The following is a 46,449-nucleotide window of genomic DNA, read 5'->3' as shown; positions in this document are numbered from 1 at the left end:
CCGCCGTTTTTGCGTGTCCCTGTCATCGTTCCGGAACGAAAACCCGTCACAGGCACCGCCTCGGGTTTTCTTCGGAAGGAATGACGATGCGCAAGGGGTTGATGGTCGGGGCGGCGGCGCTGTTGATGGCGATGGCGCCGGGCGGCGCCACGCCGGATGCCGACAGGAGCCTCGACTCGCTGCGGCTCGACCAGCTGCGTTTGCTCGGCTCGCACAACAGCTATCGCCCCTATCCGTTGCCCCAGGTCGAGGCCCGCATCCGCGCGCTCGCGCCGAAGGAGTGGGACGGCCTTGCCTATGGCCATCCGCCGCTGGAGAGCCAGCTGGCCCTCGGGCTGCGCCAGCTCGAGATCGACGTGGCACCCGATCCGCAGGGGGGCGCCTATGCCGCGCCCTATGCCGACGGCCCCGCCGAGATCCGGGCGGAGATGGCCGCGCCCGGCGCCAAGACGATCCACGTGCCGGGTTTCGACTGGCAGACGCATTGCCGCACCTTCCGCGCCTGCATGATGATCTTCCGCCGCTGGTCCGATGCGCATCCGGGGCATCTGCCGGTGATGCTGCTGGTCAATGCCAGCGACGTGCGGCCGATCCCGGGGCTGCGCACCACCGACCTCGGCTTCGATGCGGCCGCGCTCGACGCGCTCGACGCCGATATCGCGGCAACGATCGGCCGCGATCGGGTGATCGCGCCGGACGACGTCCGGGGATCGCTTTCGACGCTGCGCGACGCGGTGCTCGCGCATCGCTGGCCGACGGTGGGCGCGTCGCGCGGCAAGTTCCTGCTCGTGCTCGACACGTCGGAGGCGAACGAGGAACGCTATCGCGCCGGCCATGCCAGCCTGAAGGGCCGCATGATGTTCGGCTGGTACCCCGAGGACGCGCCCGAGGCGGCCTTTTTCAACATGCAGAGCCCGACCAAGGATGCGGGCCTGATCACCCGCCGCGTGAAGGCGGGGTTCATGGTCCGCACCCGCGCCGATTCGGAGACGCTGGAGGCGCGCAAGCATGACCGCAGCCGGCTCGACGCGGCGATCGCCTCGGGCGCGCAGTTCATCAGCACCGATTATTACGAAGGCGCGCCCGATCCGCGAGGGCTGAACTTCACCGTGTCGCTCGGCAAGAGCAGCGTGGTGTGCAACGGCGTGACGGCTAGCTGCCCGAAGCGCTGATCCGCACGTCGCGGCGCGGGGCGGGCACGGTGATCCCGTGCTCGCCGAACAGCTTCCACAGCCGGTTGAGCACGTCGCTCCGCACATTGCCGATGCCGCTCTCCGGATCGCTGATCCACACCAGTATCTCGTGCGCCGCGCCGTTCTCGCCCAGCGCGGTCAGCCACACATTGGGGGCGGGCGTGTCGAGCACGCGCGGGCTTTCGGTCGCCGCGCGCAGCATCAGCGCCTGCGCCAGTTCCAGGTCGCAGCCATAGGCGACCGTCACCGCGATCCGGACCCGCACGTTGCGATCGGTGTAGGACCAGTTCTCGACCTCCTGGGTCATCAGATTCTCGTTGGGAATCAGATGCTCCTTGCCGTCGCGGGTGATCACCGAGACGGCGCGCACGCCGATCTTGTTCACCCAGCCGAAGCTGTCCCCCACGACGATCACGTCGCCCGGCTTGATCGAACGGTCCATCAGCAGGATGATGCCGGCGATCAGATTGCCGACGGTCTTTTGCATGCCGAAGCCGATCGCCAGTCCGAACGCCCCCGAAAACACCGCAAAGGTGGTCAGATCGATGCCCAGCAGGTCGATGCCGACGAAGAACGCCACCGCCAGGATTGCGATACTCGCAAGCTTCTGGCCCAGCAGCCGCTGGGTCGCGTCCAGGCCGTGGGCCCGGCCGATCCACTCCGCCAGCAGCCGATTGGCCAGCCGGACCAGCGCATAGATCAGGATCACCGTCACCGCGACGGTGAGCAGCGACAGCAGCGACAGCCGCCGCGTGCCGATGTCGAACCCGATGCGGGCCAGCAGCGCCTCGATCACGCCCAGCCCGCCCATCGTCTTGCTGAGCAGCGAGGCGAAGGCGATCATGCCCATCGCCCAGGTGACCAGCCGCGGCAGGCCCAGCCCGCGCAGCACCTCCACCACCGCCAGCGCCATCCCCAGTCCCAGCAGGATGCCGAGCAGCAGCGTCGTCGGCGGATGCCAGGGCCAGGCGCTGGTCAGCGGCGACAGCAGCAGCGCGGTGGTGAGATAGCGGGTGATCCGGCACAGCCGCGGCTGGATGCCGTTGGCATGCTCGCCGAGCACCCGATGCCAGAGTCCCGCAAGCTGCGCGCCGACCCGCTGGCCAACCAGTACGCCTACCGCCAGGGCGAGTGCCGCGAGCCCCAGCGCCACCGCCATCTCGCCCAGTTCGGCCGGGGAGGGGATGCGCATCCCCATGCCGGCGAACCGGTCGAGCAGGTTGCGGATCATCCGCGCGCGGCGGCGAAGCGGGCGAGGCCGGCCGCGAGATCGGCGATCAGGTCGTCCGGATCCTCCAGCCCGACATAGAGCCGGATCAGCGGCCCTTCGGCCTGCCAGCGCGAGGCGGTGCGGATACGCTGCGGGTCGGCGGGGATCGCCAGGCTCTCATACCCGCCCCAGCTGAAGCCGATGCCGAAATGGCGCAGGCCGTCGATCAGCGCGGTGCGCGCGGCATCGTCGCCGCCGTTCAACACGAAGGAGAACAGGCCGGCGCACCCCTTGAAGTCGCGGACGAACAGGTCGTGGCCCGGGCAGTCGGGCAGGGCAGGGTGGAGCACACGGGCCACCTCGGGCCGGGTCTTGAGCCACTGGGCGATTTTCAGCCCGCTCGCGCCCGACTGACGCAGGCGTACCTCCATCGTCCGCAGTCCGCGCGATCCCAGATAGGCGTCGTCCGGGCTCGCGCACAGGCCCAGCTGGTAGGTGGTCGTGCGCAGCCGATCATAGGCGCCCGGCGCGGCGGTGACCGATCCCATCATCACGTCGGAATGGCCGACTACATATTTCGAGCAGGACAGGATCGTATAGTCGATGCCCTTCTCGATCGCCGGAAAATAGAGCGGCCCCGCCCAGGTATTGTCGAGCAGCGTCACGATCCCGCGCGCCTTGGCCACCGCGACGATGGCGGGAACGTCCTGCACCTCGAAGGTCAGGCTGCCCGGGCTTTCGAGCAGGATCGCCCTGGTCCGCTCGGTGCAGAGCGCGGCGATGCCGTCGCCGATCAGCGGATCGTAATAGGTGGCGGTGATGCCCAGCCGCTTGAGCATGGTGTTGCCGAAGGCGCGGGTGGGTTCGTAGCTGCTGTCGGGCAGCAGCACCTCGTCGCCCGGCGACAGCACCGCGAGCAGCGCGGTGGTGATCGCCGCCACGCCCGAGGGGTAGAGGAGCGTCGCCTCGGCACCCGGCTCCAGCGCGGTCAGCGCGTCGGCGAGCGACCATTGGGTCGGCGTGCCGCGCCGGCCGTAATAGAGCTTGTGGTGCGTGTCCGCGCTGCCGCGCTCGCGCATTGCGGCGATGTCGTCATAGAGGATGGTCGAGGCGCGCCATACGGGCGGGTTGACGATGCCCTGCGTCCATTCGGGGCGGCGCCCGGCATGGACGACCTTGGTCGCATCCTTGTCGTCATGCTCGCTCATGCGCCGATGGCCTTCGCGGTATCGGGCTGCGCGCCCCATTCGGTCCAGCTGCCGTCGTAGAGCGCGATCTCGTGGCCGAGCAGATGCGCGGCAAAGACGATCACCGATGCGGTGATTCCCGAACCGCAGGTGGCGACCAGCGGCCGGTTGAGGTCGAGCCCGGCAGCGTCGAACACCGCCTGGATGCCTTCGGGGGACTTCCAGTGGCCGTCGCTTTCGAAGAAGCGGCCATAGGGAATGTTCTTGGCGCCCGGCATGTGCCCGGCGGCGCATTCGGGACGCGGATCGGGCTCCTCGCCGGTGAAGCGCGCGGCCGAGCGGGCGTCGACGATCTGCTCGGTGGTGGTGCGCATCTCGTCGAGCGTGCGGATCTGCGCGGCGGGTTCGCCAGCGGTGAAGACCGAGGCGGCGGCGAGATGCGGTCCGGTCTGCACCGGCCGCCCCTCGGCGCGCCAATGGCCCATAGTGCCGTCGAGGATGGCGGCCTGCACCCCGAACATCCGCAGGACCCACCAGGCGCGGCAGGCGGTGTGGTGCGGGCTGTTGTCGTACAGGACGATGCGGGTGCCGGCGGTTACTCCCAGCTGCGCCATGCGGTCCTCGAACACAGCCCGCGTGGGCAGCATCGAAGGCAGCGGGTTTGCGGCATCGACCAGCGTGTCGAGATCGAGCAGCCGCGCGCCAGGGATATGTCCCGCCTCGAACTCCGCGCGCGGGTCCTGTCTGGCTGCGCCCGGGATGGTGGAGGTGTAGGTCGCGTCGAGGACCAGCAGGTCGTCGGCGCCGAGCATGCCGGCCAGCGCTTCGGTGGTGATCAATCCGTCCATGCGGGTAGGTCCTAGCCCTATGGAAACCGCACCGCAAACGCCTACATGGCCCGCATGGACGCCAAGCATCTCGGTAAGCAATCCGCCCTGCCCGCCACCCCGGAGGAAGCGGAACTCGACTATGTTCCCAACCCGCGGCCGGGCCTGCGCTATCTGGTGCGGTTCGCCGCGCCCGAATTCACCTCGCTCTGCCCGATCACCGGCGCGCCCGATTTCGCGCATCTGGTGATCGACTATGTGCCGGGGGAACGGATCGTCGAATCCAAGTCGCTCAAGCTGTTCCTGGGCAGCTTCCGCAACCACGGCGCGTTCCACGAGGATTGCACCGTCGGCATCGGCGAGCGGCTGTTCCGCGAGATGCAGCCGGTGTGGCTGCGGATCGGCGGCTATTGGTACCCGCGCGGCGGCATCCCGATCGATGTGTTCTGGCAGTCCGGCAAGCCGCCCGAGGATGTGTGGATCCCCGAGCAAGGGGTTCCCAGCTATCGCGGGCGGGGCTGAACACCCCATGTACAGCACCGCCGACCGCAAGTAGATTGTGCGGTGCAATAGAGTCGCAACTTATATCAAGAACAGGAGTTAAGCAGGACGAACAGCGCAGTTTTGCGCCTCGTCCATCACGCAACAGCGAAAGGTCCGCCATGGCACGGTCTCCGATTCATCCGAGGATCCGGCATCTTGCCCTGATCGGCAACTTCCTGCCGCGCAAATGCGGGATCGCCACCTTTACTACCGATACCTATACGGCGTTCGCCGAGCGCTATCCGGGTATCCAGGTCGACGTCTACGCGATGGACGATCTTCCCGGGCATTACGCCTATCCGCCCCAGGTGACGGGCAGCATCGCGCAGAATGACCGCAGCGCCTATCTGGATACCGCCCGCAAGATCGAGGCGAGTGGTGCGGAGGCGCTGTGGATTCAGCACGAATATGGCATTTTCGGCGGTGCAGCCGGCGAGTTGCTGCTCGCGCTCACCGACCGCGTCTCGATCCCGGTCATCGTCACGCTCCACACCGTCCTCGAGCGCCCGAGCTCCGATGAGCGTCGGGTGATGGAGGCGCTGATCCGTCGCGCGTCCACGCTGATCGTGATGGCCGAGAAGGGTCGCGAAATACTGAAGCGCGTCCACGGCGTGGACGGCAGCAAGATCAAGGTCATCCCGCACGGTGTGCCCGACCGGGCCTTCGCCGACACCGCCGCGTTCAAGCCGAGGTTCGGCTGGGAAGGTCGCGATGTGGTGCTGACCTTCGGCCTGCTCGCGCCCAACAAGGGGATCGAGACGATGATCGAGGCAATGACCTCGGTCGTCGCCGAGCATCCGAACGCACTCTATGTGCTACTTGGCGCGACCCATCCCAATCTGGTCGCCCATGAAGGGGAGGCCTATCGGGACAGGCTGCTGGCCCAAGTTCAGGCGGCCGGCCTGGATCACAACGTGCAGTTCGTAAATCGCTTTGTCGAGCAGAGCGACCTGCTCGACTATTTGCAGGCGGCCGACCTGTACGTTACGCCGTATCTCAACCCCGCGCAGATAACATCGGGCACGCTTTCCTACGCGGTAAGCATGGGGAAGCCGGTTATCTCGACACCCTATATCCACGCGACGGAAATTCTTGCGGATGCACATGGAGTGATCGTCGATTTCGCCGACAGCGCCGGTTTCGCTCGTGAGATCAATCGCCTGCTCGGTGACGCCGATGCGCGGAGTGCTCTGGCGGATCGCGCCTATACCCGCGGGCGCACGATGCTGTGGGCCCGCCTTGCCGAGCGTGCGGTCGCACAGATCGACGCCATTCTCGACGAGAAGCCGCGCCGCATCACCCGGTCGTCAAACGAGCTGCCGCCGCTCAGCCCGGTACTGACCGCGGTGGAACGGATGAGCGATTCGACCGGTATGCTCCAGCATTCGATCTATTCGGTGCCCGATCGCCGCCACGGCTATTGCATCGACGACAATGCCCGCGCGCTGATCCTGATGAGCAAGATCGACGAGGTCGACGAGGCGGTGCGCGACCGCTGGACCGCCATCTATGGCGGCTTCGTCCAGCATGCGTGGAATCCGGACAAGCGCAAGTTCCGCAACTTCATGAACTTCGACCGTAGCTGGTGTGAGGACGAGGGTTCGGAAGATTCGAACGGCCGCGCGGTGTGGGCGCTGGGCGTCACCGCGCGCGATGCCCGCGCGCAGAAGCATCGGGACTGGGCGTCGGTGCTGTTCGACGAGACGGCCTCGATCGCCTTTGACCTGGGGAGCCCGCGTGCGCACGCCTTTGCGATGCTCGGCGCCGCCGCGATGGCGGAGGCCCATCCGGGCCATGCCTTGTCGCGCGAGATCCTGACGCGCTTCGGCAACGAGCTGGTCGCGCTGCTCGAACGCACGCGCCGCCCGGCTTGGAGCTGGTTCGAGATCGTGCTGGCCTATGACAATGCCCGCCTGCCGGAGGCGCTGCTGCGCGCCGGCCGCGCGCTTGGCCGTCGCGACTTTATCGACACGGGGCTGGAGACGCTCGCCTGGATCGTCCAGCGCCAGACGTCCCCCGAGGGGCGCTTCCGCGCGGTGGGCACCGAAAGCTTCGGTCGCGAATATGCCGAGCCTCTTCCGTTCGACCAGCAGCCGCTGGAGGCGCAGGCGACGATCGATGCCTGTCTCGCCGCGCACGATGTCACCGGCGACCGGCGCTGGGCCGACGAGGCGATGCGTGCCTATCGCTGGTATCTTGGGGCGAACGATCTCGACACGCCGCTGGCAAGCGTGGCCGACGGCGGCTGTTTCGACGGCCTGATGCCGACCGGGCTCAACCGCAATCAGGGCGCCGAGTCGATTCTCGCACTCCAGCTGGCGAATTGCGCGATCTCTGCTCTTTCAAAGGGCAATAAAAGCGTGGCAGGACCGGAACTCGCCGTCGCCTGAAGCGATACGGGGGACGGCGCCGTAACGAGCGCGTTCCCCGGGGGTTGCTGAATGCCGGAACTGTTTCATCATAGCCTTCGGCTTCGCGCCGATCCGTCGCGCGTCGTCGTGCGCCCGTTCCATGTCGCCTGGGCCTCCACCAATGGCGGGGCGCCCAGCCGCACGGAGCGGATCGTCAGCGAGGTGCTTGCGCTCTCGCCCGCCCAGGCGCGGGCGGAGCTTGAGCTCGTCCTCAAGGACTTCGAAGCGCGCCACTGGCAGACGCGTCGCGTGTTCATGACTCGCTATGACGAGATCGAGGCGATGCTCGGCCTCGACGGCGCGGCGATCGGTGACGAGAAGCGCCAGCTGCTTGGTGCCTATTTCTGCCACGAATACAGCTATGCCGCCGCCGCCCTGATGAATCCCAGCGCGGTGCCGCATTACGACCAGACCGGCATGCCGCCGGGCAGCATGCGCATCCTGATGTCGCTGCGCGCGGTGGGCGAAGGGCATATCTCCTCGGTTGCGTTCCGCGAAGGCATCATCACCGACGGCAGCGGGCTGACGCTCGCCCCCGAGCCGCCCTTCGCCACCGCCGCCGACGCGCGCGAGCCGGACGAGCGCGCGATGGAAGGGCCGGTGCGGATTTACCGCCACCGCGATTCCACATTGTCCGGCACGGTGATCTTCCCGATCACCCGCGCCCAGTCGAACGGGCTGGAGGATCTGCGGATCTGCCACTTCACCCATGACGATGGCACGGTCGAATGGATCGGCACCTACACCGCCTATAACGGCTCCGCGATCCAGTCCGAGCTGCTGCGCACGCGCGACTGGCGGGGTATCGATCTCGTGCCGATGACCGGCAGCGCCGCACGCAACAAGGGCATGGCGCTGTTCCCGCGCAAGGTCGGCGGCAAGTACATGATGCTCGGCCGACAGGACGGCGAGAACATCTTCCTGCATACCTCGGACGACATCACCCATTGGGAAGGCGGCGACCTGATCATCAAGCCGCGCTTCCCCTGGGAGCTGGTGCAGATGGGCAATTGCGGCCCGCCGATCGAGACCGACGATGGCTGGCTGGTGCTCACCCACGGCGTCGGCGCGATGCGCAAATATTCGATCGGCGCGGCGCTGCTCGACAAGAACGATCCCTCCAAGGTGCTCGCCCGCTCGCGCGCGCCGCTGCTGGCCGCCGCCGATCAGGACCGCGAAGGCTATGTGCCCAACGTCGTCTATACCTGCGGCGCGATCCGCCACGGCGACAGCCTGTTCATCCCGTACGGTGTGGCGGACAGCTCGGTCGCGTTCGCCTTCGCGCCGATCCAGGCGCTGATCGATCAGATGGAGTGAACCGTCACGCCGTCGCCCCGCGGTCGGGGCGACGGCTGCGGTTCAACGCGCGATCGGCACCCCGTCGCGCAGTTCGTGGCTGCACAGCTGCGCCTCGGGCGTATCCTCCGCCTCCAGCGCGGTGACCGTCACCCAGCCCTGCGCGCGCAGGGCGGCGCCGGTTGCCGCATCGGTGCCGAACGGCAGGAACAGCCGGCGCCGCGCATCGCCCCCCATGCCGGCATCGAGAATGGGGTCCGCATAGAGCGAGAAGCCGACCGCCGGCTCCTCGCGGCCGCCATCGTGCACCACCGTATAGGTGCCGCCGCGGCCGATCTCGCCGCGCACGCCGCGCGTGAAGATCGAGAAGCCGAGCCAGGTCTGATATTCGAAGCCATGGCGCTCGGTGGGATCGAGCGTCAGCACAACGCCGGCGGGGATGCTCGCGGCGATGGTGGCGAGGCCGTCGATGCGGCTGGCCAGCGCCGTCCCGGCATCGGTCGCGCGCAGCTTGGCCATCGCGCTGTCGAACGGGCCGGCAGCCTCGATCAGCGGCAGATACTTGGGATCGATCGCGGCGACGCCGCCGGCGTCCTTGGCATCCAGCCGCTCGCGCAGCGCGGTGAGCTTCTCCTGCGGCAGCGTACCGCCGGCGAGGGTGTCGACCAAGTCGGGCAAGGTGAAATCGATTGCGAGGCCTTCGACGCCCGCTGATTGCAGCGCCTCGATCGCGACGCGGACGATCTCCATCGCCGCCGCCACACTGTCGCGGCCGATCAGCTCGCAGCCGATCTGGCGCATCGCCCGGCGCGGATCGAGCGCGGGCGCCTTCAGCTTGAGCACCTGGCCCGCATAGCAGAGCCGTACCGGCCGCGGATGGTGACCCATGCGCGTCGCCGCGATGCGGCCGACCTGCGCGGTCAGGTCCGGCCGGATGGCGAGGCTGCGCTGCGACACCGGATCGACGAAGCGCACCGCATCGCGCACCGCGCCGGTCTTGAGCCGCGTCGCCAGTTCGTCGGCGAACTCGGCGAGCGGCGGATCGACCTGTTCATAGCCATAGAGCCGGGCAAGCCCCAGCACGCGCGTTTCGAGCCGCGCCGCGGCATCGGCGGCGGGCGGCAGTCGATCGTGAAACCCTTCGGGGAGGAGACCAGTCATGGCCGCCTCCCCTAATGGCTTCAGAAGCCGAGCGCCATGGCGGTCTTCACGCCCGGCAGCGCGCGGACCTTGCCGAGCAGCGCGTCGTCCACCGCCTCGTCGACCGAGAGCAGCAGCACCGCCTCGCCGCCGGCCGAGCGGCGGCCGAGGTGGAAGGTGCCGATGTTGACGCCCGCCTCGCCCAGCGTCGTGCCCAGGCGGCCGATGAAGCCCGGCGCGTCCTCGTTGACGATGTAGAGCATCGGGCCGACCAGATCGGCCTCGACCTTGATGCCGAACAGCTCGACCAGGCGCGGGGCGGCGTTGCTGAACAGCGTACCCGCCACCGAGCGCGCGCCCGATTCGGTGCCGACGGTCACGCGCACCAGCGTGTGATAGTCGCCCTCGCGGTCATGGCGCACTTCGCGCACGTCGAGCCCGCGCTCCTTGGCGAGGAACGGCGCGTTGACCATGTTCACCGTGTCCGAATGGACGCGCATCAGCCCGGCGAGCACCGCGCTGGTGATCGGTTTCTGGTTGAGCTCGGCGGCCGCACCCTCGACCTCGATCGCGATGCTGTTGAGCTCGCCATGCGCCAGTTGCCCGACCAGGCCGCCCAGCTTCTCGGCCAGCGCCATATAGGGCTTGAGCCGCGGCGCCTCCTCGGCCGAGAGGCTCGGCACGTTGAGCGCGTTGGTCACGCCGCCGGTGACGAGATAGTCGGCGAGTTGCTCGGCGACCTGGATCGCCACGTTGACCTGCGCTTCGGTGGTCGAGGCGCCGAGGTGCGGCGTCGCGACGAAGTTCGGCGTGCCGAACAGCGGATGCTCCTTGGCGGGCTCCACCGCGAACACGTCGAGCGCGGCGCCGGCGATATGGCCGCTCTCCAGCCCTTCCTTCAGCGCCGCCTCGTCGATCAGGCCGCCGCGCGCGCAGTTGATGATCCGCACGCCCTTCTTGGTCTTGGCGAGATTCTCGCGGCTCAGGATGTTGCGGGTCTGGTCGGTCAGCGGCGTGTGCAGCGTGATGAAGTCGGCGCGCAGCAGCAGGTCGTCGAGCGACATCTTCTCGACGCCCATTTCCAGCGCACGCTCGGGCGTGAGGAACGGGTCATAGGCGATCACGCGCATGCGCAGGCCAATGGCGCGGTCCGCGACGATCGAGCCGATATTGCCCGCGCCGATCAGGCCCAGCGTCTTGCCGGTCAGCTCGACGCCCATGAAGCGGTTCTTCTCCCACTTGCCGGCCTGGGTCGAGGCATCGGCCTCGGGCAGCTGGCGGGCGAGCGCGAACATCAGCGCGATGGCGTGCTCGGCGGTGGTGATCGAGTTGCCGAAGGGCGTGTTCATCACCACCACGCCCTTGGCCGAGGCGGCGGGGATGTCGACATTGTCGACGCCGATGCCGGCGCGGCCGATCACCTTCAGGTTCGGCGCATGCTCGAGAATGTCCTTGGTGACCTTGGTCGAGCTGCGGATGGCGAGGCCGTCATAGTTGCCGATGATCGCCTTGAGCTCGTCCGGGGTCTTGCCGGTAATCTCGTCCACTTCCAGCCCACGCTCGCGGAAGATCTGCGCGGCCTTGGGGTCCATCTTGTCGGAAATCAGTACCTTGGGCATGGAATGCTCCTGTGCACGGCGGTACTCCTGCGAAAGCAGGAGCCCAGAGTTTCTGAGGGAATCGCGTATGGGCCTGGGCTCCTGCTTTCGCAGGAGCATGGCAGGGATCAGCCCGCCTTGGCGGTGGCGTAGGCCCAGTCGAGCCAGGGGCCGAGCGCCTCGATATCGGCGGTGTCGACGGTCGCGCCGCACCAGATGCGCAGGCCTGCCGGCGCATCGCGATAGCCGGCCACGTCATAGGCCGCGCCTTCCTTTTCGAGCAGGCCGGCGAACTTCTTGATGAAGTCGGCATCGGCACCCTCGACGGTGAGGCAGACGCTGGTGCGCGAGCGGATCGCCGGATCCTCGGCGAGGTGGCCGAGCCAGTCGCGTTCGGCGACGATCTTGTCGAGCGCGGCGGCATTGGCGTCCGAACGGGCGATCAGCCCCTCGGCGCCGCCCAGGCCCTTGCCCCATTCGAGCGCGAAGATCGCGTCTTCCACCGCCAGCATCGACGGCGTGTTGATCGTCTCGCCCTTGAACACGCCCTCGGCGAGCTTGCCCTTGGAAACGAGGCGGAACACCTTCGGCAGCGGCCAGGCGGGGGTATAGGTTTCGAGCCGCTCGACCGCGCGGGGGCCGAGGATCAGCACGCCGTGCGCGCCTTCGCCGCCCAGCACCTTCTGCCAGGAGAAGGTGGCGACGTCGATCTTGTCCCAGGGCAGGTCGTAGGCGAACACCGCCGAGGTCGCGTCGGCGAAGCTCAGGCCCTCGCGGTCGGCGGCGATCCAGTCGCCGTTCGGCACGCGCGCGCCGGAGGTGGTGCCGTTCCAGGTGAACAGCACGTCGTTCGACCAGTCGACCGCGGTCAGATCGGGGATCTGGCCATAGTCGGCGCGCAGCACGGTGGGATCGAGCTTGAGCTGCTTGACCGCATCGGTGACCCAACCCTCACCGAAGCTTTCCCAGGCGAGCGTGGTGACGGGGCGGGCGCCCAGCATCGTCCACATCGCCATTTCGAACGCGCCGGTATCCGAACCCGGCACGATGCCGATACGGTGGGTGTCCGGCAGGCGGAGCAGTTCGCGCATCAGGTCGATGCAGTATTGGAGGCGGGTCTTGCCCAGCTTCGAGCGGTGCGAGCGGCCGAGCGACTGACAAGCGAGCTTATCGGGCGACCAGCCCGGGGGCTTGGCGCAGGGACCAGAGGAAAAATAGGGACGCGCCGGTTTGGTGGCGGGCTTCGCAGGCGCAAGAGTGGCGTCGGCGGCAGTCAAATCAGTCATGTAGACTCTCCTCACAGAGAGCACGCGCGGCGTTGGGACCGCGTGGCCCGTCGACGGCCCTAGCGGCGGGCGCACAAAAGTCAATTCGGCACATCGTTTCGATGGAACAATGTTGCGGTTCCGCGCCTTTCCCGCGCAGCTTTGAAGATTCACCGGGAGATTGAAGATGCGGACGATCATGGCGGCCGGCCTGGCCGCGATCCTGTTGGCGTCGCCGGCCATGGCACAGCAGCAGAAACAGAGCGTCGGCGACGGCGCACAGGCGCCGCTGCGCGACCTGCGGATAAACGAAAAGAAGATTCCGGATGTGCTGCTGCTCGCGGCCTCCGCACCCTATTCGTCGCAGGGAACCAAGAGCTGTGCGCAGATCCGTGCCGGCATCGCCCAGCTGAACGGCGTGCTCGGCACCGATGCCGATGCGCCCGGCGCGCAGGGGGGCAATGGCGGCGCGATCGCGGCGGCCGGCAGCCGGGCGATCGTCGGCGCGCTGATCCCCGGCTTCGGGCTGGTGCGGATGGTGACGGGCGCCGACAAGCAGGAGAAGCGGGTGACCGCGGCGCTCTATGGCGGCACGATTCGCCGCGCCTATCTGAAGGGACTGGGCGTCTCCAAGGGCTGCCGCCCGCCGGCCGCGCCCACCGCTGCGGCCCGCGCCGCGGTCCCGAAGTTGCCGGTCGAGGACAAGAAGGAAGACCGCAAGGATTGAGGCGTCATTCGGGTTCCACCCGGCCTTCCGCCACCCGGTAGCGGGTGGCGGCGGCGGGGACGGCCTCGAACAGCGCGGGCTCGGTACCGGTCATCCAGACCTGGCCGCGCCCCGCCAGCCGATCGAACAGCGCCGCGCGCCGACCGGGATCGAGGTGCGCGGCAACCTCGTCCAGCAACAGGATCGGCGGGCTGCCGACCCGGTCCGCCACCAGTTCGGCATGGGCGAGGACGATGCCGAGCAGCAGCGCCTTCTGCTCGCCGGTGGAGCAGAGATGCGCCGGCTGTCCCTTGTCGAGATGGGTCACCGCCAGATCCGCGCGGTGCGGGCCGGTGAGGGTCCGGCCCGCGGCGGCGTCGCGGCGACGGCCCTCGCGCAGCAGCCCGGCGAGGGTAGACGCGTCGCCCTGCCATCCTTCCAGCACCAGCCGGGCGCGGGCGAAGGGGCCCGCCGGCTGATCGGCGAGCCGCGCGCCCAGCGCCGCCACCGCATCCCGCCGGGCGGCATCGATCGCAGCGCCATGCTCGGCCATGCGGGCTTCGAGCGCATCGAGCCAGGCGGGGTCGGGCGGCGTCTCACCGGCGAGCAGGCGGTTGCGCTCGCGCATCGCCGCCTCGTAGCGCGTCGCCTCCTGCGCATGGCGGGGGTCGAGCCCGAGGGTCAGCCGGTCGAGGAAGCGGCGGCGCTCGCCGGGCGCCTCGAGGAACAGCCGGTCCATCGCCGGCGTAAGCCACAGCACCACCAGCCACTGCGCCAGGCTGGTCGCCGCGGCGGTGGCGCCGTTGACGCGGACGATCCGCCGCTCGGGCGCATCGGCCCGGGTGCCGGTGCCGATCTCGGCATGGTCCAGCGTCGCGGCGATGCCGAACCCGCCGGGGCCACCCTGCCGGGCCATCTCCCCCAGCGGTGCGCCGCGCAGGCCCCGGCCGGGGGCGAGCAGCGATACCGCTTCGAGGATGTTGGTCTTGCCCGCGCCGTTCTCGCCGCTAAGCACCACGAAGTCGGCACCCGGCGTCAGCAAGGCATCGGCGTGATTGCGAAAGTCGGTGAGCAGGAGACGCTTGACGGCCATGAATGCGGCTGTAGCGCAGCACCTTGCCCACGAACACCGCTTGGCAGATAGATCGTGGCGAAGGGATAGAAACTGATGATCCGCAAGACTCTTACGATTGCCACGCTCGCGCTGGTCGCGGCCTGCTCCAAGGCGCCCGAGGACGTGACCGCGCAATATGCCGCTGCCGGCGGTCGCGGTACGCTCACCATCAAGGCGGCCGCCAATGGCGACGCCAAGCTGGAAGCCGGCCCGCAGACGCTGATCCACAAGGGTGGCACCGATTACGTCGTCATCACCGACGGCAACGAGAAGTTCGCGGCGAGCTTCGCCGACTTCGTCGCGGCGACGCAGGACATCGCCAAGGAAAAGGGCATGAAGCCCCAGCCGCTGCCGCAGGACCCCGAATATGAGGCGGTGCAGGTCGGCGAGGAGAAGGTCGGCGACCAGAAGGGCACGATCTGGAGCGTGCAGCCCAAGGGCAATCCGCAGGGCGATTCGATCCGCATCGTCGTCAGCGACGATTCGCGCCTGAAGAACGTCGCCACCGCGATCGGCATGCAGACCCGCCTGAGCGCGGCGCGCATGGCCACCATGTTCACCAGCGTGCCCAAGGCCGAGAAGACGCTGGAAGACGTGATCGCCAAGGGCGCGGTGCTGCGCCTGGGCGAGGCGCTGACCCTGCAGAGCGTGAAGCCCGGCGCGATCCCCGCCGCCGAGTTCGCGCTGCCCAAGGTGCTCGACCGTGCGGCGCTCCGCCAGCGGATCATGGAGCAGGCCAACAAGGCGCTCGACGCCGCCAAGGCTGCCGGCGACAAGGCCGGTGCTGCGCCCGCGGAGGGCACGACCCCGGCGCCGGCGCCCGCTCCGGCACCGGAAGCGAGCCCGGCCGCAAAGTAACCGGCGATCGAACGAAGAAGGGCGCCGCGGCTTCGGCCGGGCGCCCTTTTTCTTTGCGGTGGCGGCTTAGAGCGCGCCGATCCCCGCCGCTGCGAGCCTTGCCTGGGCGACCTTGTAGCGCTTCGGCTCCGCAATGCCGAGACGGGCGCGGGCGGCGTCCAGCGGCTCCTCCAGCAGCTTCTCATAATCCTCGCCGTGCAGCCAGCGGGCGCGCTTGCCGTGGCGATAGCCTTCGAGGATCGCCTTCACGCAATCGAAACGCCCGGTGGTGCGTATGCTTTTCAGCGCCCCGCCCAGCGCGATGAAGCCCCAGCCGAGGCCGCCGGTCTGCGCATAGGAAAAGGCGACGAGGCACAGCTCGCCGAGATGCTCGTCCGCCTGATAGCCGGTGAGCACGTGCCACAGATCGTGGATGTCGCGTTCGCGCCGGCCCATCCAGGCATAGGGATGTTCGACCTCGATCCCCTGGAATCCGCCCTCGACCATGCTGACCTGGACAAGCCCGTCCGCGGAATAGCCGGTGGAGTCGAGAAAGTCCCGATAGGCCGCCCCCAGCGTGCCGGGGGCGAAGCTGTCGATCCAGTTGCGATCGGTGAGACGCTGCGACAGCTCCAGCCGGCGATAGGCGAGGCGGCCGCCGCCGGGCACGGACAGCAGCTTGGCGTAGTTGCGCTGGCTGACGTCGCCGTTCAGCGCGCGCATGATCTTGAAGACCTGTTCGGTATCGTCGCCATTGGCGAGCAATCGGCGGAGCGCGGCGAAGGCGACCCCCCATTCCCGCTTGAGCGGGACGCCGGGGTTGATCGGCGCCGAGTTCATAGGCGGTTGCGGTGCCTGAGTCGCCATGCGTTCGATCCGTGTAACTGACACGGTTGTTAATAGCATCCTCGGGCGGACAATTCAACGCGCGCCCGCATTCGCCTGAGGCGGGCGACGAACCCAGGGAGATCCGCCGCCCGACCCAAGTCCCGTAAGGGCGACCCTCGGGGCTTGGTGCCGGTATGGCGGCTCCGCCTCGCGCGGCAAAGCCGTGGAAAGCGCGGGGGCGCCCGGAAAGCGGCCATCAACCATCTGAAGCCGCTGTTTATAAAGGAATATCCGAAGCGGGTCAGACCCGCATCGGCATCAGTACGTAAAGCGCCGGCGAGGTGTCGTTCTCGCGGATCAGCGTCGGCGCCGCGGCATCGGCCAGGTGCACCTCGACGAGATCGCCTTCGATCTGGCCGAGAATGTCCATCAGATACCGGCTGTTGAAGCCGATCTCGAAGCCCATCGCGGCATATTCGCCAGGCACTTCTTCCGCCGCCACGCCGTTCTCGGGGCTGGTGACCGAGAGCACGACCTTGTCGCGCTCCAGCGTCATCTTCACCGCACGGGTCTTCTCGGTCGCGATGGTCGAGACGCGATCCACGCCCTGCATCAGGCTCTTCGGATCGAGCTTGAGCAGCTTGTCGTTCGCGGTCGGGATGACGCGGCTGTAATCTGGGAAGGTGCCGTCGATCAGCTTGGAGGTGAGGATCGCCTGGCCCAGGTCGAAGCGGATCTTCGAGGGCGAGAGCGAGACGCCCACCGACCCGTCGACCTCGTCGAGCAGCTTGCGCAGCTCCGCCACGCACTTGCGCGGCACGATCACGCCCGGCATCGCATCGGCGCCGTCCGGGCACGGCACGGTGACGCGCGCCAGCCGGTGGCCGTCGGTCGCCGCCGCGCGCAGCAGGCGGTTGGCATCGTCGGTCACGTGGAAGAAGATGCCGTTGAGGTAGTAGCGCGTCTCCTCGGTGGAGATCGCGAAGCGGGTCTTGTCGATGATCTGCTTCAGCGTTTCGGCCGGCAGCTCGAACGTGGTCGGCAGCTCGCCTTCGGCGATCATCGGGAAATCGTCGCGCGGCAGCGTGCCGAGCTGGAAGCGGGCGCGACCGGCGACCACGGTCAGCTTGCCCTCGGCCGCGGTGAGCACCACCTGCGAGCCCTCGGGCAGCTTGCGGACGATGTCGAACAGCGTGTGCGCCGAGACGGTGATCGCGCCGACCTGGTCGACCGCGGCGGGGATCGTCTCGTCGATCTGCAGATCTAGATCGGTCGCCATCAGCCGGATCGTGCCGCCCAGCTGCGCATCGATCAGCACGTTGGACAGGATCGGAATCGTGTTGCGCCGCTCGACCACGGACTGGACGTGGCTCAGGCCCCTCAACAGAGTTGCGCGTTCGATCGTCGCCTTCATGTACCTCAAACCCCCGGGCCGTCGCCCTGCTTTCTACCCGGCGCGACCCGGCCGGTGACAATGCGCCATGCGGTACCCTTAACGCGAAAAAGGGCCGGAGCAAGCTGCCCCGGCCCTCTTTTCCACAGTCCAACCGCCTTTTCGGCGATCAGAACCGGACGCCGACGCCGGTGATGATCTGGTGGCGCTCCGGATCGACGCCGCCCGCCTGCGAGCCATAGTTGGAATAGCGATATTCCGCCTTGGCGAAGACCTTGTCGGTCAGCTTGAACTCGGCGCCGGCACCCAGGCGCCAGCCGTCGTAGTTGTCGCGCTGGCGGAGGGACACCGCTGGCGTGGTTGCGGGCGAATCATAGTCGGTGATGAACTGGGCGTTGGTGTAGCCGGCCTTGGCATAAATCAGCGTGCGGGGCCCCGCGACGAAGCCCAGTCGACCGCCGACATAGAGGTCGCGGCCCGCCTTCACGCGCAGTCGGTCGCCGGCGTTGAGCACGTTGCTGGTGCGGTCGCTGATGCTGGAGCCGGTCACTTCGCCCTCGACGCCGAACACGGTGCTGCCGCGCTGGATGTCGTAGCCGATGTTGCCGCCATAGGTGACGCCGTCGCGCGACGCGTCATAGGAGGACTTGTCGTTCACCCGGTCCCAGCCGGTGATCACTTCGACGTGCGAGCCGGCAAAGGTCTGGTCGGGCGCCTGGCTCTGCGCCAGCGCCGGCGCCGCCAGGGCGGACGACGCGATCAGGGTGGCGATGAAAAGCTTGGTACGCATGAATCTACTCCTCACTGAAACCGCACCAACAGGATGCGGCCTGACTGCAGCCGAAGGCGTGGCCGCCTCGGCTGTTCGCGGCATTCGGGATGGGGGCCTTGCCGATATCGGTCGGCCGATGCGACGCGCTTTCCTCCTCGTTCCCGCTCCGCCTGCTCTTCGAGCGAAACGACCGATGCACCCCCGCCGCTGACGCTCGGATGAACGAATCTGGGCCAAAATGGGACATTGCGTTTCAGGCGGTTTCGCGGGACAGCCCTGCAATGGCCCATGTACGACAAGGCCGCGATTTCATCGCGCGGCACGGCGAAACGGTGTTCAACATTGCCCGGCGGATGCAGGGCGATCACCCGCACACCCCGCTCACCCGCGCCGGATTCGCGCAGGCCGATGCAATGGGCGCGGCGCTGCGCCGGCTGCTCGGGCCCAGGCCGAAGCTCACCCTCTGGTCGTCCAGCGCCGGCCGCGCGCTGCAGACGCTGGCGATCGTCGCCGAGCATCTCGAGCTCGACTGGCACCAGGTGCGCACCGATGACCGGCTGGTCGAGATCGGCATGGGCAGCTGGAGCGGGCGTTACTATGCCGATCTGGAGCAGGAAGTGGGCAGCTTCCTCGATGCCGAGCACGGCCTTTACACCCGCCCGCCGGAAGGCGGCGAATGGTATGACGCTATCGCGGCGCGCGTGTCGGGCTGGCTGGCCGACACGAACGACGATCCGGGCGATCGTCTGGTGATCATGCACGGCATGTCGAGCCGGATCCTGCGCGGCGTGATGACCGGCCGCGACGTGCTGCCGCAGTTCGACGCGGCGGTGGCGCCGGATCTTCCGCAAGGCTCGATCGTGAAGATCGAGGGCGGGGTGGAGAGCGTCGTCCACCTCGGCACCGGGCGGGGCGCGGCGCCGGCATGATCGCGGTACTGGCGCTGGCCGTGCTGGCGGGCCAGCAGCCGGCGCGCGCGACGATCGGCATCTTCGAGCGCTGGGGCGCCTTCCGCGATTCGGCGCCGACGCGTTGCTTCGCGGTGGCGCGGCCTGCCGACAAGGCACGGCGCGGCGAAGCGTTCGTCAGCGTGGCGAGCTGGCCCGGGCGCGGCGTGCGCCACCAGCTCTACGTGCGCCTCAGCCGTGCGCGGGCCGATCATGCGCGGGTGATGCTTGTCGCGGGCGAGCGGCGCTTCGAACTCACCGCCAGCCGCCGCGACGCCTGGGCGCCCGACGCCCGCACCGATGCCGCGATCGTCGCGGCGATGCGCGACGGCCGGGCGCTGAGCGTGGAGAGCGTCGATACCGGCGGGGTGCCCTTTGTCGACGCCTATCCGCTGCAGGGCGCGGCCACCGCGATCGATGCGGCGACGCTGGCCTGTCTGTAGGCGCTACGCCCCCTCTGCCCAGGCCTTCAGCAGCGTGTACGCGATCGCATAGGCGGGCGGGGCCAGGAACGGCGCGGCGGGATCGCGGTCCAGCGCCAGCTGCACCTGCGCGCGGTCGAACCAGCCGGCATGTTCCAGTTCATGCGCGTCGATCGCGATTTCCTCGTCCAGTGCCTCGCCGATGCAGGCGATCATCAGTTGCGACGGGAAGGGCCAGGGCTGGCTGGCGACATAGCGCACCGCGCCGACGCGCACGCCCGATTCCTCCAGCGTTTCGCGGCGCACCGCATCCTCGACGCTCTCGCCCACCTCCAGGAACCCGGCCAGCGCCGAATAGCGATGCGGCGGCCAGCTCGGCTGGCGGCCGAGCAGCACCCGGTCGCCGCGCTCGGCCAGCATGATCACCACGGGGTCGACGCGCGGATAATGCTCGGTGCCGCAATTGGGGCACAGCCGTCCCCAGCCGGCGCGGAAGATGTCGCTCGGCGTGCCGCAGCGGGCGCAGAAACCGTGCCGCGCGTGCCAGTCGATCAGGCTGCGCGCCGCCGCATAGTGGGCGGCGTCCTCTGCCCGGAAGGCATCCAGGATCGCCGAAAGCTCGGGCGGACGACCCGGCGGCAGCGGGGTGCCGGGCGCCAGCGTCTGCACGAAGCGCGGCTCGCCGTCGAGGAAGCCGAGGAACAGCAAGGGCTGGGTCGCGGCATCGAGCCCCGTCCAGACCAGGCGCCCCTCGCCGTCGAGCTGCGGCACCAGCCCGTCCAGTACCAGCAGCCGCGCGCGCGGATCGGCCAGCGCTGCCGCCAGCAGTTCCGGCTCGTGGCGGACGCGATCGTCGCGGTCGAGCGTGCCGCCGGTGAAGCCGGGGGTGATCACTTGGCGAGATCGGCGTAGATGGCGGCGCGCACCGGCACCTTCAGGTTCAGTTCGCCGAGCAGGATGTTGACCATCATCGTCGCGCGCACCTGGTTCTTCGGATCCACCCAGGCGAAGGTGCCGGCGGCGCCCGACCAGCCATAGGTGCCCTTGGCAGCGCCACCCGGCTGGTCGGCGAGGAACACCGATCCGCCCGCGCCGAAGCCCATCGGCACGCCGGTATCGCGCGCCATCACCGCGAGCAGCGTCTTGTCGACGCCCGGCGGCAGCAGGTCCGACATGGCGAGCGCCGCCGTCTCCGGCTTGAGAATGCGCACGCCGTCCAGCGTGCCGCCATTCTGCAGCATGTGCAGGAAGCGGTCATAGTCGCGGGCCGACATGGCGAGCCCGGCCCCGCCATAGGGGAAGCTCGGCTTCTTCAGATAGACCGAGGTCGCGCCCGGATCGATCGGCAGGCGGTTGCCGCCCACCATCATATATTCGTCGGCCAGGCGGCCCGCTTCGCCGGCCGGCACCGTCCAGTAGCTGGAGGTCATCTTGAGGGGGCCGAGGATGCGGGTGTTGACGAAGCTGTCGAACGGCATCCCGCTCGCCACCTCGATTACTCGGCCGAGCACGTCGAGCCCGATCGAGTAGCTGAACTTGGCACCCGGCTCGGCGATCAGCGGCAGCGTCGCGGTGCGGTTGGCGAATTCCTCCAGCGTCGCCGGGCGGGCGGGTCGCGCGGTAGCCTCGAACGAATCGCTCACCTGCGCCGGGTTGATGCCCAGCCGGTTATATTCGTTGAGCAGCGGGCCCTTGGTGACGACGTTGTAGCCGAGCCCGGCGGTGTGCGTCAGCAGGTGGCGAACGGTGATCGCCTTGGTCGCCGGGCGGCTGGTCAGGTCCTTGGCGGGATCGACCAGCACCTTCATCGTCTTGAAGGCGGGGATGAAGTCGCTGATCGGCTGGTCGAGCTTCAGCTTGCCTTCCTCGATCAGGATCATCGCGGCGATGCCGGTGATCGGCTTGGTCATCGAATAGACCCGCCACAGCGTGTCGGCATTCACCTTGGGCGCGGTGGCGGCGTCGGCCATGCGGCCCTCGCTCACCACCGTCATCGGCGCCTGCCCCTTGGCATAGGTGACGACGATGCCGGGCACCTTGCCCGAGGCGACCGTCTGGCGGGCGAAGGTCTCGACCTGGCTGGGCGCAGGCGCGGTCTGGGCCTGCACCGACGGCGCCTGGAGCAGCAGGGTTGCCCCGATGAGTCCGAACATTCGCTTCGCCGTCATCGCAGTCTCCGTATCGCTTTGGCCGCCTTGGCGAAAACGGTGGGCAGGCCCGCCGACTCGATGTCGGCGACCGGCCACCACTCGCCCGGGGGTGCGCTTGCATGGCGAGGGATTGTTGCAGTCGCAAGCGCCACGTCCAGCTCGAAATGGGTGAATCCGTGGCGGACGGTTTGGTTCAGCATCCGCCAGTCGGCAGCCATCGGCGCTTCCGCCATGCCGGGCGGCGTGTCCGCCCAGGGGCCGGTGGGCAGCGCGCGCATGCCGCCGAGCAGCCCCTTGTCGGGCCGGCGGACGAGCAGCACCGCATCGTCCCGCTCCAGCCAGAACATCGTGCCGTGGCGCTGCGGCTTGGGGGCCTTCTTCGCCTTGACCGGGTAGGTCTCGGGATTGCCTTCCGCCCGCGCCGTGCATCCGAATGCGACCGGGCAGAGCAGGCACTTCGGCGCGCGGACGGTGCAGATGCCGCTGCCCAGGTCCATCATCGCCTGGGCGAAATCACCGGCCCGGCGCTCGGGGGTGATCGTATCGGTCAACCGCCGGATCGCCGGGCGCGATCCCGGCAGCGGGTCGGCGAGCGCGAACAGTCGCGACACCACCCGCTCGACATTGGCATCTACCACCACCGCGCGCCGTCCGAAGGCGATCGCGGCGATCGCCGCGGCGGTATAGTCGCCGATGCCGGGAAGTGCACGCAATCCCGCCTCGGTGTCGGGCAGATTACCCAACCGCGCGACCTCGCGAGCGCAGGCGAGCATGTTGCGGGCGCGGGCATAGTAGCCGAGGCCGGCCCAGGCGGCCATCACGTCGGCATCCTCGGCCGCCGCCATCGCCGCGAAGCTCGGCCAGCGCGACGTGAATTTCTCGAAGTACGGGATCACCGTGGCGACCTGGGTCTGTTGCAGCATCACCTCGGAAAGCCACACCGTGTACGGATCGTTCGCCGTGGCTCCGGGCGGCGCGCGCCAGGGCAGGTGGCGGGCATGCACGTCGTACCAGGCGAGAAGCGCGGCGGCGATCGATTCAGGAGCGTTGTCGGGCACGCCCCGCCTATGGCATGGGGGAGCCACAATGACGAAGCCCCCCCGCACGACGACCCGCCAGCCGCGCCCCGTGCCGCAACGCTCGAACCGCGTGCGCGCCGTGTCCGAGCTGCTGCCGGACGTGGGCGGCGCCGCGTTCCGCAAGTTCGGCTTCGTCCAGCATTCGGTGGTCAGCCGCTGGGCGGAGATCGTCGGCGAGCGCTATGCCCGCGTATCCGCGCCCGAATCGATTCGCTTCCCCCGCGGCAAGCGCGAGGACGGGGTGCTGGCGCTCACCGTCTCGGGCGCCTTCGCGCCGATGATGCAGCACATCGCGCCGGAGATCATCGAGCGGGTCAACCGCTTCTTCGGCTACCCCGCCGTTGCCAAGCTGGCGATCCGCCACGGCGACCTGCGTGCGCCCAAGGCCAAGCCGGCCCCGCCGCCCAGCCTCAAGCCGCTTTCCGAAGCGATGGGGCAGAGCCTGCGCGGCATCGCCGATCCCGAGCTGCGCGCGGTGCTCGAATCGCTTGCCGCAGGGGTCGCGGCAAAGGATGAAACCGCGATGTTCGGCCGGATCGATTGAGAATGATGCAGCGACGTTTCACCCTGATGCTGGCACTGGTGCCGATCTTCGCGCTGGGCGCCGCCCCGGCCCCCCAGCCCAACTGGCTGACCACCGTCGTGGCGACCCCTGAAGGCGGCTATCGTCAGGGCAATCCGAACGCGCCGATCAAGCTGATCGAATATGGCTCGCGCACCTGCCCGACCTGCTACCAGTTCGCCGAGACCGGCATGAAGCCGCTGCGCGACCAGTATATCGCCACCGGCAAGGTCAGCTACGAATATCGCGACTATCTGGTGCACGGTGCGCCCGACCTGTCGCTGGCCCTGCTGAACCAGTGCGTCGGCACGGCCCGCTTCTTCCCGGTGCTGGATGCGATCTACGCCAATCAGCCCAAGTTCGAGGAACGGCTGATCGCGCTCGGCAAGCAGGAGGCCAAGCTGAAGGCGTGGCAGAAGCTGCCGCCGGCCAAGGTTGCGACCAACTTCGCCGATGCGCTGGGCATGATCGCCTTCCTGAAGACGCAGGGCCTGCCCGAGGCAAAGGCGCGCCAGTGCCTCGCCGATCCCAAGGCGATCGCCCGCATCGCGAAGACCTATGCCGATGGTGCCAAGCTGCATGGCGTGAACGGCACGCCCAGCTTCTTCGTCAACGGCCGCCGGGTCAGCGCCATCAGCTGGCCCTATCTCGAATCCGAACTGCGCGCCGCCGGCGCCTGACCCTTTCGCAACCGGAGACTCCCATGCGTTTCGCCCTCGCGCTTCTTCCCATCCTGGCGCTGGCCGCCTGCAACGGCGGCGACAAGGCCGCCGGCGGCAGCGGTAACGGCAGCGCCGCCGTCCAGGCCTCGGCCCCGGTCGCGGGCGCGGCGGCGCCGGCCGGCAAGCAATGGGCCGATGTGGTCGAGAAGACCAAGGACAACGGCTTCCGCCAGGGCAATCCGGACGCGCCGATCAAGCTGGTCGAATATGGCTCGCGCATGTGCCCGTTCTGCGCGCAGTTCGGCACCACCGGCGTCGGCCCCTTGCGCGAAAAGTACATCGCGACCGGCAAGGTCAGCTATGAATATCGTGACTTCCTGATCCACGGCGCGCCCGATCTCGCGCTCGCGCTGCTCAACCAGTGCGTGCCGGCCGACGCCTTCTTCCCGACGCTGGACCAGATCTATGCCGGCCAGGAAGAATTCGAGAAGAAGATCATGGCGCTCCAGCAGACCAACCCGCAGGTGCTCGACCAGATCCAGCAGATGCCGCCGCCCCAGGCAGCCGCCGGCTTCGCCCAGGCGCTGGGTATGGTCGATTTCATGAAGCAGCGCGGTCTGCCCGAGGCGCAGGCCAAGGCGTGTCTGGCCGACCAGAAGCAGATCGAGACGATCGCCAAGGTCAATGCCGACGGCGCCAATGTGTACGGCGTGAACTCGACGCCGACCTTCTTCATCAACGGCCAGAAGACCGACGTGAACGACTGGGCCGGCCTGGAGCCGCTGCTCCAGAAGGCCGGCGCACGCTGATCGACATCCCGTGCAGATAAAACGGCTGCGGCTGACGGGCTTCAAGAGCTTCGTCGACCCGGCCGATCTGCGGATCGAACCGGGGCTGACGGGCATCGTCGGCCCCAATGGCTGCGGCAAGTCCAACCTGCTCGAGGCACTGCGCTGGGTGATGGGCGAGACCAGCGCCAAGTCGCTGCGCGGCGCCGGCATGGAAGACGTGATCTTCGCCGGCACCGCCACCCGCCCGCAGCGCGACTTCGCCGAGGTGGCGGTGGTGGCCGACCTGCCCGAGCAGCAGGACGAGCTGGAGATCATCCGCCGCATCGAGCGCGGCGCCGGATCCGCCTATCGCATCAACGGCCGCGACGTGCGTGCCAAGGACGTGGCGCTCGCCTTCGCGGACGCGGCAACCGGCGCGCACTCGCCCGCGCTCGTCAGCCAGGGGCGGATCGGCGCGATCATCGCTGCCAAGCCGGGCGAGCGCCGCGCGATGCTGGAGGAGGCGGCAGGGATCGCCGGCCTCCATGTCCGCCGCCGCGACGCCGAGCAGAAGCTCCGCGCGACGGAGACCAACCTCACGCGCCTCGACGAACTGATCGGCGAGCAGGAGCAGCGCGCCGCCGCACTCAAGCGCCAGGCACGGCAGGCCGAGCGCTACCGCGAGCTCTCCGACCGTATCCGTGTCGCCGAGGGGCGGATGATCTTCGCGCGCTGGCGCGATGCCGCGGCGGCGGCGGATATCGCGCGCAAGGAAGCGACCGAGGCCGAGTCGCTGGTCGCGGAGCGCAGCGCCGCACAGGCCGAGGCGGAAGCGGCGCAACTGGCGGCGGCGGAAGCGGTTGGCACGCTCCGCGCCGAGTCGCTGCGGCTGCGCGACGCGGCCAGCGACGCCCAGCACCGGCTACAAACGCTCCGGAATGCGCGCCACGGGGTCGAGCGGCGGATCGCCGAACTCGCTGAGGCAGGTCGGCGGTTGGAGTCTGATCGCGCCCGCGAGGCGGCGCTGGCCCGCGATGCCGCGCAGGCGATCGAGCGGCTGACCGCCGAACAGGCGGGGCTGGAGGCTCGAGTCCGCGAAACCGGTGCGCGGATACCGAAGCTGGAGGCAGCGCTTGCCGAGGCGGAGCGCGTCGCGCGCGATGCTGAAGTGGCGCTCTCCCAGGCCCTTGCCCAGCAGGCCAGCGAATCGGCCGAGGTCCGCGTCGCCGACGCCGCGCTGGCCGCCGCCCGGGCGCGCGTCGAGCGCAGCCAGCGCGACCAGGCCCGGATCGCGGCGGAAGCCCGCGCGCTGGGCGACGCGGCACCGCTTCACGCCGAACGTGCCCGCGCCGCCGAAACCCGCGCCGACGCACACCGTCAGGCGGAGACCGCGCGTGACGCGCTTGCCCGCGCCGATGCCGAGGAACGCGCCGCGATCGAGGCGCGCAACGGTGCCCAGGCGGCACGCGCGACGGCCCATGCCGAGCTGGCCCAGATCGACAGCGAGGCGAGCGCGCTCGCCAAGGCAACCAGGCCCTCGGGCAAGGACCGGCTGCTCGATCGGCTGACCGTCGCCGCCGGCTACGAACGGGCGCTCGCCGCGGCCTTGGGCGACGATCTCGACGCCGGGCTGGATGTCGCCGCCGAACGCCATTGGAGCGGTGCGGAAACGCTTGCCTCCGATCCCGCCGCGCCCGCCGGCATGGCGTCGCTCGCCGAGCATGTCACGGCGCCGCCCGAACTCGCGCGCCGTCTCGCGCAGGTGCTGGTCTGCGAGACCGATTCGGGCCAGAGCCTTGCCGTGGGTCAGCGGCTGGTGACGCTGCAGGGCGTGCTGCGCCGCTGGGACGGTTATCGTGCCCGCTCGGGCGGCGCGGCGGCGGCGGAACGGTTGGAGCGGGTCAACCGACTTGCGGCGCTGGAACGCGCCCGCCCGGCGGCACAGGCCGCGCTCGAAGCCGCCGCGGCCGAGCTCAGCCGGATCGAGGCGACCATCGCCGAGGCGCGTCGCAGCGCCGCCGAGAATCGCAAGCGGCTGGACCAGGCCGATCTCGCCGCGCGCGAGGCAACCCGCGCCGAGGATCGTGCCGCCGCCCAGATCGAGCGTCTGGAGGCGCAGCGTGCCGATCTCGACACCCGCCGCGCCCGCATCGCCGCCGAGGCCGAAGAAGCCGGCGCCGACTTCGCCCGCGCCGAGGCGGCCAAGGCGGCACTCCCGGACGGCGCCGAGACCCGCGCGAAGGTGGCCGCACTATCCCGCGCCGCGGATGAGGCCCGCGCCGCGGTGGCGAGCGTCCGCGCCGACCGCGCGTCGCTCGATCGCGAGCTTGCCCAGGCCCGCGAACGGCTCGCCGCTGCGGGGGCCGAAGCGAAAAGTTGGTCCGCCCGTGCCGCCGACGCCACCCGGCGCTCGGCCGAGATGGACGAGCGCGCCGCCACGCTTGCGCAGGAGCGCGAGGCGATCGCCGCCCGCCCTGCCCAGATCGCCGCGCAGCTTGCGGACGCAGAGACCACCAACGAGGCGATGAAGCGCGACTCCGCCGCCGCCCAGGCTGCCGAGCGCGAGGCGGAGGCGATGCTGCGCACCGTCGAGGCGGTCGCCCGCAAGGCCGCCGAGTCGCTCTCCGAGGCCCGCGAGCGCCGCGCCGGCGCGGCAGCCCGCGCGGAAAACCAGGATCTCCGGCGGGTGGAGATGGGCCGCGTCTCGGGCGAGCGCTTCGAATGCCCGCCGCCGTTGTTGCCCGTGCGCCTCGGCTTCGATGCCGAGACGGTGCGCAGCCCGCAGGAGGAATCGGCCGCGCACGAGAAGCTGAGCACCGATCGAGAGCGGCTCGGCCCGGTGAACCTCGTCGCCGAAACCGAACTGGCCGAGCTGGAGGCCGCCTTCGGCACCAACGCGAAGGAACGCGACGAACTGCTCCAGGCGGTGCACCGGCTGCGCGGTTCGATCGGTACGCTCAACCGCGAGGGGCGGCAACGGCTGCTCGCCGCGTTCGAGGCGGTCGACCAGCATTTCCGCCGGCTGTTCACCACGCTGTTCAACGGCGGCCAGGCGCATCTCGCGCTGATCGATTCGGACGATCCGCTGGAAGCGGGGCTGGAGATCATGGCCCAGCCGCCGGGCAAGAAGCTGCAATCGCTCACCCTGCTCTCGGGCGGCGAGCAGGCGCTGACCGCGGTGGCGCTGATCTTCGCGCTGTTCCTCACCAAGCCCTCGCCGATCTGCGTGCTGGACGAAGTCGACGCGCCGCTCGATGACGCCAATGTGGATCGGTTCTGTGATCTGCTGGAGGCGATGACCCGCGAAACCGCGACGCGCTACCTGATCGTCACCCACAATGCGGCGACGATGGCGCGGATGCACCGGCTGTTCGGCGTGACGATGGTCGAACGCGGGGTCAGCCGGCTGGTGTCGGTGGATCTGGGTGGGGCGACCAGCCTGCTGGCGGCGGAGTAGATGAAAAGTGTGCGCGCTATGCGCCGGCAGCGGCCAACTACCAGTATTACGAAATTTGTGGCTAGCTGACGAACCTTACGTCAAGTTGCGAGGATGAATGATTGCTTTCCGAAGCGGCGGGACAACTGGCGGCGTAGCTGGCGCAATTGCAGCAGCGATCTGCTTGTTTCTAATGCTGCCGGTGGTCGGGGTCGTGGCGTTCGTTACTGGCGGATGTAAGGGCGCCCAGGAGCCATGTCGCTCAAACCAATGGCCTTTTATCCTCGCTGGGATGATAGCGCTCGGCTTATCCTTCGGCTCGTTTGTCCTCATCCGTCGGCTCGTTGATCGATGGACCCGTCACTGACCCCGCCCGCAGGCTGCGATGCGGCCAATGAGCCGCCGGCAACAGCCAGGGCAGCGACGGACGGGCGGCTTCTGGACGTCAGCCGACATCCCATTTGAGCACCGAGGCATCGACCAGATCCCCGCCCATATGGCGGACGAACGCCGCGCGCAGCCCGTCCTTGTGCTTTCCCCAGGTGGCCGGATCGGACGATGCATCCACGCCCTCAGCCTGAAACAGCCATTCGACGAACTGTTCAGCGGTCACGGGACCCGCTTCCGGGAGGAAATCATCGACGTGAGAAGGCTGGTCATCAACAATGCCTCCGCACCAGCCCCGCTCGACACAAACCTCGTGCATCAGCGCATTGTAGGCGCGCTGGCGATCCATGGGATCAGTGCGTGGTCGGGATCAGCGGCTCGCCCTGCAGCGCGGCGGCGACCAGCAGGCCTTCCTCCAGCTTCACCCGGTTGCGCAGGCGGGGGAGCATCGCGCGGCTCGCCTCGACGAAGCCGGCGCGGTCGGCGGCGATCTGGTCGGGGGACCAGAACAGCAGATAGTCCTGCCAGTTGGCCTTGAGCCGCTCGAACTCCTCGCGCACCTGGTCCACCTTGGCGCGGGACAGGCCGGGCTTGGCCGACAAGGCGAGCTCGTAGATGGTGGTGTCTTCGCGCGCGAGATGATCAGCGACGCAGTTGAGCAGGTGACCGAGCGCGGTAGAGAGCTCGCCTGGGGCGGCGTCGCTTTCGAGAAGGCCGGAGAGGCGCCGAGCGAGGATGTCGATCATCTCGTGATCGTGCCGCAGTTCTGCGATCGTCGTCGTGGCCATCATCGTCCCGCCCTACTCCAAAGCTCGTCGTGAAGCTCCGCTTCCTTTTCCCCCCGTAAAGGTACGTAGCGGGATTTGCGGTGAAAGGAAACACGGGAAACATGCCGGAAAAAAAAGGGGCCCGGCAGCGCCGGACCCCTCTTTGTCGTCAGTCGGTTGGCCGTTGATCAGTCGCGATCGCCGGTCAGGAACGCGGGCAGGCCGATATCTTCGCCGCCTTCGTCCTTACCGCCTTCGCGACCACCGCTGCGCGGCTTGTCGCCGCGGTCGCGGCGGGGGCCACGCTCGCCGCGCTCGCCACCACGGCCGCCTTCGCGACGGCGGTCGCCGCCACGGTCGCCGCGGTCACCACGGTCACCGCGATCGCCGCGCGGCTCGCGCGGTTCGCGGGCCGGACGCGAGTCTTCCAGCTCGGCACCGGTTTCCTGGTCGACGACGCGCATCGACAGGCGGACCTTGCCGCGCGGATCGATCTCGAGGACCTTGACCTTGACTTCCTGGCCTTCGCTCAGGACGTCCGAGACCTTCTCGACGCGCTCGTTCTTGATCTCGGACACGTGGACGAGACCGTCCTTGCCGCCCATGAAGTTCACGAACGCACCGAAATCGACGAGGTTGACGACCTTGCCGGTGTAGATCTTGCCGACTTCGGCTTCCTCGACGAGGCCCTTGATCCACTTGATCGCGGCTTCGATCTGCGCCGGATCCGACGAGCTGACCTTGATCACGCCCTCGTCGTCGATGTCGACCTTGGCGCCGGTGGTGGCGACGATCTCGCGGATCACCTTGCCGCCGGTGCCGATCACTTCGCGGATCTTCGACTTGTCGATCGTGAAGGTCTCGATGCGCGGCGCGTGCGCCGACAGCTCCGAGCGGACTTCGCCCAGCGCCTTGTTCATCTCGCCCAGGATGTGCGCGCGACCGGCCTTGGCCTGGTTGAGCGCCGCCTCGAAGATCTCCTTGGTGATGCCGGCGATCTTGATGTCCATCTGCATCGTGGTGATGCCTTGCGCCGTGCCGGCGACCTTGAAGTCCATGTCGCCCAGGTGATCCTCGTCACCCAGGATGTCGGACAGGATCGCATAGTCCTTGCCCTCGAGGATCAGGCCCATGGCGATGCCCGAGACCGGACGCTTGATCGGCACGCCGGCGTCCATCATCGCGAGGCTGCCGCCGCACACCGACGCCATCGACGACGAGCCGTTCGACTCGGTGATGTCGCTGGTCAGGCGGATCGTGTAGGGGAAGTCTTCCTTCGACGGCAGCACCGGGTGCAGCGCGCGCCATGCCAGCTTGCCATGGCCGACTTCGCGACGGCCCGGCGCGCCGAAGCGGCCCACTTCGCCGACCGAATAGGGCGGGAAGTTATAGTGCAGCATGAAGCTCTGGTAGCTGAGGCCGTTCAGGCCATCGATCATCTGCTCGGCGTCCTTGGTGCCGAGGGTGCAGGTGGCGATGGTCTGGGTCTCGCCGCGGGTGAACAGCGCCGAGCCGTGCGCACGCGGCAGGAAGTGCGTCTCCGCCTCGATCGGGCGGATCTGCGTGGTGGTGCGGCCGTCGATGCGCTTGCCGTCCTTGAGGATGGCGGTGCGGACGATCTCGGCTTCCAGCTTCTTGGTCAGCTTGATGCCGGCCATGACTTCCTGCGGGCTCAGGCCGTCCTCGGTGAACTGGGCCTTCGCCTTGGCACGCGCCTCGTTGAGCGCGTTCGAGCGGGCCGACTTGTCGGTCAGCTTGTAGGCGGCGGCGATGTCCTTGCCGATCAGCTTCTTGATCTTGTCCTTGAGCTTCGCATTGTCGTCCTGCGACGCGATTTCCCACGGATCCTTGGCGGCCTGCTCGGCGAGCTTGACGATCGCCTTGACGACTTCGCGGCAGGCGTCGTGCGCGAACAGCACGGCGCCGAGCATGACCTCTTCCGAAAGCTCCTTGGCTTCGGATTCGACCATCATCACCGCGTCATAGGTGGCGGCGACGACGAGATCGAGCTCGCCCTCGGCAACCTGCGCGTCGGTCGGGTTGAGGATATACTCGCCGTTGATGTAGCCGACGCGCGCCGCGCCGATCGGGCCCATGAACGGCACGCCCGAGAGCGTCAGCGCTGCGGACGCGGCGATCATCGAGAGGATGTCGGGCTCGTTCTCGCCGTCATAGCTCAGCACCTGAGCGATGGCGTTGATCTCGTTGTAGAAGCCTTCCGGGAACAGCGGGCGGATCGGGCGGTCGATGAGGCGGGAGACCAGCGTCTCCTTCTCGGTGGCGCCGCGCTCGCGCTTGAAGAAGCCACCCGGGATACGACCGGCGGCGGAAAACTTTTCCTGGTAGTGGACGGTCAGCGGGAAGAAGTCCTGGCCTTCCTTCACGCTCTTGGCGGCGGTGACCGCGCACAGCACCACGGTCTCGCCGAGGGTCGCGATCACCGCGCCGTCGGCCTGGCGGGCAACCTTGCCCGTTTCGAGAGTCAGCGTCTTGCCGCCCCACTCGATCGATACAGTCTTCTTGTCGAACATGTCGTTTCCTTCACTCCCCGGTGCCAATCACGCGGGGGGCCTATGCGTGAGCCGTATGTGGCTCGTGGGACCGACCGTATTGCCGGATCCCCCGTTCGTACCCGGCCTTCCGCCGGGGACCGCCGGTGCACTATCGCACCGGAATGACAAAAAGGCGACCCGAAGGTCGCCTTTCCGTCGTTACTTGCGAAGACCGAGCTTCGCGATGAGATCTGCGTAGCGCGCCTGGTCCTTCTTCTTCAGATAGTCCAGCAGGCTGCGGCGCTTGTTGACCAGCATCAGCAGACCGCGGCGCGAGTGGTTGTCCTTCGCGTGGGTCTTGAAGTGCTCGGTGAGGTTGGCGATGCGCTCCGAGAGGATCGCGACCTGCACTTCGGGGCTGCCGGTGTCACCCTCGTTGCGGGCGTGTTCCTTGACGAGCGCTTCCTTGCGCTCCTGCGTGATCGACATGGCGTTTCCTTCGACATCTAAGGCTACAGGTTGAAGCCGCGGACGACCCGGATGCTTCCGGCTTCCGCCTCTACCAGCGCGACGGGGGTTTCCCCGAGCAGCGCGAAATAGAGGCCATCGTCTTCGGCAATCCCGACCAAGACCCGCCCCTGGCGGAGCAGCCCTGCCTGATCGGGGGTGAGGGGTAGAGCCGGGATGTCGTCCAGCCCCGCCCTCAGCGGCAGGCAAATGTCTTCAAGGCGCCGCTCCTTAGCGGCATCGGCCAAAGAGTCCAGCGAAATCGCCTGGTCCAGCGTGAAGGGCCCCGCCTTGATCCGGCGGAGATAGGTTACGTGGCCGACGGTGCCAAGGGCATGGGCGATGTCGCGGGCAAGGCTGCGGATATAGGTGCCCTTGGAGACATGGGCGCGCAGGGTAGCGGACTGTGTACCGTCCTCGTTCTGCCAAGATAGATACTGCAGATCGTGGATCGTGATCCGACGAGTCGCCAACGTAACTTCCTGACCCGATCGTGCGAGGTCATAGGCCCGCTCGCCATTGACCTTCAGTGCGGAATAGGCGGGCGGCAGTTGGTCGATCTGGCCTAGAAACTGCCCGAGAACATCCTCGACGTCCGCGCCGTCGACAAATACCTCGGACGTCGCAATCACCTTCCCCTCGGCATCCAGCGTGTCCGTCTCCACGCCGAAGCGGATGGTGAAGTCATACACCTTGTCGCTGTCGAGCATGCGGCCCGCCAGCTTGGTCGCCTCGCCCAGCGCGATCGGCAGCACGCCGGTCGCCAGCGGATCGAGCGTGCCGCCATGGCCCACCTTCACCTTGGCATAGCCGCCCTCGCGGAGCGCCCGCTTCACGGCGCTCACGCCCTGGGTGGAGCCGAGGCCCAAAGGTTTGTCGAGAAGGATCCAGCCGTGCATCGCCGCGCCATAGGTGGGCGGCGCCCCGCACGCAAACCACGACATAATTGCAACAGGTGGAAGCAAACCGTGCCGACCAACGATTGCACCGCTTGATGGAGGTGACGTTTTCGCTACAGGCCCGCGAAAAATCGGCGACATCGACAAGAAAAGATCGTGACGTCGTGACGGAGAGGATGCCCCATCACTGCCGGGGACTCGATCCACCATGACCACTTCCGCTCTTCTCCGCGTCCTGCTGCTCGGCAGCGCCGCGCTCACCACGCCCTCGGCGCTCGCCGCGGCCGCCCATAGCGATACGCCCGCCGTCCAGGGCGCCCAGCCCGACGAGACCGCGCCGCAGGATAGCGGCGAGATCGTCGTCACCGCGCAGCGCCGCACCGAAGCCGCCAAGGACGTCCCCGTTGCCGTCACCGCGATCGGCGGCGAGAAGCTCGACGTGCTCAATTCTTCGGGCCTCGATATCCGCTTCCTCTCGGCGCGCACGCCCAGCCTGCAGATCGAAAGCTCGTTCGGCCGCACCTTCCCGCGCTTCTACATCCGCGGTCTCGGCAACACCGATTTCGATCCCAACGCCGCGCAGCCTGTGTCGGTGGTCTACGACAATGTCGCGCTCGAAAACCCGATGCTCAAGTCGTTCCCGGCGTTCGATCTGGCGCGCGTCGAGGTACTGCGTGGGCCGCAGGGCACGCTGTTCGGCCGCAACACGCCGGCCGGCGTGGTGAAGCTCGAGTCGCAGCGCCCGACCGACCAGTATGAGGCACGCGGCAGCGTCAGCTGGGCGACCTACAACACGGTCAATGCCGATCTCGCGCTCAACGCGCCGCTCGGGGGCGGCTTCAGCCTGCGCGTTTCCGGCTTGGTGCAGCACCGCGACAACTGGGTGGTGAACGACAGCACCAGCGCCCAGAGCGTCGCGAACCGCAAGCTGGAAGGCTATACCGATCGCGCCGGCCGCGTGCAGCTGGCCTATACGAACGGCGACTTCAACGCGCTGCTCAACGTCCATGGCCGCGACCTCGAAGGCACGCCCCGCGTGTTCCGCGCCGGCCTCTTCCAGCAGGGCTCCAACAACTTCTCGGCAGGCTTCGACCCCAAGCGCGTCAAGCTCGACGGCTATACCAGCCAGTGGCTGGAGCAGTGGGGCAGCAACCTGCAGCTCGACTATCATTTCGACGGGATCGGCACGCTCTACTCGATCACCGCCTACGAGCGCGCCAAGGTGCAGAGCACCGGTGACGTCGACGGCGGCGACACCTACACCTTCCCGGCGCTGGGCCTGAACAACGCGCTGTTCCCGTCGAACACCGGCGGCATCACCAGCCCCAAGGAGTTCAGCCAGGAACTGCGCTTCGCCACCGACCAGTTCGGTGCGTTCCGCGGCCAGGCGGGTCTCTACTATTTCGACCAGAATCTGGACTATAGCGAATATGGCTATCCGCTGGGCGGCGGCGCGCAGAACCAGAATATCGGCCATGTGAACATCAACGAGAATTACGGCGTGTTCGCCTCGGGCGAATACAAGGCGACCGACGCGCTGACCCTGCGCGCGGGCATCCGCTATTCGCATGACCGCAAGAACGACGTCATCACCGGCTTCGGCCCGCTGACCACCGGCCTCACCCTGCCGGTGCAGACCAAGGTGAAGGGCGAAGCGGTGACCTGGGATGCCAGCGCCACCTATGCGCTGACCCCCGACGTCAACGTCTATGCACGCTTCGCCACCGGCTATTTGGGCCCGGCGATCCAGAACCGCGTGACCTTCGGTTCGGTGCCGACCACCGCGGGCAAGCAGTTCACCAAGTCGGCCGAGGCCGGCGTGAAGGGTTCGCTGCCGGCACAGGGGCTGAACTATGCGCTGACCGGCTACTGGTTCCGTACCGACGATCTGCAGCTGACCGCGGTGGGCGGCGCGAGCAACTCGACGCGGCTGCTCTCGGCCGATCACGTCAACGGCTATGGCGTCGAGGCGGAGTTCAGCTATCGCCCGGTGCGTGGCCTCGATCTGACCGCCAGCGGCAGCTACAACTTCACCCAGATCCGCGATCCCGGGCTCGCGGTGGCGGTGTGCGGTTCGCTCTGCACCGTGACGGATCCCACCCGCGTCGTGAACGGCACCACCGTGGCGCTGATCGACGGCAACCGCCTGCCCCAGGCGCCGCGCTTCGTGCTCAACGCCACCGCGCGCTACGGCGTGCCGCTGGCGAATGGCGGCGAGGTCTATGCCTATACCGACTGGGCATACCGCAGCGAGATCAACTACTTCCTCTACGAGGCCAAGGAGTTCCGCGGGCGCTCGCTGCTCGAGGGCGGTCTGCGCATCGGCTATCGCGCGCCGCAGGGCTATGAGGTCGCGGCGTTCGCCCGCAACATCCTCAACCAGATCCGCGCCCAGAGCGCGATCGACTTCAACAACCTGACCGGCATGATCAACGAGCCGCGCATCATCGGCGGCGAGATCCGGTTCCACTTCTGATGGGAGCGCGGGGGGCAGCCCCCGCGCATTTCATAGCGGGAGGGCGTCGCGGGGAAACCCACGGCGCCCTTTTCCGTATGTCAGCCGATCGCGCCGCGCCGCTCGACGAAATGGCGGCGACAGAGCGCGACATAGCGGTCGTTGCCACCGATCTCGCGCTGCTCGCCCTCGCGTACCGCGCGTCCCTCGGCATCGACGCGCAGGTTCATCGTCGCCTTGCGGCCGCATTCGCAGACCGATTTGATCTCGACCAGCGAGTCGGCGAGGGCGAGCAGGGCCGCCGCGCCCTCGAACAGCACGCCCCGGAAATCGGTGCGCAACCCGTAGCAGAGCACCGGAATCTCGTCCTCGTCGCACACCGCCGCCAATTGGTGGACCTGCGCCGCCGACAGGAACTGCGCCTCGTCGACCAGCACGCAGGCGAGAGGGGCGGCGAAATGCGCGTCCCGGACGATGGTGCGGAGGTCGGTGCCGGCCTCGAAGGGAATGGCATCGGCATGGATGCCGAGGCGCGAGTCGATCACGCCGTGCCCGCCGCGATCGTGCACGCCGGCGGTGAACAGCAGCGTGCGCATGCCGCGCTCGCGATAGTTGAAATCGGCCTGCAGCAGCGTGGTCGATTTGCCCGCATTCATCGAGGCGTAGTAGAAATAGAGCTTGGCCATCGCCGCATCACACCAGAAGTGGCGCCGATGTCCAGTCCGCCGCGCATGCGGCGGGCGGATCAGTCCTGCTCGCTCTCGCCGAGGTCGCGTGCGACGTTGGGCGCGCGGAGGAGCTGGTCGATATGGCTGCCCTCGTCGAAGCTCTCGTCCGCCAGGAACTTCAGCTTGGCGGCGTACTTCATCTTCACGCGGGTCGCGACCTCGCGCTGGAGGAAGGCGGTGTTGGTGCGCAGCGCCTTGAGCACCGCGTCCTCGTCCTTGCCGAGCAGCGGCTTCACGAACACCGTCGCGTGGCGCAGATCGGGGGACATGCGCACCTCGGTCACCGAGACCATGTGCTTCGCCAGCACCTCGTCGTGCACGTCGCCGCGCTGGAGGATTTCGCTGAGGATATGGCGCACCTGTTCGCCCACGCGCAGCACGCGGACGGAGCGGGTTTCATCGGTGTCGTTCTGGCGCATCTTGTGATTCTGACCGGTTTTCGCTATCTAAGGAGCACTGCAACTGTGACCGTTGGTACAACGTCACCTCCTGAGCCCGGGTGTTCCAGCGCCCGGGCTCAAAGTATTTTGGGCTCCCGGCGTTCCAGCACCGAGAGCCCGCACTGGGTTACTTGCGGCTTAGCTCAATGAGCTTCGCCACCAATCCGAGCAACGCGACGATGAACGTCGCGAAACCCAGAACTAGACCTGCAACTGTTTCTATTGGCACATGAACCACCTCCTTTCCGGCCGCAGGTGCAGCCGGAAAGGAAGCGTATCACAGGCGGAGCTGCCGAGGAACAAAAGGTGTCCATCGGCAGCCCTGCCCCCTTTACAGCGTACGTTCGCGCAGCTCGACTTCGTAGGTTTCGAGATAGTCGCCTGCCTTGATGTCCACGAAGTTCTGCGTGAACGTCACGCCGCACTCGAGACCGGCGCGCACTTCGGCGACATCGTCCTTGAAGCGACGCAGCGAGGCGATCTCGCCCTGGTAGATGATGACGTCGTTGCGCGTGATGCGCGCCTTGAGCGCCTTGCGGATGAAGCCGTCGACGACCAGCAGACCGGCCGCCTTGCCGTGCTTGCCCGCCGAGAAGACTTCCTTGATCTCGGCGCGGCCGACGACCGTTTCGAAGGCTTCCGGACCCAGCTCGCCCGCCATGCCGGCGCGGATCTCGTCGGTCAGATCATAGATGACGTCATAGTATTTGAGCGCCACCTTGTTCCGCTCGGCGATCTCGCGGGCCTTGGCATTGGCACGGACGTTGAAGCCGATGATCGGTGCGCCGCTGGCGGCTGCCAGCGAAACGTCGCTCTCGGTGATGCCGCCGACGCCCGAGTGCAGGATGCGCACGCGGATGTCGTCGTTGCCCAGCTTGCTGAGCGCACCCACGATCGCCTCGGTCGACCCTTGCGTGTCGGCCTTGACCACCACCGGATATTCGATCGCCTGCTTGTCCTTGAGCGCGGAGAACATGCTCTCCAGGCTCGCCGGCGCCTGCGTCGTGCGCTTCTGGAGCAGCACGCCCTGGCGATATTCGGCCACTTCGCGGGCACGTGCCTCGTTCTCGACCACCTGCATCGGATCACCGGCCGACGGCACGCCCGAGATGCCGAGCACCTCGACCGGCATCGCCGGACCGGCTTCCTTGATCTGACGACCCTTGTCGTCGATCATCGCACGAACCTTGCCGCTTTCGGCGCCGACGACGAACACGTCGCCCACGCGCAGCGTGCCGCGGTTGACGAGGATGGTCGCGACCGGGCCGCGGCCCTTGTCGAGCTTCGCCTCGATCACGGTGCCCTCGGCCTCGCGATCGGGGTTGGCGCGCAGTTCGAGCAGTTCAGCCTGGAGCTGGATCTTCTCGATCAGCGCGTCGAGGCCGATCTTCTTCAGCGCCGAGACTTCGACGTTCTGGACGTCGCCGCCCATCTCCTCGACGATCACCTCATGCTCGAGCAGGCGCTCGCGCACGCGCTGCGGGTTGGCGCTGTCGAGGTCGATCTTGTTGATCGCCACGATCATCGGCACGCCGGCCGCCTTGGTGTGATTGATCGCCTCGATCGTCTGCGGCATCAGCCCGTCGTTCGCAGCCACCACCAGCACGACGATGTCGGTGACATTGGCACCGCGCGCGCGCATGTCGCTGAACGCTTCGTGGCCCGGCGTGTCGAGGAAGGTGATCTTCGACTTGTCCTTCAGGGTAACCTGATAGGCGCCGATATGCTGGGTGATGCCGCCGGCTTCGCCGCGCACCACATCGGTGCCGCGCAGCGCGTCGAGCAGCGAGGTCTTGCCGTGATCGACATGGCCCATGATCGTGACGACCGGCGGACGCGGCTGCAGCTTGTCCTCGGGATCCAGCTCGGTATCGATCTGGAGATCGACGTCGCTGTCGCTGACGCGCTGCACGTTATGGCCGAAATCGGTGACCAGCAGTTCGGCGGTGTCCTGGTCGATCGACTGGTTGACCGTGACCATCATGCCCATCTTGAACAGGGCCTTCACCAGGTCCGCGCCCTTTTCGGCCATGCGGTTGGCGAGTTCCTGCACGGTGATGGCGTCGGGCACCACCACGTCGCGGACCTGCTTGACCTGGGGCTCGCGCGGGCCGCCATAGGAGCGGCGATGCTCCTTCTCACGGGCGCGCTTCAGCGCCGCAAGGCTGCGGGCGCGCGCACCATCGTCGCCGCCCAGGGCGCGCGTGACGGTGAGCTTGCCCGACTGGCGGCGATCGTCGCCCTTGCGGTCGCGCGACGGCTTGGCCGGATCGGCACCCGGGCGGCGCGGCGCGGCGCCGGGACCCGACGGGGCCGGACGCGCGGCACCGGCACCAGCGGCGGGACGCTGCTGGTTCTGGTTCTGCTGCGGCGCCTGTTGCGTCTGCTGGGTCGCGGCAGGGGCTGCCTGCTGCGGCTCCGGCTTTGGCTGCGGCTTGGGGATTTCCGGACGCACGACCGGGGTGAAGCGGCGCGGCGCGGGCAGCGACGCATCGAGCTGCAGCGTGATCGGACCCTGCGGGATCGGGCGACGCGGCGGCTGCGCGGGTGCTGCCGGCTTGGGCGCTGCGGCCTGCGGCTGGGCAGGCTTGGGCGCTGCCGGCTGCGGGGCTGCGGCCTGCGGTGCCGCCGGAGCGGGCGCAGGGGTGGGCTCCGGCGCCACGACGGGTGCCGGGGCCGGAGCCTCCGCTACCACTTCGGGCTTCGGTTCCGGCGCGGGCGCAGGGGCAGGCGCAGCGGCTTCCGCCGGGGCGGCAGCCGCCTCGGCCTGGGCGCGCGCACGCTCTTCGGCGCGGCGACGCTCTTCTTCCTGTGCCTCGGCACGGAGGCGCTCGTCGCGACGACGCGCTTCCTCCAGCGCCTGCATGCGCTGTTCCTCGGCCTCGCGGAGCAGCTTGGCCTGGCGCTCCTGCGGCGACAGATTGTCCATCGGCTTGCGCGGCGGCTGGGCAGCGGCGGGGCGCTGCGCCTGCTGCGGCGCAGCGGGGCGGGGAGCCTGAGCAGCCGGCGTCTCGGGCGCAGCGGCAGGGGCCGGCGTCGACTCGTCGATCGGCGCACCCTGCGGGCCGAGGACACGGCGACGCTTGACCTCCACGACCACGGTGTTGGAACGGCCATGGCTGAAGCTCTGCTTCACCTTGCCGGTTTCCACCGTGCGCTTCAGACCCAGCGGTGCGCGCATGCCCAGTTTCGGCTTGTCGTTTTCGGTGTCGCTCATGCGGCTACTCAAGTTCCTCGATAATGTTCGTCGTCAATGGCACGGCGGACGGCAAAGCCGATGCGCCTTGCGATTCGGAATCGCAAGACACGGGATCAGGTTCGGGTCCGATAAAGTGCAGCCAGCGATCGAGCGCTTCGCTCGTCCGTTGCGCCGCCCGGGCGTCGATGAGTCCGGCGTGTACCACATTTTCGCGGCCTAACGCCAAGGACAATATGGTGCGTGGGACCGGCAATGTTAAGCCCTTGAGGGCAGAACCTTCCCGATCCGAGCCAACCCGCCACGCCTGGGCCAGCTTGCGGCTGCCGTCGTCGCGGGCGTCGGAGGCGTGGAGCAACAGATGGAGTCGGCCGTTGCGCGCGGCCTTTTCGATCCGCTCGGCACCGATCACCACATATCCCGCCTTGGCCTCCAGCCCCAGCCGGTCGAGCACGGCGCGCTGCAGCTGCGCGGCGATCCGGTCCTCCAGATCTTCGGGGATGCGCAGCTCGCCGGTGCGGAAGCTGCGCGACAGGGCGCCCTTCAGCCTGCCCTTGTCGCGCGACGCCGTGAGCCCCGCCTTGTCGACGGAGATCCAGGCGCCGCGACCAGGGGCCTTGGCACGGATGTCGGGCAGCACCTCGCCCTCGGGCGACAGCACGAGTCGGATCAGCCCTTCCCGCGGCGATTCCTCGCGCGACAGGATGCAGGTGCGAACCGCGTCGGTCATCGGCCCCTCCCGTTACCGAGAGGGGGGACGACCACTGCCAATGTCAGTCGGCGCGTATCATTGTTCGGAGTCCGCAATTGCGTCCTCCTCGCCTGCTTCCGCAGGTTCTTCATCGGCGAACCAATGGGCGCGGGCCGCCATGATGATCTCGTTGCCCTGTTCGTCGCTGAGGCCATACTCCGCCAGGATGCCGCCCTTGGGCTCCTTGCGCGGGGTGTCGTCGCCGCGGCGACGCGGCTCGGCGCGCTTCTTCTCGACCAGCTCGTCGGTCGCCAGGTCGGCGAGATCGTCGAGCGTCTTGATGCCCGCCTTGCCGAGCGTGACCAGCATCGCTTCGGTCAGATACGGCATGGTGGTCAGGTCGTCCTCGACGCCGAGCGCACGACGCTCCTCGCGATTGGCTTCCTCGCGGCGCTCCAGCGCTTCCTGGGCGCGGTTCTGGAGTTCCTGCGCGAGATCCTCGTCGAAGCCCTCGATGGTCGCGAGCTCCTCGATCTCGACATAGGCGACTTCTTCCAGCGCGCCGAAGCCTTCGGCGACCAGCAGCTGGGCCAGCGTCTCGTCGACGTCGAGCTCGTTCTGGAACATCTCCGAACGCTCGACGAATTCCTTCTGGCGCTTCTCGCTCGCATCCGCCTCGGTGAGGATGTCGATCGCCTTGCCGGTCAGCTGGCTGGCGAGGCGCACATTCTGGCCGCGACGGCCGATCGCCAGGCTCAGCTGGTCGTCGGGGACGACGACTTCGATGCGATCCTCTTCCTCGTCGATGACGACGCGGCTGACGTTCGCCGGCTGCAGCGCGTTGACGACGAAGGTCGCGGTGTCCGGCGACCAGGGGATGATGTCGATCTTCTCGCCCTGCATTTCCTGTACGACGGCCTGCACGCGGCTGCCCTTCATGCCGACGCAGGCGCCGACCGGATCGATCGAGCCGTCATGGCTGATCACGCCGATCTTGGCGCGGCTGCCCGGATCGCGGGCGGCGGCCTTGATCTCGATGATTCCGTCGTAGATTTCGGGCACTTCCTGCGCGAACAGCTTCTTCATGAACTCGGGGTGCGCCCGGCTCAGGAAGATCTGCGGCCCGCGATTCTCGCGGCGCACGTTGAGCACCACCGAGCGGACGCGATCGCCGACACGCACCACTTCGCGCGGGATCTGCTGGTCGCGGCGGATCACGCCTTCGGCGCGGCCCAGGTCGACGACGATGTGGCCGAACTCGACCCGCTTCACCACGCCGGTGATGATCTCGTTCACCCGGTCCTTGAACTCGTCATACTGGCGCTCGCGCTCGGCGTCGCGGACCTTCTGGAAGATGATCTGCTTCGAGGCCTGCGCCTGGATGCGGCCGAATTCGATCGGGGGCAGCGGATCGACGATGAAGTCGCCGACCTTTGCGCCCTTCTGAAGCTTCTGCGCGCCCTTCAGGTCGACCTGCTTGAAATAGTCGTCCACGGCTTCCACCACCTCGACGACGCGCCACAGGCGGAGATCGCCCGAGACCGGATCGAGCTTCGCGCGAATGTCGTTCTCGACGCCGTAGCGGTTCTTCGCGGCGCGCTGGATCGCGTCTTCCATCGCCTCGATGACGATGGCCTTGTCGATCAGCTTTTCCTTCGCGACCGAATCGGCGATCGCGAGCAGCTCGGCCTTGTTGGCGGAAATGGCGGTGGCCATTCGGGCTTATCCTTCTACTTCGATAATCTTGTCGGCGCCCTCGGCGGAGAGCGGCGCGGTGGCGGCGATCAGCCGATCGGTCATCGTCAGCTTGGCATCCTCGATCGCCGCGAACGGCAGCACATGGTGCGCCTCGTCCTGCGTCACGATCGTAATGGTGCCTCCGGCCGCATCGATGCCGGCGAGATCGCCCTTGAACTGCTTGCGCCCATCCAGCTTCTCGGCGAGCGTGATGCGGGCTTCGTGGCCCTTCCAGTCCTCGAAATCCTGCAGCCGGGTGAGCGGCCGGTCGATGCCGGGCGAGCTGACTTCCAGCCGATAGGCATGGTCGATCGGATCGCGGCCCTCGGCCTCGAGACGATCCAGCAGGTCCGAGATGCGGCGCGACAGATCGGCGCAATCGTCGATCGTCAGCTGGCGCGTATCGGGGCGCTCGGCCATGATCTGCAGCGTCGGATCGCTCTGGCCACCGAACAGCTTCACGCGCACCAGGGCAAAGCCCAGCGCCTGCGCTTCGGTTTCGATCATCTTGGCCAGTTCGGCGAGATTCGCCACGCACATCTCCAGTAGGTATCAAGCAGCTTCGGCGCCGGAGCCTGGCGGCCCCGACCTCGATCATGTTTGACGATGTCCGAGAAAAGCAGAGCGCGATATACGCAATACCGGGGTCAGGAGCAATAGGGCGCTCGGGGCCCTTGCATCTTTTCGCGAAGGAAAGACGTTGCAACCTGTTGCAAAACCGGCTGCGTTCGTGGCCGAACCATCGCCGGAGAGGATTTCCATGCCCCGCTCGTTGTTGCTGATCCCGATCTTGTTCGCCGCCGCATGCTCGTCGCCGGGGTCCAATGCCCAGCAGCCGGCGGGCACCGCGGGCACCCCGACGCCGCTGCCGGTGCCGAGCGGCACCCCCGCCCCGCTCCCCGCCGGCGTGCCGTTCACGGCCGTCCGCGTCGCCGATTTCGATGCGCCGTTCGCGCTGGCCTTCCTGCCCGACGGCGCCGCGCTCGTCACCGAAAAGGCGGGGCAGCTGCAATATTGGGAAGTCGGCCAGAAGGCGCAGGCGGTGAACGGCGTGCCCAAGGTCGCGGCCGGTGGCCAGGGCGGCCTGCTCGACGTGGCCCCGGCGCCGGACTTCGCCAGCAGCAACACGATCTACTTCACCTATTCGGAGCCGCGCGCCAACGGCAGCGCGCTGGCGCTTGCCCGTGCCAAGCTCACCCGCGGCAAGGCGATGGCGCCGCGACTCGACAATGTGGAGGTGCTGTTCCGCTCCGGCGCGGACGGCGACGGCGGCCAGTTCGGCGCGGTGATCGCGTTCGCGCCGGACGGCAAGTCGCTGTTCCTCTCCTCGGGCGAGCGCCAGCGCTTCACCCCCGCGCAGGACCCCAACCAGGCGATCGGCAAGATCCTGCACCTGACGCTCGACGGCAAGCCGGCGTCGGACAATCCGGATGCGGGCAAGGTCGGCGCCACCACCGTGCAGGTCATCGATCCGCCCGAGGATACCGAAGCGGCGAAGACGGCCAAGGGCCGCCCCTTCGCCTTCGACGGGCCCAACCCGGCACCGGCCTCGATCTGGAGCAGCGGCCATCGCAACCCGTACGGCCTCGTCTTCGACGCATCCGGCAATCTGTGGGAGCACGAGATGGGCCCGCAGGGCGGCGACGAGCTCAACCTGATCCTCAGGGGCCGCAACTATGGCTGGCCCAACGTCTCGTTCGGCGAGAATTACAACAACAAGCCGATCCCCAAGCCCAAGGCCGGCGATGGGTATGAACTGCCCAAGCTCTACTGGGTGCCGTCGATCTCGCCCTCGGGGCTGATCTACTACACCGGCAGCGAATTCCCGCAGTGGAAGGGTTCGCTGCTGATGGGTGCAATGTCGGGCCAGGCGCTGATTCGCATTGCGCTCGACGGCACCAATGCCCGCAAGGCCGACCAGTGGAACCTCGACATGCGCATCCGCGACGTGGCGCAGGCGCCGGACGGCTCGCTTTGGCTGCTGCAGGACGGCGCCAAGGGCGATGGCGGCTGGCTGATGCGGATCAGCCCGAAGAAATAGTCAGCCTTCCAAGCCTTCGCTCCCCTCCCGCAAGCGGGAGGGGAACCGTTACCGCACGATCAGGAAGTTCATCCGCGCCGCCGCGATCGGCCGGTCTTCCTCGTCCTGCCAGGCGACCGCGCTGACATTCGCCACGCGGTTTCCCAGCCGCGTCACCGTACCCCTGGCCCGCGTCTCCTTCTCGCGCCCGCCGCGCATGTAATCGACGGTGACGTTGACCGGTTTCACCTTGGCCCCGCCTTCCGCCTCCAGCGCCTGGAGCAGCGCGCCAACCGCCGCCATCTCGAGCAATCCGCCGATCGCGCCGCCGTGCAGGAACCCCGGTCGTCCAACGACGTCGCCGGAAAACGGCATTACCAACACGGGGGCTTCCGCGCCCGGTTCCACCGCGAGCCCGAGCAGCTCGGCATAAGGAGGCAGGTTCACCAGTAGCCCTCCGCCGCCATGAAGGTCCCCGCGACATGCGCCAGCGGATCTGCCGGATCGCCGTCATGCGCCTGGCCGCGCACGAACGCGATCGAGCGCGTCAGCCGGTAGCATTCGCACCGCCCGATCACCGTCTGCCCGGTGCGCGCGGGCCGGAGATAGTCGATCCGCAGGTCGAGCGTCGCGTGCGGCAGGAACTTGCCGACCTTCAGCCACACCGCGACGCTGCTCGCCATGTCCATCAGCGCGAGGATCGGACCCGAGGCGAGCACGCCCGTCTCCTCCTGCCCGACCAGGTCGGCGCGCCAGGGCAGTTCCAGTTCGGACCAGTCCGCCCCATGGTCGCGGTGCGCCACGCCCAGGCGACTGCCATGGTTGGGAAAGCGGAGCGCGAAGAAGGCGCGGGGATCGAACCGGGGGGGCGCCCCGGGATCACTGGGTTCAGACATACCGGCTTTTCTAGCGGCCCCATCTTGCCCGCGCAAATGCTTCGCCCCACTATCCCGCCTGAGGACGAGAGAGGATGGCGGAATGAGCGAGCGCGTGACCTGGAAGATCGAGCAGGGCGTGGCCGATGTGCGGCTTGCCCGGCCGGACAAGATGAACGCGCTCGACCCCGCCATGTTCGAAGGCATCCTGGGCGCGATCGACACGCTCGGCAAATCGCCCGGCCTTCGCGCCGTGGTGTTGTCCGGCGAGGGGCGCGCCTTCTGCGCCGGGCTCGACATGGCGAGCATGGCCAATGCCGGGGCAGGCGTCGATCTCACGGCGCGCAGCCATGGACTTGCGAACAGCTTCCAGCAGGTCGCCTGGGGCTGGCGGACGCTGCCCGTGCCGGTGATCGCGGCGATACACGGGGTGGCGTTCGGCGGCGGGTTGCAGATCGCCAGCGGCGCCGACGTGCGGATCGCCGCGCCCGATACGCGGCTGTCGGTGATGGAGTTGAAATGGGGCATCGTGCCGGACATGGCCGGCTTCGTGCTCTGGCGCGGCACCGTCCGCGACGACGTGCTGCGCGAACTGATCTATACCGCCCGCGAATTCGACGCGGCCGAGGGGCAGGGCTCCGGCTTCGTCACCCGGCTGGCCGAGGAACCCCATGCGGAGGCGCTCGCCCTTGCCCACGCCATCGCCGGGCGCAATCCGGATGCGATCCGCGCCGCCAAGCGGCTCGCCAACCATGAGGGCGATGCCGCCGCCGTGCTGCTGGCGGAAAGCGCCGAGCAGGCAGCGCTGATGCGCTCGCCCAACCAGATCGAGGCGGTGATGGCCAACCTGCAGAAGCGCAGCCCCCGGTTCCGCGACTAGCGCGCCCATACCGCAGCTTCAAAAGTC

The 46,449-nt window shown here is 68.1% G+C and carries 41 protein-coding genes; 15 read left to right on the top strand and 26 right to left on the bottom strand.

The annotated features are described in order from the left end of the window. Positions 1 to 86 precede the first annotated feature (86 nt). Positions 87 to 1,172 carry a Ca2+-dependent phosphoinositide-specific phospholipase C gene (locus KK7_RS0111780; protein WP_040598460.1) on the top strand — a complete coding sequence of 362 codons (1,086 nt, stop codon included), beginning with the start codon at positions 87 to 89 and terminating at the stop codon, positions 1,170 to 1,172. Here the strand turns inward: KK7_RS0111780 and KK7_RS0111775 are convergent. The 3 genes from KK7_RS0111775 to KK7_RS0111765 are packed head-to-tail and all read right to left on the bottom strand — an operon-like array spanning position 1,153 to position 4,438. Continuing rightward, on the bottom strand, positions 1,153 to 2,424 hold the full coding sequence (locus tag KK7_RS0111775) for a mechanosensitive ion channel family protein (protein ID WP_010544851.1): 1,272 nt from the start codon (positions 2,422 to 2,424) through the stop codon (positions 1,153 to 1,155). The genes KK7_RS0111780 and KK7_RS0111775 overlap by 20 nt on opposite strands. After that, positions 2,421 to 3,611, bottom strand: a complete 1,191-nt coding sequence (gene metC / locus KK7_RS0111770; RefSeq protein WP_010544850.1) for a cystathionine beta-lyase — start codon at positions 3,609 to 3,611, stop codon at positions 2,421 to 2,423. Before metC ends, KK7_RS0111775 begins: the two co-directional genes overlap by 4 nt. Next, positions 3,608 to 4,438, bottom strand: coding sequence for a sulfurtransferase (locus tag KK7_RS0111765; protein ID WP_010544849.1), 831 nt, complete (start codon positions 4,436 to 4,438; stop codon positions 3,608 to 3,610). Before KK7_RS0111765 ends, metC begins: the two co-directional genes overlap by 4 nt. 54 nt (positions 4,439 to 4,492) lie before the next feature. On the opposite strand from KK7_RS0111765, the gene queF reads away from it, so the two are divergent. From queF to KK7_RS0111750, 3 genes are all read left to right on the top strand, one after another. Next, complete coding sequence (gene queF / locus KK7_RS0111760; protein ID WP_029623206.1) at positions 4,493 to 4,939, top strand: preQ(1) synthase; 447 nt, start codon at positions 4,493 to 4,495, stop codon at positions 4,937 to 4,939. A gap of 140 nt (positions 4,940 to 5,079) precedes the next feature. Beyond that, on the top strand, positions 5,080 to 7,350 hold the full coding sequence (locus tag KK7_RS0111755) for a glycosyltransferase family 4 protein (protein WP_010544847.1): 2,271 nt from the start codon (positions 5,080 to 5,082) through the stop codon (positions 7,348 to 7,350). Positions 7,351 to 7,401: 51 nt separating this feature from the next. Beyond that, entirely contained in the window at positions 7,402 to 8,688 is a 1,287-nt protein-coding gene (locus KK7_RS0111750) for a glycoside hydrolase family 130 protein (protein ID WP_010544846.1), read from the top strand. Positions 8,689 to 8,730: 42 nt separating this feature from the next. Here the strand turns inward: KK7_RS0111750 and KK7_RS0111745 are convergent, their stop codons facing one another. The 3 genes from KK7_RS0111745 to KK7_RS0111730 all read right to left on the bottom strand — a co-directional run bounded on the left by KK7_RS0111745 (position 8,731) and on the right by KK7_RS0111730 (position 12,691). Then, on the bottom strand, positions 8,731 to 9,828 hold the full coding sequence (locus KK7_RS0111745; RefSeq protein WP_010544845.1) for an ATP phosphoribosyltransferase regulatory subunit: 1,098 nt from the start codon (positions 9,826 to 9,828) through the stop codon (positions 8,731 to 8,733). A 20-nt stretch (positions 9,829 to 9,848) separates the two neighbouring features. Further along, complete coding sequence (gene serA / locus KK7_RS0111740; RefSeq protein WP_010544844.1) at positions 9,849 to 11,426, bottom strand: phosphoglycerate dehydrogenase; 1,578 nt, start codon at positions 11,424 to 11,426, stop codon at positions 9,849 to 9,851. A 107-nt stretch (positions 11,427 to 11,533) separates the two neighbouring features. Beyond that, positions 11,534 to 12,691 (bottom strand): phosphoserine transaminase, encoded by a 1,158-nt coding sequence (locus KK7_RS0111730; RefSeq protein WP_010544843.1) that lies wholly within the window; start codon positions 12,689 to 12,691, stop codon positions 11,534 to 11,536. Between the two features lie 166 nt (positions 12,692 to 12,857). Here KK7_RS0111730 and KK7_RS0111725 point away from each other — a divergent pair, with 166 nt between their 5' ends. Continuing rightward, positions 12,858 to 13,397: a hypothetical protein gene (locus KK7_RS0111725; protein ID WP_010544842.1), complete on the top strand. Its 540-nt coding sequence runs from the start codon at positions 12,858 to 12,860 to the stop codon at positions 13,395 to 13,397. A gap of 4 nt (positions 13,398 to 13,401) precedes the next feature. Here KK7_RS0111725 and recF read toward each other — a convergent pair whose 3' ends face one another. Continuing rightward, on the bottom strand, positions 13,402 to 14,469 hold the full coding sequence (gene recF, locus KK7_RS0111720) for a DNA replication/repair protein RecF (RefSeq protein ID WP_010544841.1): 1,068 nt from the start codon (positions 14,467 to 14,469) through the stop codon (positions 13,402 to 13,404). Between the two features lie 75 nt (positions 14,470 to 14,544). On the opposite strand from recF, the gene KK7_RS0111715 reads away from it, so the two are divergent. Further along, the gene (locus tag KK7_RS0111715; protein ID WP_010544840.1) at positions 14,545 to 15,348 is read left to right on the top strand and encodes a hypothetical protein; all 804 of its coding nucleotides are present in this window, start codon (positions 14,545 to 14,547) and stop codon (positions 15,346 to 15,348) included. 66 nt (positions 15,349 to 15,414) lie between these two features. Here KK7_RS0111715 and KK7_RS0111710 read toward each other — a convergent pair whose 3' ends face one another. The 3 genes from KK7_RS0111710 to KK7_RS0111700 form a co-directional block, all read right to left on the bottom strand. Beyond that, a complete protein-coding gene (locus KK7_RS0111710) occupies positions 15,415 to 16,167 on the bottom strand; it encodes a Coq4 family protein (RefSeq protein WP_010544839.1) in 753 nt (250 codons plus the stop codon). A gap of 289 nt (positions 16,168 to 16,456) precedes the next feature. After that, positions 16,457 to 17,569, bottom strand: coding sequence for a DNA polymerase III subunit beta (dnaN, locus tag KK7_RS0111705; RefSeq protein ID WP_010544838.1), 1,113 nt, complete (start codon positions 17,567 to 17,569; stop codon positions 16,457 to 16,459). Between the two features lie 148 nt (positions 17,570 to 17,717). Further along, a complete protein-coding gene (locus KK7_RS0111700; RefSeq protein ID WP_010544837.1) occupies positions 17,718 to 18,338 on the bottom strand; it encodes an outer membrane protein in 621 nt (206 codons plus the stop codon). Positions 18,339 to 18,601: 263 nt separating this feature from the next. On the opposite strand from KK7_RS0111700, the gene KK7_RS0111695 reads away from it, so the two are divergent. Both KK7_RS0111695 and KK7_RS0111690 read left to right on the top strand, forming a co-directional pair. Then, positions 18,602 to 19,249: a histidine phosphatase family protein gene (locus KK7_RS0111695; RefSeq protein WP_010544836.1), complete on the top strand. Its 648-nt coding sequence runs from the start codon at positions 18,602 to 18,604 to the stop codon at positions 19,247 to 19,249. After that, positions 19,246 to 19,710, top strand: coding sequence for a hypothetical protein (locus KK7_RS0111690; RefSeq protein ID WP_010544835.1), 465 nt, complete (start codon positions 19,246 to 19,248; stop codon positions 19,708 to 19,710). The genes KK7_RS0111695 and KK7_RS0111690 overlap by 4 nt, the downstream gene beginning before the upstream one ends. Positions 19,711 to 19,713: 3 nt before the next feature. On the opposite strand, the gene nudC is transcribed toward KK7_RS0111690, so the two are convergent. From nudC to KK7_RS0111675, 3 genes are read right to left on the bottom strand one after another with little or no spacing between them, the layout of a single operon-like run. After that, entirely contained in the window at positions 19,714 to 20,583 is an 870-nt protein-coding gene (gene nudC, locus KK7_RS0111685) for an NAD(+) diphosphatase (protein ID WP_010544834.1), read from the bottom strand. Continuing rightward, on the bottom strand, positions 20,580 to 21,857 hold the full coding sequence (locus tag KK7_RS0111680; protein ID WP_010544833.1) for a serine hydrolase domain-containing protein: 1,278 nt from the start codon (positions 21,855 to 21,857) through the stop codon (positions 20,580 to 20,582). Before KK7_RS0111680 ends, nudC begins: the two co-directional genes overlap by 4 nt. Next, entirely contained in the window at positions 21,854 to 22,897 is a 1,044-nt protein-coding gene (locus KK7_RS0111675; RefSeq protein WP_010544832.1) for an A/G-specific adenine glycosylase, read from the bottom strand. The genes KK7_RS0111680 and KK7_RS0111675 overlap by 4 nt, the downstream gene beginning before the upstream one ends. Before the next feature lie 28 nt (positions 22,898 to 22,925). Between KK7_RS0111675 and KK7_RS0111670 the strand changes: the two genes are divergently transcribed. Genes KK7_RS0111670 through smc form a run of 4 tightly spaced genes read left to right on the top strand, consistent with a single transcriptional unit; the run spans position 22,926 to position 28,369 of the window. Next, positions 22,926 to 23,462 carry a DUF721 domain-containing protein gene (locus tag KK7_RS0111670; protein WP_010544831.1) on the top strand — a complete coding sequence of 179 codons (537 nt, stop codon included), beginning with the start codon at positions 22,926 to 22,928 and terminating at the stop codon, positions 23,460 to 23,462. Positions 23,463 to 23,464: 2 nt separating this feature from the next. Then, on the top strand, positions 23,465 to 24,160 hold the full coding sequence (locus KK7_RS0111665) for a DsbA family protein (RefSeq protein ID WP_010544830.1): 696 nt from the start codon (positions 23,465 to 23,467) through the stop codon (positions 24,158 to 24,160). A 23-nt stretch (positions 24,161 to 24,183) separates the two neighbouring features. Next, positions 24,184 to 24,951: a thioredoxin domain-containing protein gene (locus KK7_RS0111660; RefSeq protein WP_010544829.1), complete on the top strand. Its 768-nt coding sequence runs from the start codon at positions 24,184 to 24,186 to the stop codon at positions 24,949 to 24,951. Between the two features lie 10 nt (positions 24,952 to 24,961). Further along, entirely contained in the window at positions 24,962 to 28,369 is a 3,408-nt protein-coding gene (gene smc, locus KK7_RS0111655) for a chromosome segregation protein SMC (protein ID WP_010544828.1), read from the top strand. A gap of 424 nt (positions 28,370 to 28,793) precedes the next feature. Here the strand turns inward: smc and KK7_RS0111650 are convergent, their stop codons facing one another. The 5 genes from KK7_RS0111650 to truB all read right to left on the bottom strand — a co-directional run bounded on the left by KK7_RS0111650 (position 28,794) and on the right by truB (position 33,400). Further along, the gene (locus KK7_RS0111650; RefSeq protein WP_029623204.1) at positions 28,794 to 29,084 is read right to left on the bottom strand and encodes a hypothetical protein; all 291 of its coding nucleotides are present in this window, start codon (positions 29,082 to 29,084) and stop codon (positions 28,794 to 28,796) included. A 4-nt stretch (positions 29,085 to 29,088) separates the two neighbouring features. Next, a complete protein-coding gene (locus KK7_RS0111645; RefSeq protein ID WP_010544827.1) occupies positions 29,089 to 29,526 on the bottom strand; it encodes a hemerythrin domain-containing protein in 438 nt (145 codons plus the stop codon). Between the two features lie 164 nt (positions 29,527 to 29,690). Beyond that, positions 29,691 to 32,033: a polyribonucleotide nucleotidyltransferase gene (gene pnp, locus KK7_RS0111640; protein ID WP_010544826.1), complete on the bottom strand. Its 2,343-nt coding sequence runs from the start codon at positions 32,031 to 32,033 to the stop codon at positions 29,691 to 29,693. A 180-nt stretch (positions 32,034 to 32,213) separates the two neighbouring features. Next, on the bottom strand, positions 32,214 to 32,483 hold the full coding sequence (gene rpsO / locus KK7_RS0111635) for a 30S ribosomal protein S15 (protein WP_010544825.1): 270 nt from the start codon (positions 32,481 to 32,483) through the stop codon (positions 32,214 to 32,216). Positions 32,484 to 32,506: 23 nt separating this feature from the next. Next, on the bottom strand, positions 32,507 to 33,400 hold the full coding sequence (gene truB / locus KK7_RS0111630) for a tRNA pseudouridine(55) synthase TruB (protein ID WP_029623203.1): 894 nt from the start codon (positions 33,398 to 33,400) through the stop codon (positions 32,507 to 32,509). A gap of 208 nt (positions 33,401 to 33,608) precedes the next feature. Between truB and KK7_RS0111625 the strand changes: the two genes are divergently transcribed. Continuing rightward, positions 33,609 to 35,876, top strand: a complete 2,268-nt coding sequence (locus KK7_RS0111625; RefSeq protein ID WP_010544823.1) for a TonB-dependent receptor — start codon at positions 33,609 to 33,611, stop codon at positions 35,874 to 35,876. A gap of 80 nt (positions 35,877 to 35,956) precedes the next feature. On the opposite strand, the gene KK7_RS0111620 is transcribed toward KK7_RS0111625, so the two are convergent. The 6 genes from KK7_RS0111620 to rimP all read right to left on the bottom strand — a co-directional run bounded on the left by KK7_RS0111620 (position 35,957) and on the right by rimP (position 43,187). After that, the gene (locus KK7_RS0111620) at positions 35,957 to 36,541 is read right to left on the bottom strand and encodes a thymidine kinase (RefSeq protein WP_010544822.1); all 585 of its coding nucleotides are present in this window, start codon (positions 36,539 to 36,541) and stop codon (positions 35,957 to 35,959) included. A gap of 59 nt (positions 36,542 to 36,600) precedes the next feature. After that, positions 36,601 to 37,002, bottom strand: coding sequence for a 30S ribosome-binding factor RbfA (gene rbfA / locus KK7_RS0111615; protein WP_010544821.1), 402 nt, complete (start codon positions 37,000 to 37,002; stop codon positions 36,601 to 36,603). 352 nt (positions 37,003 to 37,354) lie between these two features. Then, complete coding sequence (infB, locus tag KK7_RS0111610) at positions 37,355 to 40,240, bottom strand: translation initiation factor IF-2 (RefSeq protein ID WP_010544820.1); 2,886 nt, start codon at positions 40,238 to 40,240, stop codon at positions 37,355 to 37,357. A gap of 4 nt (positions 40,241 to 40,244) precedes the next feature. Further along, positions 40,245 to 40,949: a DUF448 domain-containing protein gene (locus KK7_RS0111605; protein ID WP_010544819.1), complete on the bottom strand. Its 705-nt coding sequence runs from the start codon at positions 40,947 to 40,949 to the stop codon at positions 40,245 to 40,247. Positions 40,950 to 41,006: 57 nt separating this feature from the next. Continuing rightward, on the bottom strand, positions 41,007 to 42,626 hold the full coding sequence (nusA, locus tag KK7_RS0111600) for a transcription termination factor NusA (RefSeq protein ID WP_010544818.1): 1,620 nt from the start codon (positions 42,624 to 42,626) through the stop codon (positions 41,007 to 41,009). A gap of 6 nt (positions 42,627 to 42,632) precedes the next feature. After that, positions 42,633 to 43,187 (bottom strand): ribosome maturation protein RimP, encoded by a 555-nt coding sequence (gene rimP, locus KK7_RS0111595; protein ID WP_040598440.1) that lies wholly within the window; start codon positions 43,185 to 43,187, stop codon positions 42,633 to 42,635. A 220-nt stretch (positions 43,188 to 43,407) separates the two neighbouring features. Between rimP and KK7_RS0111590 the strand changes: the two genes are divergently transcribed. Beyond that, positions 43,408 to 44,688, top strand: a complete 1,281-nt coding sequence (locus KK7_RS0111590) for a PQQ-dependent sugar dehydrogenase (protein WP_010544816.1) — start codon at positions 43,408 to 43,410, stop codon at positions 44,686 to 44,688. Positions 44,689 to 44,736: 48 nt separating this feature from the next. On the opposite strand, the gene KK7_RS0111585 is transcribed toward KK7_RS0111590, so the two are convergent. Both KK7_RS0111585 and KK7_RS0111580 read right to left on the bottom strand, forming a co-directional pair. Further along, complete coding sequence (locus KK7_RS0111585; RefSeq protein WP_010544815.1) at positions 44,737 to 45,114, bottom strand: PaaI family thioesterase; 378 nt, start codon at positions 45,112 to 45,114, stop codon at positions 44,737 to 44,739. Next, positions 45,111 to 45,563, bottom strand: a complete 453-nt coding sequence (locus tag KK7_RS0111580; protein ID WP_010544814.1) for a PaaI family thioesterase — start codon at positions 45,561 to 45,563, stop codon at positions 45,111 to 45,113. Before KK7_RS0111580 ends, KK7_RS0111585 begins: the two co-directional genes overlap by 4 nt. 82 nt (positions 45,564 to 45,645) lie before the next feature. Between KK7_RS0111580 and KK7_RS0111575 the strand changes: the two genes are divergently transcribed. After that, a complete protein-coding gene (locus KK7_RS0111575; protein ID WP_010544813.1) occupies positions 45,646 to 46,422 on the top strand; it encodes a crotonase/enoyl-CoA hydratase family protein in 777 nt (258 codons plus the stop codon). Positions 46,423 to 46,449 lie beyond the last annotated feature (27 nt).

Origin of the sequence: Sphingomonas elodea ATCC 31461 (assembly GCF_000226955.1) — a bacterium.
In the GTDB taxonomy this organism is placed as follows: domain Bacteria; phylum Pseudomonadota; class Alphaproteobacteria; order Sphingomonadales; family Sphingomonadaceae; genus Sphingomonas; species Sphingomonas elodea.
The sequence above is the reverse complement of the archived record's forward strand: the minus strand, read 5'-3'. Positions and strand labels throughout refer to the sequence as shown.

Bases quoted from the DNA above. Each gene is read 5' to 3' on its own strand.
- KK7_RS0111620 (WP_010544822.1), bottom strand. From the start codon at position 36,541: ATGGCCAAGCTCTATTTCTACTACGCCTCGATGAATGCGGGCAAATCG.
- KK7_RS0111680 (WP_010544833.1), bottom strand. From the start codon at position 21,857: ATGACGGCGAAGCGAATGTTCGGACTCATCGGGGCAACCCTGCTGCTC.
- KK7_RS0111710 (WP_010544839.1), bottom strand. From the start codon at position 16,167: ATGAACTCGGCGCCGATCAACCCCGGCGTCCCGCTCAAGCGGGAATGG.
- pnp (WP_010544826.1), bottom strand. From the start codon at position 32,033: ATGTTCGACAAGAAGACTGTATCGATCGAGTGGGGCGGCAAGACGCTG.
- queF (WP_029623206.1), top strand. From the start codon at position 4,493: ATGGACGCCAAGCATCTCGGTAAGCAATCCGCCCTGCCCGCCACCCCG.
- KK7_RS0111575 (WP_010544813.1), top strand. From the start codon at position 45,646: ATGAGCGAGCGCGTGACCTGGAAGATCGAGCAGGGCGTGGCCGATGTG.
- KK7_RS0111625 (WP_010544823.1), top strand. From the start codon at position 33,609: ATGACCACTTCCGCTCTTCTCCGCGTCCTGCTGCTCGGCAGCGCCGCG.
- KK7_RS0111700 (WP_010544837.1), bottom strand. From the start codon at position 18,338: ATGCGTACCAAGCTTTTCATCGCCACCCTGATCGCGTCGTCCGCCCTG.
- KK7_RS0111590 (WP_010544816.1), top strand. From the start codon at position 43,408: ATGCCCCGCTCGTTGTTGCTGATCCCGATCTTGTTCGCCGCCGCATGC.
- KK7_RS0111715 (WP_010544840.1), top strand. From the start codon at position 14,545: ATGATCCGCAAGACTCTTACGATTGCCACGCTCGCGCTGGTCGCGGCC.
- KK7_RS0111660 (WP_010544829.1), top strand. From the start codon at position 24,184: ATGCGTTTCGCCCTCGCGCTTCTTCCCATCCTGGCGCTGGCCGCCTGC.
- KK7_RS0111745 (WP_010544845.1), bottom strand. From the start codon at position 9,828: ATGACTGGTCTCCTCCCCGAAGGGTTTCACGATCGACTGCCGCCCGCC.
- KK7_RS0111580 (WP_010544814.1), bottom strand. From the start codon at position 45,563: ATGTCTGAACCCAGTGATCCCGGGGCGCCCCCCCGGTTCGATCCCCGC.
- KK7_RS0111645 (WP_010544827.1), bottom strand. From the start codon at position 29,526: ATGATGGCCACGACGACGATCGCAGAACTGCGGCACGATCACGAGATG.
- rbfA (WP_010544821.1), bottom strand. From the start codon at position 37,002: ATGCGCCAGAACGACACCGATGAAACCCGCTCCGTCCGCGTGCTGCGC.
- KK7_RS0111605 (WP_010544819.1), bottom strand. From the start codon at position 40,949: ATGACCGACGCGGTTCGCACCTGCATCCTGTCGCGCGAGGAATCGCCG.
- KK7_RS0111695 (WP_010544836.1), top strand. From the start codon at position 18,602: ATGGCCCATGTACGACAAGGCCGCGATTTCATCGCGCGGCACGGCGAA.
- rimP (WP_040598440.1), bottom strand. From the start codon at position 43,187: ATGTGCGTGGCGAATCTCGCCGAACTGGCCAAGATGATCGAAACCGAA.
- KK7_RS0111780 (WP_040598460.1), top strand. From the start codon at position 87: ATGCGCAAGGGGTTGATGGTCGGGGCGGCGGCGCTGTTGATGGCGATG.
- dnaN (WP_010544838.1), bottom strand. From the start codon at position 17,569: ATGAAGGCGACGATCGAACGCGCAACTCTGTTGAGGGGCCTGAGCCAC.
- KK7_RS0111670 (WP_010544831.1), top strand. From the start codon at position 22,926: ATGACGAAGCCCCCCCGCACGACGACCCGCCAGCCGCGCCCCGTGCCG.
- KK7_RS0111650 (WP_029623204.1), bottom strand. From the start codon at position 29,084: ATGGATCGCCAGCGCGCCTACAATGCGCTGATGCACGAGGTTTGTGTC.
- KK7_RS0111725 (WP_010544842.1), top strand. From the start codon at position 12,858: ATGCGGACGATCATGGCGGCCGGCCTGGCCGCGATCCTGTTGGCGTCG.
- KK7_RS0111730 (WP_010544843.1), bottom strand. From the start codon at position 12,691: ATGACTGATTTGACTGCCGCCGACGCCACTCTTGCGCCTGCGAAGCCC.
- KK7_RS0111755 (WP_010544847.1), top strand. From the start codon at position 5,080: ATGGCACGGTCTCCGATTCATCCGAGGATCCGGCATCTTGCCCTGATC.
- infB (WP_010544820.1), bottom strand. From the start codon at position 40,240: ATGAGCGACACCGAAAACGACAAGCCGAAACTGGGCATGCGCGCACCG.
- nusA (WP_010544818.1), bottom strand. From the start codon at position 42,626: ATGGCCACCGCCATTTCCGCCAACAAGGCCGAGCTGCTCGCGATCGCC.
- serA (WP_010544844.1), bottom strand. From the start codon at position 11,426: ATGCCCAAGGTACTGATTTCCGACAAGATGGACCCCAAGGCCGCGCAG.
- recF (WP_010544841.1), bottom strand. From the start codon at position 14,469: ATGGCCGTCAAGCGTCTCCTGCTCACCGACTTTCGCAATCACGCCGAT.
- rpsO (WP_010544825.1), bottom strand. From the start codon at position 32,483: ATGTCGATCACGCAGGAGCGCAAGGAAGCGCTCGTCAAGGAACACGCC.
- KK7_RS0111665 (WP_010544830.1), top strand. From the start codon at position 23,465: ATGATGCAGCGACGTTTCACCCTGATGCTGGCACTGGTGCCGATCTTC.
- KK7_RS0111750 (WP_010544846.1), top strand. From the start codon at position 7,402: ATGCCGGAACTGTTTCATCATAGCCTTCGGCTTCGCGCCGATCCGTCG.
- metC (WP_010544850.1), bottom strand. From the start codon at position 3,611: ATGAGCGAGCATGACGACAAGGATGCGACCAAGGTCGTCCATGCCGGG.
- truB (WP_029623203.1), bottom strand. From the start codon at position 33,400: ATGCACGGCTGGATCCTTCTCGACAAACCTTTGGGCCTCGGCTCCACC.
- KK7_RS0111690 (WP_010544835.1), top strand. From the start codon at position 19,246: ATGATCGCGGTACTGGCGCTGGCCGTGCTGGCGGGCCAGCAGCCGGCG.
- KK7_RS0111765 (WP_010544849.1), bottom strand. From the start codon at position 4,438: ATGGACGGATTGATCACCACCGAAGCGCTGGCCGGCATGCTCGGCGCC.
- KK7_RS0111775 (WP_010544851.1), bottom strand. From the start codon at position 2,424: ATGATCCGCAACCTGCTCGACCGGTTCGCCGGCATGGGGATGCGCATC.